Origin of the sequence: Dactylosporangium sp. NPDC051484 (genome assembly GCF_040689395.1) — a bacterium.
Lineage (GTDB): Bacteria > Actinomycetota > Actinomycetes > Mycobacteriales > Micromonosporaceae > Dactylosporangium.
Window position 1 is genome coordinate 168,253 of sequence record NZ_JBFAZX010000006.1, and the last position, 55,675, is coordinate 223,927.

Annotated in this window: 57 protein-coding genes, 1 tRNA gene, 2 pseudogenes and 1 riboswitch (2 of these 61 running past the window's edge); of the genes and pseudogenes, 38 read left to right on the top strand and 22 right to left on the bottom strand. The window is 71.6% G+C overall.

Annotation, left to right across the window (positions count from 1 at the left end; genetic code table 11):
* Together mshD and AB0367_RS13700 are read right to left on the bottom strand one after the other, a co-directional pair.
* Positions 1–305, bottom strand: the beginning of a protein-coding gene (mshD, locus tag AB0367_RS13695) for a mycothiol synthase (RefSeq protein WP_366226804.1). The gene continues 655 nt to the left of window position 1, outside the view; only the first 305 of its 960 coding nucleotides appear in the window; it begins with the start codon at positions 303–305; the stop codon falls past the left edge of the window.
* A gap of 44 nt (positions 306–349) precedes the next feature.
* Positions 350–1,051, bottom strand: a complete 702-nt coding sequence (locus AB0367_RS13700; protein WP_350544276.1) for a response regulator transcription factor — start codon at positions 1,049–1,051, stop codon at positions 350–352.
* 297 nt (positions 1,052–1,348) lie between these two features.
* On the opposite strand from AB0367_RS13700, the gene AB0367_RS13705 reads away from it, so the two are divergent.
* The 6 genes from AB0367_RS13705 to AB0367_RS13730 all read left to right on the top strand — a co-directional run bounded on the left by AB0367_RS13705 (position 1,349) and on the right by AB0367_RS13730 (position 5,885).
* Positions 1,349–2,509, top strand: a complete 1,161-nt coding sequence (locus AB0367_RS13705; protein WP_366226592.1) for a hypothetical protein — start codon at positions 1,349–1,351, stop codon at positions 2,507–2,509.
* A gap of 206 nt (positions 2,510–2,715) precedes the next feature.
* Positions 2,716–3,441, top strand: a complete 726-nt coding sequence (locus AB0367_RS13710; protein ID WP_366226593.1) for a DUF2993 domain-containing protein — start codon at positions 2,716–2,718, stop codon at positions 3,439–3,441.
* A gap of 49 nt (positions 3,442–3,490) precedes the next feature.
* Positions 3,491–3,565, top strand: coding sequence for an Ms5788A family Cys-rich leader peptide (locus AB0367_RS13715; RefSeq protein ID WP_350544643.1), 75 nt, complete (start codon positions 3,491–3,493; stop codon positions 3,563–3,565).
* A gap of 201 nt (positions 3,566–3,766) precedes the next feature.
* Positions 3,767–4,627 (top strand): sulfurtransferase, encoded by an 861-nt coding sequence (locus AB0367_RS13720; protein WP_366226594.1) that lies wholly within the window; start codon positions 3,767–3,769, stop codon positions 4,625–4,627.
* A gap of 19 nt (positions 4,628–4,646) precedes the next feature.
* On the top strand, positions 4,647–4,955 hold the full coding sequence (locus tag AB0367_RS13725) for a DUF1416 domain-containing protein (protein ID WP_366226595.1): 309 nt from the start codon (positions 4,647–4,649) through the stop codon (positions 4,953–4,955).
* A gap of 144 nt (positions 4,956–5,099) precedes the next feature.
* Entirely contained in the window at positions 5,100–5,885 is a 786-nt protein-coding gene (locus tag AB0367_RS13730) for a hypothetical protein (RefSeq protein ID WP_366226596.1), read from the top strand.
* A 101-nt stretch (positions 5,886–5,986) separates the two neighbouring features.
* On the opposite strand, the gene AB0367_RS13735 is transcribed toward AB0367_RS13730, so the two are convergent.
* Entirely contained in the window at positions 5,987–6,361 is a 375-nt protein-coding gene (locus AB0367_RS13735) for a DsrE family protein (protein WP_366226597.1), read from the bottom strand.
* 12 nt (positions 6,362–6,373) lie between these two features.
* Here AB0367_RS13735 and mtfM point away from each other — a divergent pair, with 12 nt between their 5' ends.
* The 10 genes and pseudogenes from mtfM to AB0367_RS13785 form a co-directional block, all read left to right on the top strand.
* On the top strand, positions 6,374–6,478 hold the full coding sequence (mtfM, locus tag AB0367_RS13740; RefSeq protein ID WP_033363477.1) for a small membrane protein MtfM: 105 nt from the start codon (positions 6,374–6,376) through the stop codon (positions 6,476–6,478).
* Positions 6,475–7,059: an FABP family protein gene (locus tag AB0367_RS13745; RefSeq protein WP_366226598.1), complete on the top strand. Its 585-nt coding sequence runs from the start codon at positions 6,475–6,477 to the stop codon at positions 7,057–7,059. The genes mtfM and AB0367_RS13745 overlap by 4 nt, the downstream gene beginning before the upstream one ends.
* A gap of 25 nt (positions 7,060–7,084) precedes the next feature.
* A complete protein-coding gene (locus tag AB0367_RS13750; protein WP_366226805.1) occupies positions 7,085–7,495 on the top strand; it encodes a transcriptional repressor in 411 nt (136 codons plus the stop codon).
* Positions 7,489–8,553, top strand: coding sequence for a folate-binding protein (locus AB0367_RS13755; RefSeq protein WP_366226599.1), 1,065 nt, complete (start codon positions 7,489–7,491; stop codon positions 8,551–8,553). The genes AB0367_RS13750 and AB0367_RS13755 overlap by 7 nt, the downstream gene beginning before the upstream one ends.
* 126 nt (positions 8,554–8,679) lie before the next feature.
* Positions 8,680–9,513 (top strand): 3-keto-5-aminohexanoate cleavage protein, encoded by an 834-nt coding sequence (locus tag AB0367_RS13760; RefSeq protein WP_366226600.1) that lies wholly within the window; start codon positions 8,680–8,682, stop codon positions 9,511–9,513.
* Positions 9,514–9,685: 172 nt separating this feature from the next.
* A pseudogene (locus AB0367_RS13765) lies at positions 9,686–10,018 on the top strand (helix-turn-helix transcriptional regulator); the annotation flags it as partial.
* An 83-nt stretch (positions 10,019–10,101) separates the two neighbouring features.
* Positions 10,102–10,590 (top strand): hypothetical protein, encoded by a 489-nt coding sequence (locus tag AB0367_RS13770; RefSeq protein WP_366226602.1) that lies wholly within the window; start codon positions 10,102–10,104, stop codon positions 10,588–10,590.
* Positions 10,591–10,658: 68 nt separating this feature from the next.
* Positions 10,659–10,985, top strand: a complete 327-nt coding sequence (locus tag AB0367_RS13775) for a DUF2516 family protein (protein ID WP_366226603.1) — start codon at positions 10,659–10,661, stop codon at positions 10,983–10,985.
* A gap of 1 nt (position 10,986) precedes the next feature.
* Positions 10,987–11,877 carry an alpha/beta hydrolase gene (locus AB0367_RS13780; protein ID WP_366226806.1) on the top strand — a complete coding sequence of 297 codons (891 nt, stop codon included), beginning with the start codon at positions 10,987–10,989 and terminating at the stop codon, positions 11,875–11,877.
* Positions 11,878–12,025: 148 nt separating this feature from the next.
* Positions 12,026–12,124, top strand: a pseudogene (locus AB0367_RS13785) (alanyl-tRNA editing protein); the annotation flags it as partial.
* A 26-nt stretch (positions 12,125–12,150) separates the two neighbouring features.
* Here AB0367_RS13785 and AB0367_RS13790 read toward each other — a convergent pair.
* Positions 12,151–13,398 (bottom strand): AI-2E family transporter, encoded by a 1,248-nt coding sequence (locus AB0367_RS13790; RefSeq protein WP_366226604.1) that lies wholly within the window; start codon positions 13,396–13,398, stop codon positions 12,151–12,153.
* Positions 13,399–13,563: 165 nt separating this feature from the next.
* On the opposite strand from AB0367_RS13790, the gene AB0367_RS13795 reads away from it, so the two are divergent.
* On the top strand, positions 13,564–13,872 hold the full coding sequence (locus AB0367_RS13795; protein ID WP_366226807.1) for a co-chaperone GroES: 309 nt from the start codon (positions 13,564–13,566) through the stop codon (positions 13,870–13,872).
* Here AB0367_RS13795 and AB0367_RS13800 read toward each other — a convergent pair.
* Positions 13,863–15,347, bottom strand: a complete 1,485-nt coding sequence (locus tag AB0367_RS13800; RefSeq protein WP_366226605.1) for a PrsW family intramembrane metalloprotease — start codon at positions 15,345–15,347, stop codon at positions 13,863–13,865. The two genes, AB0367_RS13795 and AB0367_RS13800, sit on opposite strands and share 10 nt — an antisense overlap.
* On the opposite strand from AB0367_RS13800, the gene AB0367_RS13805 reads away from it, so the two are divergent.
* Positions 15,235–16,023 carry a hypothetical protein gene (locus tag AB0367_RS13805; protein ID WP_366226820.1) on the top strand — a complete coding sequence of 263 codons (789 nt, stop codon included), beginning with the start codon at positions 15,235–15,237 and terminating at the stop codon, positions 16,021–16,023. The two genes, AB0367_RS13800 and AB0367_RS13805, sit on opposite strands and share 113 nt — an antisense overlap.
* Positions 16,016–16,131: riboswitch (SAM riboswitch) on the top strand. Its footprint overlaps the gene before it by 8 nt.
* Positions 16,132–16,144: 13 nt before the next feature.
* Positions 16,145–17,356: an aminotransferase class V-fold PLP-dependent enzyme gene (locus AB0367_RS13810; RefSeq protein WP_366226606.1), complete on the top strand. Its 1,212-nt coding sequence runs from the start codon at positions 16,145–16,147 to the stop codon at positions 17,354–17,356.
* On the opposite strand, the gene ligD (AB0367_RS13815) is transcribed toward AB0367_RS13810, so the two are convergent.
* Positions 17,336–18,223 carry a non-homologous end-joining DNA ligase gene (gene ligD / locus AB0367_RS13815; RefSeq protein ID WP_366226607.1) on the bottom strand — a complete coding sequence of 296 codons (888 nt, stop codon included), beginning with the start codon at positions 18,221–18,223 and terminating at the stop codon, positions 17,336–17,338. The two genes, AB0367_RS13810 and ligD (AB0367_RS13815), sit on opposite strands and share 21 nt — an antisense overlap.
* Positions 18,216–19,145, bottom strand: coding sequence for a non-homologous end-joining DNA ligase (ligD, locus tag AB0367_RS13820; protein WP_366226608.1), 930 nt, complete (start codon positions 19,143–19,145; stop codon positions 18,216–18,218). Before ligD (AB0367_RS13820) ends, ligD (AB0367_RS13815) begins: the two co-directional genes overlap by 8 nt.
* A 95-nt stretch (positions 19,146–19,240) precedes the next feature.
* On the opposite strand from ligD (AB0367_RS13820), the gene AB0367_RS13825 reads away from it, so the two are divergent.
* On the top strand, positions 19,241–20,167 hold the full coding sequence (locus AB0367_RS13825) for a Ku protein (protein WP_366226609.1): 927 nt from the start codon (positions 19,241–19,243) through the stop codon (positions 20,165–20,167).
* A gap of 11 nt (positions 20,168–20,178) precedes the next feature.
* Here AB0367_RS13825 and AB0367_RS13830 read toward each other — a convergent pair whose 3' ends face one another.
* From AB0367_RS13830 to AB0367_RS13850, 5 genes are all read right to left on the bottom strand, one after another.
* On the bottom strand, positions 20,179–20,667 hold the full coding sequence (locus AB0367_RS13830) for a hypothetical protein (protein WP_366226610.1): 489 nt from the start codon (positions 20,665–20,667) through the stop codon (positions 20,179–20,181).
* The gene (locus AB0367_RS13835) at positions 20,667–22,316 is read right to left on the bottom strand and encodes a long-chain fatty acid--CoA ligase (protein WP_366226611.1); all 1,650 of its coding nucleotides are present in this window, start codon (positions 22,314–22,316) and stop codon (positions 20,667–20,669) included. The genes AB0367_RS13830 and AB0367_RS13835 overlap by 1 nt, the downstream gene beginning before the upstream one ends.
* Before the next feature lie 135 nt (positions 22,317–22,451).
* Positions 22,452–24,014, bottom strand: a complete 1,563-nt coding sequence (locus AB0367_RS13840) for an MDR family MFS transporter (RefSeq protein WP_366226612.1) — start codon at positions 24,012–24,014, stop codon at positions 22,452–22,454.
* The gene (locus tag AB0367_RS13845) at positions 24,011–24,493 is read right to left on the bottom strand and encodes a MarR family transcriptional regulator (protein WP_366226613.1); all 483 of its coding nucleotides are present in this window, start codon (positions 24,491–24,493) and stop codon (positions 24,011–24,013) included. Before AB0367_RS13845 ends, AB0367_RS13840 begins: the two co-directional genes overlap by 4 nt.
* A 113-nt stretch (positions 24,494–24,606) precedes the next feature.
* A complete protein-coding gene (locus AB0367_RS13850) occupies positions 24,607–24,978 on the bottom strand; it encodes a winged helix-turn-helix domain-containing protein (protein WP_366226614.1) in 372 nt (123 codons plus the stop codon).
* Between the two features lie 229 nt (positions 24,979–25,207).
* On the opposite strand from AB0367_RS13850, the gene AB0367_RS13855 reads away from it, so the two are divergent.
* Positions 25,208–25,447, top strand: coding sequence for a hypothetical protein (locus AB0367_RS13855; RefSeq protein WP_366226615.1), 240 nt, complete (start codon positions 25,208–25,210; stop codon positions 25,445–25,447).
* Positions 25,448–25,598: 151 nt separating this feature from the next.
* Here AB0367_RS13855 and AB0367_RS13860 read toward each other — a convergent pair whose 3' ends face one another.
* A complete protein-coding gene (locus AB0367_RS13860) occupies positions 25,599–27,101 on the bottom strand; it encodes a hypothetical protein (protein WP_366226616.1) in 1,503 nt (500 codons plus the stop codon).
* Between the two features lie 362 nt (positions 27,102–27,463).
* On the opposite strand from AB0367_RS13860, the gene ricT reads away from it, so the two are divergent.
* A complete protein-coding gene (gene ricT, locus AB0367_RS13865) occupies positions 27,464–28,300 on the top strand; it encodes a regulatory iron-sulfur-containing complex subunit RicT (RefSeq protein WP_366226808.1) in 837 nt (278 codons plus the stop codon).
* A 34-nt stretch (positions 28,301–28,334) separates the two neighbouring features.
* On the opposite strand, the gene AB0367_RS13870 is transcribed toward ricT, so the two are convergent.
* On the bottom strand, positions 28,335–29,939 hold the full coding sequence (locus AB0367_RS13870) for a cellulose binding domain-containing protein (RefSeq protein ID WP_366226617.1): 1,605 nt from the start codon (positions 29,937–29,939) through the stop codon (positions 28,335–28,337).
* Positions 29,940–30,250: 311 nt separating this feature from the next.
* Between AB0367_RS13870 and AB0367_RS13875 the strand changes: the two genes are divergently transcribed.
* From AB0367_RS13875 to AB0367_RS13920, 10 genes are read left to right on the top strand one after another with little or no spacing between them, the layout of a single operon-like run.
* On the top strand, positions 30,251–31,453 hold the full coding sequence (locus tag AB0367_RS13875) for a membrane dipeptidase (protein WP_366226618.1): 1,203 nt from the start codon (positions 30,251–30,253) through the stop codon (positions 31,451–31,453).
* Between the two features lie 5 nt (positions 31,454–31,458).
* Positions 31,459–33,069 carry an ABC transporter substrate-binding protein gene (locus tag AB0367_RS13880; RefSeq protein ID WP_366226619.1) on the top strand — a complete coding sequence of 537 codons (1,611 nt, stop codon included), beginning with the start codon at positions 31,459–31,461 and terminating at the stop codon, positions 33,067–33,069.
* Positions 33,070–33,106: 37 nt separating this feature from the next.
* Positions 33,107–34,060: an ABC transporter permease gene (locus AB0367_RS13885; RefSeq protein ID WP_366226620.1), complete on the top strand. Its 954-nt coding sequence runs from the start codon at positions 33,107–33,109 to the stop codon at positions 34,058–34,060.
* Positions 34,057–34,932, top strand: a complete 876-nt coding sequence (locus AB0367_RS13890; protein ID WP_366226621.1) for an ABC transporter permease — start codon at positions 34,057–34,059, stop codon at positions 34,930–34,932. The genes AB0367_RS13885 and AB0367_RS13890 overlap by 4 nt, the downstream gene beginning before the upstream one ends.
* Before the next feature lie 3 nt (positions 34,933–34,935).
* Positions 34,936–36,114: a Xaa-Pro peptidase family protein gene (locus AB0367_RS13895; RefSeq protein ID WP_366226622.1), complete on the top strand. Its 1,179-nt coding sequence runs from the start codon at positions 34,936–34,938 to the stop codon at positions 36,112–36,114.
* Positions 36,111–36,962: an alpha/beta hydrolase gene (locus AB0367_RS13900; protein WP_366226623.1), complete on the top strand. Its 852-nt coding sequence runs from the start codon at positions 36,111–36,113 to the stop codon at positions 36,960–36,962. Before AB0367_RS13895 ends, AB0367_RS13900 begins: the two co-directional genes overlap by 4 nt.
* Positions 36,962–37,948: an ABC transporter ATP-binding protein gene (locus AB0367_RS13905; protein ID WP_366226624.1), complete on the top strand. Its 987-nt coding sequence runs from the start codon at positions 36,962–36,964 to the stop codon at positions 37,946–37,948. Before AB0367_RS13900 ends, AB0367_RS13905 begins: the two co-directional genes overlap by 1 nt.
* On the top strand, positions 37,932–38,924 hold the full coding sequence (locus tag AB0367_RS13910; protein ID WP_366226625.1) for a dipeptide ABC transporter ATP-binding protein: 993 nt from the start codon (positions 37,932–37,934) through the stop codon (positions 38,922–38,924). Before AB0367_RS13905 ends, AB0367_RS13910 begins: the two co-directional genes overlap by 17 nt.
* A gap of 12 nt (positions 38,925–38,936) precedes the next feature.
* Positions 38,937–40,139, top strand: a complete 1,203-nt coding sequence (locus tag AB0367_RS13915) for a membrane dipeptidase (protein ID WP_366226626.1) — start codon at positions 38,937–38,939, stop codon at positions 40,137–40,139.
* A 44-nt stretch (positions 40,140–40,183) separates the two neighbouring features.
* Entirely contained in the window at positions 40,184–40,912 is a 729-nt protein-coding gene (locus AB0367_RS13920) for a GntR family transcriptional regulator (RefSeq protein WP_366226627.1), read from the top strand.
* Positions 40,913–41,198: 286 nt separating this feature from the next.
* Here the strand turns inward: AB0367_RS13920 and AB0367_RS13925 are convergent.
* Positions 41,199–41,274 (bottom strand) — tRNA-Thr (locus tag AB0367_RS13925).
* 180 nt (positions 41,275–41,454) lie between these two features.
* Here AB0367_RS13925 and AB0367_RS13930 point away from each other — a divergent pair.
* Positions 41,455–43,191, top strand: coding sequence for a metallophosphoesterase (locus AB0367_RS13930; protein WP_366226809.1), 1,737 nt, complete (start codon positions 41,455–41,457; stop codon positions 43,189–43,191).
* Positions 43,192–43,231: 40 nt separating this feature from the next.
* On the opposite strand, the gene AB0367_RS13935 is transcribed toward AB0367_RS13930, so the two are convergent.
* The 6 genes from AB0367_RS13935 to tmk all read right to left on the bottom strand — a co-directional run bounded on the left by AB0367_RS13935 (position 43,232) and on the right by tmk (position 50,155).
* A complete protein-coding gene (locus AB0367_RS13935; protein ID WP_366226628.1) occupies positions 43,232–44,383 on the bottom strand; it encodes a transposase in 1,152 nt (383 codons plus the stop codon).
* A gap of 343 nt (positions 44,384–44,726) precedes the next feature.
* Complete coding sequence (locus AB0367_RS13940) at positions 44,727–45,422, bottom strand: hypothetical protein (RefSeq protein WP_366226629.1); 696 nt, start codon at positions 45,420–45,422, stop codon at positions 44,727–44,729.
* 276 nt (positions 45,423–45,698) lie between these two features.
* On the bottom strand, positions 45,699–45,989 hold the full coding sequence (locus AB0367_RS13945; protein ID WP_366226630.1) for a hypothetical protein: 291 nt from the start codon (positions 45,987–45,989) through the stop codon (positions 45,699–45,701).
* 462 nt (positions 45,990–46,451) lie between these two features.
* Positions 46,452–46,772 carry a YbaB/EbfC family nucleoid-associated protein gene (locus AB0367_RS13950; protein WP_366226631.1) on the bottom strand — a complete coding sequence of 107 codons (321 nt, stop codon included), beginning with the start codon at positions 46,770–46,772 and terminating at the stop codon, positions 46,452–46,454.
* Between the two features lie 69 nt (positions 46,773–46,841).
* Complete coding sequence (locus AB0367_RS13955; protein WP_366226632.1) at positions 46,842–48,041, bottom strand: DNA polymerase III subunit delta'; 1,200 nt, start codon at positions 48,039–48,041, stop codon at positions 46,842–46,844.
* Positions 48,038–50,155: a dTMP kinase gene (gene tmk / locus AB0367_RS13960; RefSeq protein WP_366226633.1), complete on the bottom strand. Its 2,118-nt coding sequence runs from the start codon at positions 50,153–50,155 to the stop codon at positions 48,038–48,040. The genes AB0367_RS13955 and tmk overlap by 4 nt, the downstream gene beginning before the upstream one ends.
* Before the next feature lie 191 nt (positions 50,156–50,346).
* On the opposite strand from tmk, the gene AB0367_RS13965 reads away from it, so the two are divergent.
* From AB0367_RS13965 to AB0367_RS13985, 5 genes are read left to right on the top strand one after another with little or no spacing between them, the layout of a single operon-like run.
* Positions 50,347–51,555 carry an amino acid deaminase/aldolase gene (locus AB0367_RS13965; RefSeq protein WP_366226634.1) on the top strand — a complete coding sequence of 403 codons (1,209 nt, stop codon included), beginning with the start codon at positions 50,347–50,349 and terminating at the stop codon, positions 51,553–51,555.
* Positions 51,556–51,572: 17 nt separating this feature from the next.
* On the top strand, positions 51,573–52,490 hold the full coding sequence (locus tag AB0367_RS13970; RefSeq protein ID WP_366226810.1) for an SAM-dependent methyltransferase: 918 nt from the start codon (positions 51,573–51,575) through the stop codon (positions 52,488–52,490).
* A 32-nt stretch (positions 52,491–52,522) separates the two neighbouring features.
* Complete coding sequence (locus AB0367_RS13975) at positions 52,523–52,780, top strand: DUF6364 family protein (protein WP_366226635.1); 258 nt, start codon at positions 52,523–52,525, stop codon at positions 52,778–52,780.
* On the top strand, positions 52,743–53,057 hold the full coding sequence (locus AB0367_RS13980) for a type II toxin-antitoxin system PemK/MazF family toxin (RefSeq protein ID WP_366226636.1): 315 nt from the start codon (positions 52,743–52,745) through the stop codon (positions 53,055–53,057). The genes AB0367_RS13975 and AB0367_RS13980 overlap by 38 nt, the downstream gene beginning before the upstream one ends.
* Positions 53,058–53,079: 22 nt before the next feature.
* Complete coding sequence (locus tag AB0367_RS13985) at positions 53,080–54,216, top strand: NADH-quinone oxidoreductase subunit D (RefSeq protein ID WP_366226637.1); 1,137 nt, start codon at positions 53,080–53,082, stop codon at positions 54,214–54,216.
* Positions 54,217–54,253: 37 nt separating this feature from the next.
* Here AB0367_RS13985 and AB0367_RS13990 read toward each other — a convergent pair whose 3' ends face one another.
* A protein-coding gene (locus AB0367_RS13990; RefSeq protein ID WP_366226638.1) for a hypothetical protein crosses the window boundary here: on the bottom strand, positions 54,254–55,675 show its 3' portion. It continues 249 nt past the right edge of the window; only the last 1,422 of its 1,671 coding nucleotides appear in the window; the start codon falls outside the window, past its right edge — the gene reads right to left on this strand; its stop codon occupies positions 54,254–54,256.

A 55,675-nucleotide genomic window follows, 5' to 3' on the forward strand; every position in this document is an offset into this window, starting at 1 on the left:
GCGGTGACCAGGGCGCGCCCCAGCCCGCGGCGGCGGTGCAGCGGGTGCACCACCAGCTCCGCCGAGGCGCCCTCGACGGCGTCGGCCGGGTCGACGTAGGCGTATCCGACGATCTGACCCGGCCCATCGCCGTATGCCAGCAGGTGCACCGCGGGTGCCTCTCCCCCGTGCCGAAGGTGCAGCACGACGTGCTCGGACAGGGGAAGCGCGCCGTCGGTGTCACCCGCCGCCCGCGTCAGCGCCAGGATCTGCTCGACCTGGTCCGGGGAGAGGTGCTCGGCACGGTGTACGGCAGGCGCTGGGATCACCCGATCAATGTAGCCCGCGCCCGGTAACTTCCGGAACGACCTCAGACCCTTACCGGCTCGGAGTCGTGCAGCGGACGGGCCGGTGGGACGACGAACTTGTAGCCCACCTGGCGCACGGTGCCGATCATCGACTCGTACTCCGACCCGAGCTTCGCCCGAAGCCGCCGCACGTGGACGTCGACCGTCCGGGTGCCGCCGAAGTAGTCGTAGCCCCACACCTCGCGCAGCAACTGGTCACGGGTGAACACCCGGCCGGGGTGCTGAGCCAGGAACTTCAGCAGCTCGAACTCCTTGTAGGTGAGGTCGAGCGGGCGGCCCTTGAGCTTTGCCGCGTAGGTGTCGGGGTCGATGGAGAGCTCGCCGGCCTTGATCATGCCGCCGCTCGCGGCCGCGGCGGAGTTGAGCCGCCCCACGCCCAGGCGCAGCCGGGCCTCGATCTCGGCGGGACCGGCGGAGGCGAGGATGACGTCGTCGAGGCCCCAGTCGGCGTGCAGGGCGACCAGCCCGGCCTCGGTGACCACGGCCAGCAGCGGAACGCCGAGGCCGGTGGCGTGCAGCATGCGGCAGGTGGCGCGGGCGTCGGCCAGCTCGGTGCGCGCGTCGACCACGACGGCGTCGGGGCTGGGGCCGCTCACCAGCGTGCGGACGTCTCGAGGTGCGGTGCGCACCGTGTGGGGCAGCAGGTCAAGGCCCGGCAACACCACCTGGCCCGCGGGAGCCGCGGTCAGCAGCAGAATCTCCACGAGTCACCTCCGTGGCCGCGGCGCACCTGATCACTCGGGCGCTGTGGCGCCCAGACAGGGCTGCGGCTCGCTCCAGTCCCGGCTGCTCTGACGGGAGGTTTGTGGGTGTATCCGGCACGAGAATATCGGAGGATTCACGTTTTGCGACCGGTCGAACCGTAGTTCGAGGAAGTTGATTGAGCCACACCCCGCCGTTTCCGATGACATGATATTCGCGCGCGGGAGCAATGACGAGCGGGCGGGCCTCCAGGTCATCCCCGCCGGGCTCGTTACCGGCCGGTCTGGCACGATCGTTGCGTGCCCGCAACCCCGTCGCCCGCCGAGGACTTCGGCGCCTGGCCCCCGGCCGCTGAGCCGGCCTCCCGTCGCCGCCGCCGGGACGAGGCCGGGCGGGACGCAGACCGCCGAGACCAGCCCGGACGCGACACCGGCCGGCGCGACCCGGCCGGGCGGGCCGGCGGCCGGCGTGACCAGCCCGGACGGGACGCAGACCGCCATGACCAGCCCGGACGGGATGCCGACCACCGCGACCGCGCCTCGCGCGACGGCGGCCGGGGGACCGACGGGCACCACCCCGAACATCACCCCGCCGGTGACCCCCAACCGGGTGACCTTGCCGACACCCCGCAGGAGCCCGCCCCGCTCCCCCCGGTTCGCCGCCTCGTCTCGCTCGGCGTGGCGGGCTTCGCCGCGCTCGTGACGATCGCGCTCATCGTCGGCGCGCAGACCCGCCACGAGTCGTACGCCGTGGTGGTCTTCGGCGTCCAGGCCCTCTTCGTCGGCGTCTGGACGATCGCGAGCCGGCCGCCCGCGCCGAGAGTCGTCGGCATCGTCGGCATCGCGGTGGCGATCGGCACCGACGTCGCCGCCGTGCTGACCCGGCCGGCGTCGCTGGCCCCGCTCGCCTACGTGACCGCCGCCGGCTTCATCATCGGCGTCGTCGGCCAGCTCACCCGCCCGGCGGGCCGCCAGCGGGTCACCGAGTCGCTCGGCTCCTCGCTGGTGGTGACGCTGGGCGTCGTGGCCTTCGCCAGTCTGGTGGTGCTCGGGCGCATCCCGCACGGCACCCAGGCGATCGTCGCCTGCCTGGCCGCGGCCGGCATAGCGCTGTTCATCGCCCGCTTCAGCGACGCGATCGCCGCCCTGCCACGAATCGCACCCCAGGTCCCGCGCGGCGGTGCCGGCGTCGTGCTGGGAACGATGGTCGGCACGGCCGCGGCCGGCGCCATCGGCAACTACCTGGACGGCCTCAGTCCCCTGCCCAGCGCCCTGGCCGGCCTAGCCACCGCGATCGTCGCGGTCATGGTCGACCTGTCGGTCGGCTATGCCGAGGCGAGCCGCATCATCGACGGCGACGAGCCGGCCCTGTGGCTGGCGAGGCACATCCAGGGCCCGATCGGCGCGATCGCCTTCGCCGCCCCGGCCGCATACGTCGCCAGCAGCCTGCTCCTCCTCTGACGCCTCCTCCACCGGCACCGACACACTCGGGGCGAATGCGGCGAAACGGTAGGGTCGTGGATTCGCGCCAATAGTTGGTGCCGGGCCGTCAGAGTTGGCGCGGTACGAAATCCTCGTGCTTGGGTACGACGGCTGGAACCGAAACCGGAGGGAGCGCCGTGGCGGCGAGACGACGAGGGGCCAAGATCGGCATTGTGCTGATCATCATGGCGCTCATTCTGATCGGCGTGTTCGTGGTCGTCGATCGAATCGCGGCCAGCGCGGCCGAGAGTCGCATCGCACAGGAGACGCGCACCCAGCTCGCGGCCAAGGACATCAAGTACGAGGGCGACCCGCAGGTGTCCGTCACCGGGTTTCCGTTCCTGACGCAGGTGGCGGCGGGCGAATACAAGAAGATCACGATCAAGCTCAGCAAGCCGCAGCTGAACAACATCAAGCTCGACACGCTGACGGTCGAGGCGCGGTCGGTCAAGGCCGACACGCAGGACCTGCTCAACGGCAAGGGCGACGTCGTGGCCAGCCAGGTGGTCGGCAGCGCGTCGATGAGCTGGGACGACGTGCGGCCGCTGCTGGAGGTCGCGGGGCTGCCACCCTCGGCCGACCCGTCGCAGGTCGACCTGCGGGTGGTCAACAACAAGATCGAGATGCGGGTGCCGGTCACGATCCAGGGGGTCGGGTTCAACATCGTCGCCAAGGGCAGCATGGTCGTGGAGACCGGGAAGGTGCGCCTGAAGCTGGAGTCGGTCAGCACCGACCAGGGCAGCCTGCCGCCGCAGGTCAACAACTTCATCAGGCAGTACCAGGACCGGCTGCAGATCAACTTGAAGCTGCCCGGCCTGCCGTACAACCTGGTGGTGAACTCCGTTGACACCACCGACACCGGACTGCAGGTCAGCGCGTCCGCCGCGAACGTCAAGCTCACCGGACAGTGACCCAACGGACGCTGCGCGGGCACGCTCGGCGATGCTAGGCTGCCACACCATGAGCATGCTGCTCACCCGACGGCGCGCGGTCGACCTGTGCCGCGTGGCCACCTGCCTGTGTTGCCGCACCTGATGGTGCGGCCCTGCAGCGTGCTCTGAATACGGCTCGAGGCAGCGGCGCCCCAGACCGGTGGGTCTGGCCGGCGAGCTTTCCGTCCGCAGGCATTCACAGACTCATCACCGAAACCGTGATCCGTCCCCTCGGGTCGCGCGCGGCTTCCTACCCGTGTGGCGACTCGAACCCACCACATCGTTCCTGGGAGAGAGAACACCCATGAGTCGCGAATCCGCCCTGGTCACGGCCGACTGGGCCGAGGAGAACATCGAGACGCCCGGCGTCGTGTTCGTCGAGGTCGACGAGGACACCACCGCCTACGACGGCGGCCACATCCCCGGTGCCGTCAAGATCAACTGGAAGACCGAGCTGCAGGACACCGTGCGCCGGGACTTCGTCAACAAGGCGCAGTTCGAGGCGCTGCTGTCCAGCAAGGGCATCGGCAACGACGACAACGTCATCCTGTACGGCGGCAACAACAACTGGTTCGCCGCCTACGCGTACTGGTACTTCAAGCTCTACGGCCACGGCGACGTGAAGCTGCTCGACGGCGGCCGCAAGAAGTGGGAGCTCGACGCCCGCCCGCTGAACAAGGAGGAGGTCAGCCGCCCGGCTACCACCTACGTCGCCGCCCACGACCAGGATCTGTCGATCCGCGCCTTCCGCGACGACGTGATCAAGGCCATCGGCTCGTACAACCTCGTCGACGTGCGCTCGCCTGACGAGTTCGCCGGCCGCCTCCTCGCCCCGGCCCACCTCCCGCAGGAGCAGGCCCAGCGCGCCGGTCACATCCCGACGGCGGTGTCCGTGCCGTGGAGCAAGACCGCCAACGAGGACGGCACGTTCAAGTCGGACGACGACCTGCGCGAGCTCTACGCCGCGGCCGGCCTCGACGACGCCAAGCCGACGATCGCCTACTGCCGCATCGGCGAGCGCTCGTCGCACTCCTGGTTCGTGCTCCAGGAGATCCTCGGCCACAGCGACGTGCGCAACTACGACGGTTCGTGGACCGAGTACGGCTCGCTGGTCGGCGTGCCCGTGGCGCTGGGCGACGAGCCCGGCAGTGTTGACCAGGCCTAAGGAAGAAGAGGTATTGACGATGAGTGTTGACAGCTGCGCCGCGCCCGACCAGAGCGCCCCGCTCCCGGCGAGCGTCGACGTCGAGAAGGAAACCGTCATCACCGGCGTGGTCAGCTCCGGTGAGGGCCCGGTGGGCGGCGCGTACGTGCGCCTGCTCGACTCGACCGGCGAGTTCACCGCCGAGGTGGTCACCTCGCCGGCCGGGCAGTTCCGGTTCTTCGCCGCGCCGGGCAACTGGACGCTGCGTGCCCTGTCCCGCGCCGGCAACGGCAACGCGACCCTCGCCGCGGACCGCGGCATCAACGAGGTCGCCGTCTCCGTCGCCTAGGGACAGCACGTCGATTCTCCCGCGGGAATCGCCCTGCGCCGCAGGGTTTCCCGCGCGAAGAGCTCAACGCGCAAAACGTGACGCCGTTCGCCGGGCCCAACCCCGGCGGGCGGCGTCGCGCTTTCCGGCTGGGAGGATGGCGGCGTGAAGCGTCGCTGGATCGTCGCCGCAGTCGTCGCGTGGGCCGTGGTCGTGGCCGGGTTGGCACTCTATTCGCACTCCCACGGCCAGCCGACCGCCCGCGAGCAGACCACGATCGCCGAGGCGCTGCCGACCGTGGACGGCGCGCTCGGCCGGATCTACTCGGCCCTCGACCCGGCGTCGTCGGTGGCGGTGCTCGGCGCGTACCGGCGCACGGAGATGAGCTGCCGGGTGACCTCGGCCCGTGAGGGCACCCGGTTTGCCCGGGATCTCACGGTATACGTCAAGAAGTCCGCCGAGGGCGCCACCCTCGACCGCGTCAAGGCGGCCCTGCCCGCGGCGTACAAGGCGTCAGTCGTCCACAACGCCGGCACCGACCTGCTGAGCGCCGACGCGGGCAACTTCGTGGCCGTGCGCGGCGGCGCGCCTGAGCCCGGACAACTGCGGTTCACCGCGGACACCGGCTGCCGGGTCCAGGACGCGCCGGTCACGGAGGCGACGCCGCCGGCGCAGAACGCCAACCAGGCACCGGTGCAAGCGGTGCTCGACACCCTCGGCAAGCCGGCCTCGCAGTGGCGCGCGCACCGGCTCGCCTGCCCGGCTGGTGGCACGCTGTGGACGGTGGAGGCCGTCACCTCGGGCGACAGCGACGCGGCCAGGGCGACGGTCCCGGCGCCCGCGGTGGTGCTGGACGAGCCGAAGGTGTACGCCTACCGCGCGGGCGCGGCCGGCGTCGCCCTGCGCATGGAGCGCGACTCGCTCGTCGTCAGCTCCACGGTGGGTTGTTAGTTCTTGCCACCGCGGACCTGGCAAGGAGGGCCGCCAGGCCCGACTGTTGTCTCGCGGGAGGAACGGTCCCCAGGTGACGCGGACCCGAGTTCGCTGCCTCGCTAATACACCAGGGCTTGGGCGTCGTCCTGGAGCGCCTCCTCGACGAACGCCGCGGCGCCCGCGATCCGGATGCCCGGGATGACGTCGTCCGCCCCGATGCCACGGCGCACGGCGCACTGGGTGCAGACGGTGACCTTGCCGCCGGCCAGGACCGCCTCGAGCAGGTCCTGCAGCGGTGCGGCGTGCGCGAGCTCGAACTCGGCGGCGCGGCCTGGCAGCGCGAACCAGGCCGACTCGCCGGTGAGCCAGAGCGACGTCGCCACGCCGCCCGCGACGGCCGTCGCGGCCACGGTGAAGGCCTGCGAGCAGCGCTCCGGGGCATCGGATCCGGCGGTTGCCTTGACGACAAGAGAACGTGCCATGCCTCGCAGCATAGGATTCGCGTGATGGTAACTGAGATCGGGTTCGTAAGCCTGCTGGTCGCCGGCATGGGTGCGCTGGCCGGCGGCCTGATCTATCTCGCGGTTCGGGTGTCGAGGGGGCGTTGGTGACTGACGTGCAGCCGCCGTGGGCGGGGCTCGCCCAGGTCGGTGAGTATCCGTATGAGGAGACGCACGATCTTCGCAAGGGGCCGGACCTGCATCCGGCGTTGCTGGGGCTACTGCCGCTGGTCGGTGTGTGGCGCGGGCGCGGGCAGGGCGACTACCCGACGATCGAGGGCTTCCACTACGCGCAGGAGGTGCGGTTCAGCCACGACGGGCGGCCGTTCCTGTTCTACGAGTCGCGGTCGTGGATCATCGACGCCGACGCCAACCCGATCCGCCCGGCGCAGCGCGAGGTCGGCTGGTGGCGCCCGGTGATCGTGGACGGCAAGGCGACCGACGAACTGGAGATCCTGCTGTCCGCGCCGAACGGGATCGTGGAGTTGTACACCGGCCAGACGCGCGGCGCGACCCAGTGGCAGATGGCCACGGACGGCGTCGGCCGCACGGCGACGGCCAAGGAGGTGCGCGGCGGCCAGCGGCTTTACGGCATCGTCGAGGGCGCGCTGCTGTACACGTTCGACCTCGCGGCGGTCGGCCAGCCACTGCAGGTCCACCTCTCGGCGCGCCTGGAGCGTGTGGCGGGCTAGATTTAACGACGTGGACCTCGCGGAGATGCTCCGGTCGCGCGGGCTGCGGTTGACCGCGCCGCGCCAGCTCGTGCTGGAGGCCGTCTATCGGCTGCGCCACGCCACCCCGGACCAGATCCACGCCGAGGTGGCCGAGCGGGCCGCCGGGATCAACATCACCACCGTGTATCGCACGCTCGAGCTCCTCGAGGAGCTCGAGCTGATCACGCACGCGCACCTGTCGCACGGCGCACCGACATACCACGCGGTCGACGAGCACCAGCACGCCCACCTGGTGTGCCGGGGCTGCGGCTCGGTGCAGGAGCTGCCGTCGCCGGTCCTGGACGGCCTCGCCGGCGAGCTGCTGGACGGCCGCGGGTTCCGGCTGGACATCGGGCACGTCGCGCTGTTCGGCCTCTGCGGCGAATGCGGTACTACCCGAGGAGAACCATGCTGAGCGCCATACCCGTCGCCGCCCTCGACCCGAACGACCCCGATGCCGGCGCCGTGGCCCACTACGGCGACCCGGCCCGGGAGCAGCGCATCCTGGACACCGCCGCCGGCCTGGTCGACCGCTCGCACCGCGGCGTGCTGGCCGTTCCCGGCGCCGACCGGCTGACCTGGCTGCACAGCCTCACGACGCAGCACCTCACCGGCCTCGCCCCGATGAGCGGCTCCGAGCTGCTCGTGCTCTCGCCGCACGGCCACGTCGAGCACCACGCGGTGCTCACCGACGACGGCGCCACCACCTGGCTGGACACCGCCGACGCGCCCGGGCTGCTCACGTTCCTGGAGCGCATGCGGTTCCTGATGCGCGTCGAGCCGGCCGAGGTCACCGCCGACTGGGCGCTGCTGTCGATCGTCGGCCCCGCGACCGACGAGGCCCTCGTCACGCTCGGCGTCGGCCCGCTACTCCCGCCTGACCTGCTCGCCGTGCCCGACGCCAAGTTCGCCAGCGGCTCGATCCCGCCGCGCCCCACCGCCGTGTATTCGGCCGCGCCGCTACCCTTCGGCGGGTGGGTGCGCCGGATGACGTACGGCGCGGATCTGCTGGTCCCCCGCCAGGCACTTCCCGAGGTGATCGAGTCCTCCGGCCTGCCGCCGGCCGGCATCTGGGCCTTCGAGGCGCTGCGCGTGGCCGCGCGCCGCCCGCGTGCGGGGTTCGAGACCGACCACAAGACGCTGCCGGCCGAGGTTGGTTGGACGGCCCCGGCGGTACACCTGGAGAAGGGCTGCTACCGCGGCCAGGAGACGATCGCGCGGGTGCACCACCTGGGCCGCCCGCCGCGCAAGCTGGCGCTCCTCCACCTCGACGGCATCACCACCGACGAACTCCCGGCGCGCCACACCCCGGTGACGTTGGAGGGCGGCGAACGCCCGGTCGGCTTCGTGGGGACCGCGGTGCGCCATCATGAGCTGGGGATGATCGCCCTGGCGGTCGTGAAGCAGAACCTCACCCCGGACTCGGTCCTGCGCGTCGGTCCGTCGACGGCCGCCATCGACCCGGGCCTGTAGTCGGTGCGCAGGTTTTCATGATCACGGAGTGAACATGTACAAGGGTGGGCAGCGCGTTCACTCCGTGATCATGGAAAACCCGCCGGCGAGCCGGTTCGCAAGCGGCATGGCAGGATCGGCGAAGTGATGACAACGACGTTGATCACGGTGGCTCCGACCGGCGCCGAATCGCGCAAATCGGACGTGCCCGCGCTTCCCGTGACGCTTGACGAGTTGGTGGCGACCGGCCGGGACTGCGAGGCGGTGGGGGCGAGCGTGATCCACGTCCACCTCCGCGATGACGCCGCGGAGCCCACGCTCGACCTCGGGCGACTCAGGGAGGCGGTCGCCGCGCTGCGCGCCGAGACCGGGCTGATCGTGCAGCTGTCGACCGGGGGCGCGGTCACCGACCCCGAGGCCGACCGGCTCCGCGTGCTCGACGCCCAGCCCGACATGGCGTCCTGCACCATGGGCACGGTCAACTTCGGCGACGACGTCTTCCTCAACCGATGGGGCTTCATCGTCGACCTGCACACGCGCATGCAGGAACGGGGCATCGTCCCCGAATACGAGATCTTCGACCTCGGCCAGATCACCACCCTGCGCCGCCTGCTCGACAAGCACGGGCTGCCCGCCGGCGGGCACGTCCACGTCGACCTCGTCATGGGCGTGCCGGGCGGCATGCCGGGCACCGTCGCGGCCCTCGCCGCCTGCGAGGCCGCGCTGCGCGACCTGCCCGACGGGACCACCTTCTCCGCGACCGGGATCGGGCGCGCCTCGCTGCCGGTCCTGCTCGCCTCGCTCGCCGCCGGCGGGCACCTGCGCGTCGGCATGGAGGACACCGTGACGTACGCCAAGGGGCAGCCCGCCGAGAGCAACGCCCAGCTCGTCGCGCGGGCCAGCGGATTCGCCCGGCTCGCCCAGCGCCCGCCGATGAGCACCGGCGACGCGCGCGCCATGCTGGGGATCGGCAATCTCTGATTCCGGCTCGGCTTCCGGCGCGGCGTGGCGCTGCCCGGGCGGGTGGAGGTTCCGGTTTTGGGGGGCGGACGCGAGGTCGGCGTGGTTCGCTCAGTGTGGTGACTGGGTTCACGCTAGCTCCCGCTAGCATTTTGCTTGCTGGAGTTAGCAGCCCGCGCTACCGTCGGTAAGTGTGAAAGAAGAGTCGCGTGACCTGGGTGGGTTCATTCGTGACCTGCGCCGCAACGCGCGCATCTCGCTCCGCCAGCTCGCCGAGCAGGCGGGGGTGAGCAACCCGTATCTGAGCCAGATCGAGCGTGGCCTGCGCAAACCAAGTGCGGAGGTGCTGGCTCAGCTCGCGAGCGCACTGCGGGTCTCGACCCCGCTGATGTACCTGCGAGCCGGGCTGCTCGAGCGCGAGGGGCACGACGTGCTCGCCGCGATCGCCGCCGACGGTGACCTCACCGTCACGCAGAAGCAATCGCTCACCCAGATCTACGAAACGTTCCGCCGGGAAAACGCGCGGAACTCTACGGACCGCGAGGACGGCGCCGAAGCTACCTCGGGGCCCGAACCGGAGCAGCCGACACGTTCCCACGAGGAGTCGCAGTGACCGCGAAGACCACGACGAAGAGCACCACCCGAAAGATCCCGACGCCGCTGTATGCCGCGGCAGGCGCCGGCGACCTGGCGTACGAGCAGCTGCGCAAGCTGCCCGCGCAGGTCGCTCACCTGCGCACCCGCGTCGAGGAGCTGCGCCCGGCCGTGGCCGGCGCGGTGTCGGAGGGCAACCTCCGCGACGACCTCGACCGGCTGCGCGGGATGGCGCGGCGCAACGCCGCCAGCTTCCTGGCCAGCGCGCAGGCCGGCGCCCAGGTCGCGCAGGACCGCGCCGTTGCCGTGTACTCCGACCTGGTCGCCCGCGGCGAGAAGGTCGTCAGCACCGCCCGGGGCGCCGAGGCGAAGATCGAGCTGGAGCCGGGCCGCAAGGCGGTGACCGCCGAGGTCACCACGACCGAGGGGCCGGCCGTGTCGCGCACCCCGGCCAAGAAGACGGTGGCGAAGAAGGCCGCGCCGAAGGCCGACACCAAGAAGTAACGGTGATTCTCGGGAGCCCTCCGGCACCGTCGCGCACGGGCCGGGGGGCTTCGGCTTAAGCTCGGTGCATGGTGAGTGCCGTCCCGAAATTCTACATACAGGCCGAGAACTATATTTCGATCAGCGTGTGGATCTTCTGCCTGGTGCTCGGCGCTGCGGCCTTCCTGCACTGCGTCGTGCAGCGCACCGACGCGTTCCCAGCGATCGGCACGATGTCCAAGTCCATCTGGTTGGCGCTGATCGGCGGAGGCGAGCTGCTCACCGCGATCTCGCCCAATCTTGGGCTCGGCTTTCTGGGCATCTTCCCGCTCATCGGCGCCGGGATCTTCGCCGTGTATCTGCTCGACATCCGCCCCGCGCTGCGCGACGCGGTCGACGGCCACGGCTCCTGGTGAGCTGATGGACTTCCGCTGGCCGCCCCCGCCGGACGGGCGCCCCGATCGGTTCCGCCCGCCCGTGACCCGAGGGCCGCAGACCGGCCGGCCAACCCTTCCCGCGCCCCCGACCGAGCTGGTCGCCACCCCGCACGGGGTCGAGTTGGAGCAGCTCGTCACCGGCGAGGGCACGCCGGTGACCGTGTTCGCCCACGGCCTCGGCAGCGGGATCGCCGAGACCCGGCCGCTGGGCAGCGCCGTGCACGGCCGCAAGGTCTTCTTCCAGTTCCGCGGGCACGGGCAGTCCTCGGCGCCCGGGGGCACGTGGACCTACCCGGACCTCGCCCGCGATCTTCGCGCGATCGCCGATCTCTCCGGCGCGACCCGGGCGCTCGGCGTCAGCATGGGCGCCGGGGCGCTCACCCGGCTGCTGGCGGACAATCCCGGCCGCTTCGAGCGCGTGGTGTTCTTCCTGCCCGCCGTGCTCGACGCCCCGCGCCCGGCCGCCGCCCACGAGCGGCTCACCGCGCTGCTGGAGGCGATCGAGGCTGGCGACGCGGCTGCGGTGGCCGACGTGATCTCGCAGGAGGTCCCGGCACAGCTGCGCAACACGCCGCCGGTCTGGGCGTTCCTGCGCCAGCGGCTCGACCAGCTCATGCGCGACGGGCTCGCGGCCAGCCTGGCCAGCCTGCCGGAGCAGGCGGCGATCGAGGACCGGGCCGCACTGGCCGACGTCACCGCCGACTGCCTGGTGATCGGCTGCCGGGGCGACGACCTGCACCCGGCCGCGGTCGCCGAGCAGCTCGCGGCGGCGCTGCCACGGGCGCGGCTGCACGTGTATGACCGGCCCGGCATCCTCTGGACGCAGCGCGCCGACCTGCGCACGCGGATCTCGGCGTTCCTCAACGCCTGATCCACGGTCCGTTGCGCGCCGCTGGCCTACGAACGGCTCACCGATAGTGACCGAATGGATGACCATCTGACGTGTATCAGAACGAGGGCTGACGGATTCTGTATTGCATGACCACTTCGCGATACTGGGCGGGCCCGACCCGCCGCATGTAGTCGGCCGCTCGGCGTTCTACCCCGGCGGGGGCGGGCAGCCCCCGGACCATGGCGTCCTGCTCTGGCAGGACCCGCAGACCCGCATCTTCGGCACTCATGCGCACGGCGGCCGGGGCAGTCCTCAGTCGGAGGAGACGATCACTGCCTCGGGTGGGGGTTGCCGGCGATGCTCAACCAGGTGGCGGATGCCCGTGTTGAGCACGGCCACCAGCGGCACCGCGACCAGCGCCCCGATGATGCCGGCCAGCACCACCCCCGTCGCGATCGCCACGATGACGGCCAGCGGGTGGACCGAGACGGCGCGGCCCATGATGAGCGGCTGCAGCACGTGGCCCTCCAGCTGTTGCACCGCGATCACGCCGATGAGCACGACGAGCGCGGTGATCGGCCCATCGTCCACGAGGGCCACCAGGACCGCCACAGCACCGGAGACCGTGGCGCCGATGATCGGGACGAAGGCGCCCAGGAACACGAGGGTGCCCAGGGGAAACCAGAAGTCGACATCCAGGAAGAACAGCAGCATGCCGATGCCCAAGGCGTCGATGAAGGCCACCAGGACCGTGGCGCGGACGTAGGCCACCAGGGTCCGCCAGGCGGCCTCGCCGGCGTGGCGGATCGGGTCGCGGGCGGGGGCGGGCAGGATGCCGGTCACGAAATGCCAGATCCGCTTGCCGTCGCGCATAAAGAAGAACGTGACGAAGAGGATCAGCAGCATCAGGGCGAGGAACTCCACCGTCGCGGTGGCCGTGTTGACCGCGCTGGTGGTGAGACTGCCCCGGTTGTCGCTGAGCCAGGTGGTGGCGGCGGCGAAGGTGGCGTCCAGCTGACGGCCGCTGACATGCAGCGGGCCCGCGGTGAGCCAGTCCTGAATCTGTCGTACGCCGATGGACGCCTTGTCGGACAGGGCCGGGAACCCGGCCACGAACTCACTGACGACCAGCGTCAGCACGCCCGCCACCGCGGCCAGGCCGGCGACCAGCACCACGAACGCGGCCAGCGACGGGGGCAGCTTCACCCGGCGGCGCAGGACGCCCATCACCGGCGCGAGCAGGGCCGACAGGAGCAGGGCGATGCTCAGCGGGATGAGCACGGTCTTGAGCCGGCCGACCAGCCACAGCAGCACCGCGGCCGCGGTGATGAGGATCAGCAGGCGCCAGGACCAGGCGGCGGCGATGCGCAGCCCATACGGCACCTCGGCGTCGTCCCGGCTGGTTGTCGTCGCATGGCTGAGCTCCTGCTCCAACTCGGCCAGCGGCTCCGGCTCGGGAACCTCGACCAACGCCGCGACCTCGCGTTCGGCCCTGGCCGCCTCCACTCTCTGGATGTAGGCGCGGCGCAGATTCGCCCGCACCGTGTCGAACCGGCCCACGTATCGCCTCCTTGACGCGCTCAGCCACCCGGCCAGGACACCTCACGGTAGTCCGGGGTGGGCGACGTTGGCACGCACCAAGGCGGTAGCGTCGCAAGCGTGACAGCACAACCCGCCGCCCAGGCGTCAACCGACACGCCATATGCCGCCAGAGCGGACGACGCACTGCCGATCCGGCTCCTGCACGACCGCGTCCTCGTCCGGCTCGAAGGCCACGAGGGCGAGCGCCGGCACATCTCCGGCATCGTCATCCCGGCGACCGCATCGGTCGGGCGCCGGCTGTCGTGGGCGACCGCGGTCGGCGTCGGGCCCAACGTGCGCTCCATCGTCGCCGGCGACCGGGTCCTGTTCGACCCCGAGGAGCGCTCCGAAGTGGAGCTGCAGGGCCGCGACTACGTGCTGCTGCGCGAGCGCGACGTGCACGCGGTCGCGGCCCGGCGGGTGGAGCCCGACTCGACGGGCCTCTATCTGTAGTAGTACGGCGGGCCGGCGTACACCGGTGGCGGGGGCGGCGCGGCCAGCGAGACCGGCACGGGCACGACGGGAGTCGGCGGGGGGTCGAGCACGCGCACGACCCCGTCGGGGAACGTGATGTGGTAGCGCGCCCCGTCCCACACCGCCCGCGGCGACTGCGGATCCCGCCCGACGAACACCTGGCGATACGCGTCAAGCGCGGTCAGCAACTGCCGCTCCTCGGCCAGCGCCTCCATCCGCCGCTTCGGCTCCTTGTCCAGGCCGCGGTGCAGGCCGTCGCGCAGCAGCGCCAGTCGTGTCGCGTCGAACTGGAACGCCCGCATCGCCTTCGCGCCGGCGTCGCCTGCCACCCGCTTCGCCCAGCGGCGGGCGGAGAGCCGCCGGCCGAGGGTGGCCAGCGCGGCGACCTCCGGCGGGGAGAACCAGCCGGCCCGCGCGTATTCGCCCAGGACCCGCTCGGTGAGCCGGCCCTCGCTGGCGCGCAGCCAGAGTGCGAAGCCGACCATGCCCAGGAAGATCGGCATCATCACCGCGAAGTAGCCGTACAGCAGCACCCAGGTGTTGGTCGAGGTGGCCGCGATGACCGACATGAGGTTCCACGAGCCGTGCAGCATCATCGCGGCCAGCAGTCCGGCCAGCGGCGCCAGGAAGCGCACCGCCTTGGCCGACGAACGCGACGCGAGGCCCAGCCCGATGCCGGTCATCGAGGTGAACAGCGGGTGCGCGAACCCGCTCATCAGGATGCGAACGATGAAGATCCCGACCAGCGCGGCCGCGCCCGAGGCCGGACCGGACTTGTCGGCGTACTCGCCGTATCCCTTGAAGCCGAGGTACAGGATGTTCTCCACCATCGCGAAGCCGGTCGCCGACAGACCGCAGTAGACGATGCCGTCGATGATGCCGGAGTACGCGCGCGGGCGGCGCCAGAAGAGCAGCACCGGGCCGAGGGCCTTCATGCTCTCCTCGATCAACGGCGCGACCAGCACGGCGACCAGGGCGCTGGACAGGCCGGCCTTCTCGAACAAGTAGCTGCCCGTGGTGTTGACCACGAGCGCCACGCCGGTGGCCACGCAGGCGCCCCAGCCGAAGACGAAGACGAGGTACTTCACTGGCTCCGGCTCGTAGCGGTCCAGCCAGAGGAAGCAGGACACGAGGACCGGGACCGGGATGACGGCGGACCCGACGCCGACGAACAGCGCCGTCCAGCCGCCGCTGACGCCGAAGAACGCGAGCACGGCCACGCCGCACGCGGCGATGAACCCCATGACGCCGATGAGCGTCAACAGCCGGCGCCGGTCGGAGCGCTTGGCGGGCGGCGCGGCGGCCAGGGCGAGGGCGGCGGTCGGGTACTCCTGCTGGCCGGTGCTCGGCTCGGCCGCCGCGATCACGTTCGGCACCGCGATGCCGGGCAGCGCCGACGGCCACGGCGAGGGACCGGCCGGCCCAGCTGACCCAGTTGACCCGGCATGGATCATTGGCCCGCCGGGCGGCACGGCGCCGCTCGGTCCGGCTCCGGGAAACGGCGACCCCTGGTATCGGCCGGGGTCCGGGTGCGACCCGGCCGGCACCTGCGGCCCGACCGGCTCGCCCGGGGATGGCGAGGACGACGAGGACGGCGCACTCCACGGGCTCGGCGCCGGCGACGACGGCGAACTCCACGGGCTTGGCGCCGGCCCGGTCTCCGCGGACTCCCACGGCGCGGGGCCCGACGTCGGCGCCGGGGGCGGTGCCGGCCGCCCCCACTGTCCGGCGCTCGGCACCGGCCAGGAGCCGGCGCCCGCTGCCGGGGGCGCGCTATTCGGCGCGGCCCACGATGCGCTGTCCGCCGCCGGGGGCGCGCTGTTCGGCGCCGCCCAGGCACCGGCGCCCGAGGCCGGGAACGCGCTGCCGGGCGCAGCCCAGGATGCGCTGTCCGCTGCCGGGGGCGCGCTATTCGGCGCTGCCGGGGGCGCGCTATTCGACGCGGCCCACGATGCGCTGTCCGCCGCCGGGGGCGCGCTGTTCGGCGCCGCCGAGGCGCCGCCGCCCGAGGCCGGGATCGCACCGGTCTCCGGGGACGGTGGCCCGGAGGCGGGCGAGTCCGGCGTCCCACTCGGCGGGAGTTCGCTCATGACGCAACCTTATCTGCGGTACGGTCTGCTCAGGTCATGAGTGCCAGCGCACAGCCCCGGCTTGCTGGCCGGCAACCCTCGCGTTCGCGGCGGGGTGCCCCGGGTGATGACCCGGTTCGGCACGTGGTGTGCCGAGCAAGCGCGAGCGAAACGGGTGACCCATGTCCGAGTTGCTGCCCCCTGCCATCCTGTCGCCGAGCGAGGTCAAGCTGCGCGACGGCCGGTCCGTCGACTTCGCCAACCTCGACATCGCCGCCACCGCGCCGTGCCTGCGGGCCGTCGCGGACGCGGTCGCCGACCTGCTGCCCTACTACGGCAGCGTGCATCGCGGGGCGGGCGCGCTGTCGGAGCGCTGCACACGGGAGTATGAGCAGGCCCGGGAGACCGTCGCGGACGTCCTCGGCCACGGCCCAGACGACACCGTGATCTTCACGCGCAACACCACGGACGCGTTCAACCTGCTGGCGCGGGTGCTGCCCGAGGACGCGACGGTCGTCACGTTCGACGGCGAGCACCACGCCAACCTGCTGCCCTGGCGCCGCACCGAGCGCCTCGCCGCGCCTGGGTCCCCCGAGGAGGCGGTCGAGGCGCTGGAGCGATCGTTGCACCGCGTAAAAGGTCCGAACGTGCTCGTGAGCGTGACGGCGGCGAGCAACGTGACCGGCGAGGTCTGGCCGGTCGCGCGGCTCGCGGAGGTCGCGCACCGCTTCGGCGCGCGCATCGCGGTCGACGCGGCGCAGCTGGCCCCGCACGCCCCGGGGCGCCTGGCCGGGCTCGGCGCCGACTACGTGGCGTTCTCGGGCCACAAGCTCTACGCGCCGTTCGGGGCGGGCGTGCTCGCCGGCCGGGCGGACTGGCTGGACGCGGCGGAGCCGTATCTGGCCGGCGGCGGGGCGAGCGCTCACGTGGCCGACGACGGCGCGGTGCGCTGGTCGACCGGCCCGGCCCGGCATGAGGCCGGCACCCCGAACCTCCTCGGCGCGGTCGCGCTCGCGACGGCGTTGCGGTCGTTGCGGGAGATCGACCCGCAGCAGCGGGAAGACGCTCTGCTGCGACGGCTCCGCGAGGGCCTCGCGCGGCTGCCGCACGTCGAGGAGCTGCGGCTCTTCCCGGCCGACGCCGATCGGGTCGGGATCGTGTCGTTCGCGGTCCTCGGGGCCGACCCGGGCGAGCTCGCCGTCACGCTCGGCCGCGATCACGGCATCGGTGTCAGGACAGGGCTGTTCTGCGCCCATCCGCTCACCCGCCGCCTTCTGAGCGAGGCCGCCGACCGGCTCGGCGCCGAGCAGCCGCCCGCCCAGGCGATCCGGGCCAGCTTCGGCATCGGTACCACCGAGGAGCACATCGACCGGCTACTGGCCGCCCTGCAGTAGGTCACCCAGCGTCGCGACCCGGTCGAGGACGACGGACGGGGTCAGGTCGGCGGCGGTCAGCTCGCCGGCCTCGACCTCGTTCCAGGCCAGCGGCGCACTGACGGTCGGGGTCCCGCCGGCCCGCAGCGAGTAGGGCGCGACCGTGGTCTTGAACGCGTTGTTCTGACTCCAGTCGATGAACACCTTGCCCGGCCGCAGCTGCTTGGCCATCTTCGCCACGATCAGCCGCGGGTGCCGGCCGGCCAGCCCCTCGGCGACCGCCTTCGCGTAGCCGCTGACCTCGTCCGCGCCCTCGTCGCCGGGCAGCGGCACGACCAGCTGCATGCCCTTCTTGCCGGACGTCTTCGGCACGCACTCAAGCCCGTCGGCGGCCAGCCGCTCGCGCATGAGCAGGGCGACCTCGAAGCACTGGGGCAGGCCGGCCGGCGGCCCCGGGTCGAGGTCGACGACGAGTTGGTCGGGGTCGAGCGCCCGGCCGTCCTCGTCCACCCGCCACTGCGGCGTGTGCAGCTCCAGCGCGGCGAGGTTGGCCAGCCAGACGACGGTCGCCAGCTCCTCGACCACGATGAAGTCGATCTTCTCGCGGTTTCTGGACGAGCCGGGCACCGGCAGCCGCACCGTGCGCACCCAGTCCGGGGTGCCGGCCGGGGCGTTCTTCTCGAAGAAGCTGATGCCGTCGACGCCGTCGGGATAGCGGGTGCGGGTGAGCGGGCGCCCGTCGAGATACGGCAGCAGGGTCGGCGCGATGCGGGTGTAGTAGTCGAGGACCTCGGCCTTGGTGAAGCCGGTCCTCGGGTAGAGGACCTTGTCGAGGTTGGAGATCTCCAACTGGCGCCCGGCGACCTCGACCCGCAGGCGGTCAGGCATCACGCACCTCCTCGGGCGACACGTCGGGACGGATTCGCAGGAACCGCGGGAAACGCAGCCGCCCGTCGCGCGTGCGGTGCCCGAACTTGACTTCGACCACGAGGTGCGGGTCGACCCATACGGCGCCGCGGGCGTCCTCCCGCGGTACCGATGCGCCGAAGGGGTTTGTGCTCGTCTTCAACGGGTCGAGCGCGGCCAGCAGCGCCCGCTCCGCCGCGCCGGAGATGCCGCCACCGACCCGGCCCCGGTAGGCGAGGCCGCCCGGCTCTGGGACGCCGACCAGCAGTGCGCCCAGCGCGCGCTTGCCCGGCCGCCAGCCGCCGACCACGAACTCGCAGCTCTCCTCGAGCTTCACCTTGATCCAGTCGGTGGTGCGGACACCTGCGTGGTACACCGAGTCGGCCCGCTTCGCCACCACGCCCTCAAGCCGGTTCTCCCGGCTGGCGGTCACGGTCGCCGCGCCGTCGTCGAACGACGGGGGGATGACCGCGCGGGCCCCCAGCCCGAGGCCCTCCAGGCGTTCCCGGCGGATGCGGTACGGCAGGCCGGTCAGCTCCTCCCCCTCGGCACGCAGGGCGTCGAAGACGAGGTAGGTGACCGGGACGGTGGCGGCGAGCCGGGCCGCGCGGTTGGGCTCGCGCACGTGCATGCGCTCGGCGAGCACCTGGAACGACGGCTGCCCGGCCTCGTCCATCGCCACGACCTCGCCGTCGAGCACCGAGTCGGCCAGGCCGCGCCCGACGCCCGCGAGCTCGGGATAGGCGGCCGTCACTTCGGCCCCGCTGCGGGCGAAGAGCCTGGTGACACCCTCGCGGACGACCGCGATCGCGCGGATGCCGTCCCACTTGAACTCATACGCCCAGCCTGGCCCGCAGGGCAGCGGGCCACTCGATGCGAGCATCGGTTCCGGCGGGCCTGCCATGCCCACACGATAGTTCGCCTTGCGGTTCCTCGCGTCCCGCTCGAAACGATGCGATTCTGATTGGGCAAGGTCCACCACCTGCGGAAAGGATCTTCATGCGTGCGATCTGGAAGGGCGCGGTCTCCTTCGGGTTGGTCTCGATCGCCGTTCGCCTGTACTCGGCGACCGAGGAGAAGGACATCCGCTTCCACCAGGTGCACCGGGACGACGGCGGGCGGATCAAGTACAAGCGGGTCTGCTCCGTCGACGGCGAAGAGGTCGCCTACGACGACATAGCCAAGGGCTACGACCTCGGCGGTGGCGAGATGGTGATCCTCACCGACGACGACTTCGCCGACCTGCCGCTGACCACCAGCCGGGCCATCGAGGTGCTGGAGTTCGTGCCCACCGAGCAGGTGGACCCGATCCTCTACAACAAGGCGTACTTCCTCGAACCGGAGCAGACGGCCGCAAAGCCCTACGCGCTGCTGCGTGACGCCCTCACCAACACCGAGCGGGTCGCGATCGTGAAGGTCGCCCTGCGCCAGCGCGAGCAGCTGGCCACCCTTCGCGTGCGCGACAACGTGCTGGTCCTCAACACCATGCTGTGGCCCGACGAGGTCCGTGCCGCGAAGTTCGACATCCTCGACGAGGACGTCACGGCCCGCCCCGCGGAGCTCGCGATGGCCGGCTCCCTCATCGAGTCGATGGCCGCCGACTTCGACCCGTCCACCTACACGGACAACTACCGCGAGGCCCTGCAGGAGGTCATCGACGCGAAGGTGGCCGGCCGCGAGGTCGTCCAGCCGGAGGAGGCCGAGGAGGCCCCGGCGGCGGCGGTCGACCTGATGGCCGCGCTGCGCGCGTCGGTCGAGCGGGCGCGGGCGGCACGGGGTGAGGAGCCCGCCACGCCGGCCGCCGCCGAGGAGGAGGAGGAGCCGGAGGAGAAGAAGCCGACCCCGCTCAAGAAGGCCGCGGCGAAGAAGGCCGCGCCGGCGAAGGCAACCCCGGCGAAGAAGGCGGCCGCGAAGAAGTCCGCCTGAACCGCGCTCCCCTACGAGGTGCGGTGCGTGAAGTAGACCGTCGCGGAGGGCTGGTCCAGCAGCAGTCCGTGGCCGACGTCCTGCCAGTGCGGCGATGGCGGGGCGAACGGGCGCAGGTCCGCCGGGACGTCCGGGCTCGCCGGGGAGGCGGGTGTCGAGGCGGTCTGTGCGGACAGTTCGGCCGCGCGTTCCGCGGTGATCACCGCGAAGCCGTTCATCTCGTAGTCCATCGGCCCGATCTCCGGGCAGCTGCGGGCGCGCGCCTCGTGTTCCTGCCAGTGGACGGACCGGATCGGCTTGAGCTGGGGGTACAGCTGCTCGATCCGGACCGTCGCCGTGAACACGGCGGTCTTCGTCGGGTGGGTGGGGTCGGCGCAGCCGACGAGCCCTGGCACCCAGTCCCGCAGTGCCAGGCCCACTCCGCACGCCGCGATCACGCAGGCCGACACGGCCGCGGTGATCAGGAGGGCGATCTTCGCCGGTCTTGTGACCCGTCGCATCACCCGTTGATCTGTACCACCTCCAGGCTCCCGCCCGCATAGTCGGCCCGGACGCGCTTCTTGTCGAACTTGCCGACGCTCGTCTTGGGGACCGCCTCGATGAACGACCAGCGCTCCGGCAGCTGCCAGCGGGCCACCTTCGCGGACAGGAACTCGCGCAGGGTGGTGGCGTCGGCGGCGGCGCCCTCGCGAAGGACCACGGTGGCCAGCGGGCGCTCGCCCCACTTGTCGTCCGGTACGCCGACCACGCAGGCCTCGAGCACGGCGGGGTGGGCCATCAGCGCGTTCTCGAGGTCGACCGAGCTGATCCACTCGCCGCCGGACTTGATGACGTCCTTGGCTCGGTCGGTGAGGGTGAGGTACCCGTCGGGCGTGAGCGTGCCGACGTCGCCGGTGCGCAGCCAGCCGTTATCGAACTTGTCCGGGTCCGGCCCGTCCTCGCCGACGTATTGCGCGGTGATCCACGGGCCACGCACGTGCAGCTCGCCGACCGCCTCGCCGTCGTTGGGCATGACCTCGCCGGTCGGGCCGACGATGCGCCCCTCGACACCGGCCGGCAGGCGGCCCTGCGTGTAGCGGTACGCCCAGTGCTGTGGCCCTTCCAGCCCGTGCGGCGCGCGGGCGACCGAGCCGAGCGGGGACATCTCGGTCATGCCCCACGCGTGGATGACCTGGATGTCGTGCCGCTCCGCGTATGCGTGCATGAGCGCCGGCGGGCAGGCCGACCCGCCGATGACGACCTCCTTGAGCGAGGACGTGTCGGTCGGGTTGGCGTCGAGATACGCCAGCAGGTCCGTGAAGATCGTGGGCACCGCGGCGGCGAAGGTCGGGCGCTCGGCGGCGATCATCTGGGCGAGCGGCGCGGCCTGCAGGAACCGGTCCGGCATCACCAGCGACGCGCCGCTCATGAACGCGGCGTAGGGCAGACCCCAGGCCATGGCGTGGAACATCGGGACGATGCACAGGTCACGGACCTGCGGACCCAGGCCGAAGCTCTCCGCCATGCACACCTCCATCGAGTGGAGGTAGATCGAGCGGTGGGAGTAGGCGACACCCTTGGGGTTTCCGGTGGTGCCGCTGGTATAGCACAACGCCGCGGCGTCGTCCTCGTCGAGCTCGGGCCAGTCGAACGTGTCCGGCTTGCCCTGCAGGAGCTCCTCCCAGCGGTGCACCTCGACGCCGTCCTTGCGCAGCTTCGCGGTGACGCTCTGCCAATCTTCCTGGCCCGGCACCACCACGATGTGCCGGATCGTGCTCAGGTGCGGCAGCACACCCGCGAGCAGCGGAATCAGCGTCGAGTCGACGATGACGACCCGGTCCTCCGCGTGGTTGGCGATGTAGATCAGCTGCTCGGGGAACAGCCGGAGGTTGAGCGTGTGCAGGACGGCGCCCATGCTCGGCACCGCGAGGTATGCCACCAGGTGCTCGGCGTTGTTCCACATCAGCGTGCCGACCCGCTCGTCGCCGGTGACGCCGAGCTCACGCAGGCCGTGGGCAAGCCGCGCGGCCTGCTGCCCGACCTCGGCGTAGGTGGTGTGGCGGGCGCCCTCACCGGTCCAGGTCGCGACCTCGGAATCACCGTGAAAGGTGCTGCCGTGCTGAAGAATGCGGGAGATCAGCAGGGGTGTCTTCATCATGGTGCTGCGCATGACTGCACGCTAATGTGCGCTCCGCCACATTGGAACCCCGGCATTTACCGGCCGGTAACCAGCGGTACGCGGATATGTCCGGGCGCCGGCACGTCCGGACATATCCGATATTTCATGCTATTGCCGCGCTGCGCGCTAGAACGCCGCGACCTTCGCCTCCATGTCGGCGGCGGCGTCCTCGCCCTGCGTGGCCTGCGCCGGGGCGCCGCCCTGCAGGGCCTTGTTCGGTAGCGCGAGCGTGATCAGCGTGCCCACCAGCGCGGCGACCGCGGCCGACAGGAACACCGGGTGCAGCGCGTTGACGAAGATGTGCTCGACCATCTCCAGCTGCGCCGGGGGCAGCGCCCGGACCTGTGCCGGTGCGTTGATCGACACGCCGCCGGCCGCGCCGTGCAGCTGCTTGGCCAGCTGGCTGTTCATGACCGCGCCGAGGGCGGCCACGCCGACCGAGCCGCCCAGCGACCGGAAGAAGGTGGCGGCCGAGGTGCCGGCGCCCATGTCGCGCGGGTCGAGGGCGTTCTGCACGGCCAGGATCAGCGGCTGCATAGCCAGGCCCAGGCCCACGCCGATGACGGCCATGTAGATGAACGCCTGCCACAGCGGGGTGTTGACCTGCAAGCTGGTGAACAGCAGCAGCCCGACGCTCAGGACGACGGTGCCCGCGACCGGGAACCACTTGTACCGGCCGAGCCTCGAAATGATCCGCCCGGCGACGATCGACGTCGCGATGACGCCGGCCATCATCGGCAGCATGAGCAGGCCCGAGCGGGTCGGCGTGGCGCCCTTGACGATCTGCAGGTACAGCGGCACATAGATGATCGAGCCGAACATCGCGAAGCCGAGGAGGAACGTCCCCAGGTTGCCCAGCGAGAACGTGGCCCGCTTGAACAGCCGCATCGGCAGGATCGGCTCCTGCGCGCGGCCCTCGACGACCACGAACAGCGCGGTCAGCACGGCGAACGCGGCGAACAGGCCGAGGATGGTCGCGGAGCCCCAGGCGTACTCGTTGCCGCCCCACGACAGCGCCAGCAGCAGGGCGCTGCAGCCGGCGACCATGAGCGTCGCGCCGAGGTAGTCGACGCGGTGGTCGCGGCGGGTGTGCGGGACGAGGCGCAGCACGCGGGCGCAGACGAAGAGGGCGAAGATGCCCAGCGGCACGTTGATGTAGAAGATCCAGCGCCAGTCGTGCTCGGCGAAGTAGCCGCCTACCAGCGGCCCCGCGACCGAGGAGATGCCGAAGACCGCGCCAAAGAGGCCCTGGTACCGCCCCCGCTCCCGCGGCGCGACGACGTCCGACACGATGGTGAAGGCGAGCGTCATGAGACCGCCGGCGCCGATGCCCTGTAGCGCGCGGGTGGCGATCAGTTCGGTCATGTTCTGCGAGAGCCCGGCCAGCAACGAGCCGGCCAGGAAGGTCGCGATCGCGAACAGCAGCACGGGGCGGCGGCCGTAGAGGTCGCTGATCTTGCCGTACAGCGGCGTCGACGCCGTCGAGGCGAGCAGGTAGGCGGTGACGACCCACGAGTAGTGGTCGAGGCCACCGAGGTCACCGACGATCGTTGGCAGCGCCGTGCCCACGATCGTCTGGTCGAGCGCGGCGAGCAGCATCCCGGTCATCAGGCCGCCCATCAACAGCAGGATCTGCTGATGGGTGAGAGGCTGCCGGGTCTGTTGCTCCGGCGGCGCGGCGGTGGTCATCGAGCGTCCCTTTCCGAGGTTGTGCCTGTCTGCGGGAGTCGTTCGGCGAGCGACTCGTTGAGCCGGGTGAACAGCGCGGCGAAGAGCTGCCGCTGCTGCGGCGTCCATCCGGCGAGGAGTTCCTCCCAGATGGCCAGCCACCGGTCCCTGTTCTCGGCGAAGACCTCGCGCCCGAGGTCAGTGACCTCGACCAGGCTCGCCCGCTTATCGGACGGGTCCTGGAGGCGGCGCACCAGACCGGCGTGCTCCAGCGCGGCAACCTGACGGCTGACCGTGGACAGATCGAGGCTGACGTCGGTGGCGAGGACCGACGGCCGGAACGGTCCATCGACCGAGATCCGGCTCAGCAGTACGAAGGCGGGGCGCTCGAGGCCGCGGCCGGCCTCGTTCCACTTGAGTGTCGCGAACAGCCGCTCGGACAGCCTGATGAACTGGCCGACCTGTCGCGCGATGGCGGCGTGCTCGCTGTGCTTGTCCACGCCCGTGCCCCCCGTCGGTCGATACTTGCTTGTCACAAGCATCGGTACCGCGGGCGGCCTATTTCAACCTAATTCGTGGTGACGCGCGTAACGGTCGGCGCGGGCCTGCAGGATCAGTCCTCGCGGCCGAACTCGTAGCGATCGGCCGGATACGCCTTGTCGCCGACGACGAGCACGGGCACGCCTTCCTGCATGCTGTGCTCCTTCTTCTCCGCCGGCGTGGGCATGCGGGCGGTGACGAGCTCGCCCGGATGCAGCCAGATGCGCTCGCGCGGCTGGACGGAGCGGACGCGGCTGCGATAACCGCGCTTGCTCTCGACGAGACCCTCGCTGCGCAGATGCGCCATCGCGTCTCGGATGGTGTCGCGACCGACGTCATGCTCCTCGGCCAGATACTTCTCCGAGGGCAGCAGACTCCCCGGCGGCAGTTCACCGCTGATGATCTGTTGCCGAATCGCGTCCGCGACCTGCCGGTAGAGCGACAAGCCGGAACTCCGGGAGATCATGCTGGCGACCCTACGAAGGTCGATCGGCCACCCATATTGTGGCCTTAGGGCTACTCGGGTTAGAGTGTTACTCGGCTGGAGGCCGGGCTGGGCGGTCCGGTCTCCGCCACCCCCGAAAGACCGGGGTGTGGCGCTCGTCCAACTGCTGCGAGCCGCGCGGGCGCCGCACCCCGCCCTCCATCCCTGGCCGACACAGCGGGAGAACGACATGCCGATCGAAGAGGAACCCCTCACTCCGATCGTCTCGCTCGACCTGCGGCACATCAACGCGGTGATCGCGGAGGACGAGGGCGACCTGATCATGCTCGTCGACGACGGCGAGGTGATGATCGAGTTCACGTCGGGCGTTGGTGGCAGCTGGGAGCAGGCCATCATCGGCGCCCAACGAGTGGCCTCGACGACCCTGCAGTACGCCGCGTCGATCCGCCATCGCCCGCGCCCCCTCTGACCGTCCTCGTCCCTTTGCCCCCTATACCCACTCCTCATACCCGCGTCGTCTCCGGAAACCGCCCGACGCGGCATTTTGTCTTCGGCCCGCACGGAGGACGGAAAGCGCCGCCCGGGCAGCCCTCGCGGGCCGCCCGGGCGGCGAAGAGGTCTCAGAGCGCCGAGCGGCGGCGGGACAGGACCATGAACATGCGACCCGCGACGAGCAGGAGCACGCCGGCCCCCAGGACGATCGCGGCGCGGGAGCCCGTCACCGGCAGCGTGCCGCCGCCGCCGGTGCCGCCGCCCACCCCACTGGGGCTGGGGCTAGCGCTGGTGCCGGGGCTAGAGCTGGAGCCGGGGCTAGAGCTGGAGCTGGGGCTAGCGCTGGAGCTGGGGCCGGAGCTTTCCCCACGCGGGGCCGCGGCCGCCGCCTCCAGGGCGTTCACGCCCAGATCCAGGATCGTGGTCTTGTCGGCCTGGGCGTCCTGGGTTCCCTGCGTTCCCTGGACGGTCCGGACGAGCAGCTTGACGCGAATCGAGTATGCCTTCGCGTACAGGCCGGTCGCGCTCGTCTGCCGCTCGACGGACCCGATCTCGACCCGGAGGACGACGACGCGGGCGGGGCGGGCGCGCGAGCCCTCGGGCGCGCGGACGGACTCGCCACGGCCGACAACGGGCAGACCCGGCAACAGTGATTCCAGGAGCGCCTCGGGGACGGCGGTAACGCCGGCGACCGTGCCGGACAGGGCGCTCGTCACGCCGCCCAGCAGGTCGAGGAGCGACACGCCGGCGACCACCGGCAGGCCCTCGGCGCGGCCCAGGTCCTCGGCTGCCGCACGGGAGCCGGCGTCGACCGGCAGCACGATGTCGGCGTGCGAGCCGGCAGAGTCGACGCGGATCACGTCGCGGCCCGGGACGCGGACCTCAAGAACGGGGGCCTTGTAGTCCACGGTCTTGCGGCTTCCGGCGGAGACCGTCAGGGAGGGGGCGCTGAGCACCCGCACACCGATCGCCGACGGGCTACCGGCCAGCAGGGTGAGGTCCGCGACCCCGCCGCTGGCGGTCGCGGTCGCCGCGGCCTTGCCGTCGAGCGTGCCCACACCGGTGGTGGTACCGCTCTCGATCGCGCCGAGGCGCAGCAGCGCGCGGTCGCCCCGGCCCGGCAGGACCGCCAGCCCGGCCAGGCGGGCCTCGGCGGTGGCGCGGGGCCCGGCCGACTGCGTGCACTTCGCGGCGTCCTGCCAGGTGGCGTGCGCGCGCAGGCTGCCGACGCCGACCTTCACCGCGCCGAGGTCGACGGCGGCCACCCCGGCGGTGGCCGGCTGGTCATGCGGCGGCGGCGCCTGCTGGTACACGCTCGGGCCGATGATCCCGGCCGGCAGCACGCCGCCGCTCTGGATGAACCGCGCGTCCGCCGCCGCCTGCGCCGGACCGCTGGCAAACCCGGAGTGCGCGGTCGCGACGCGCAGGTCCAGCAGCGGCGGCAGGTTCAGCCCGAGGGCGCGTAAGTCCAGCCCGAGGCCGCGCAGGTCGAGACCGCTGAGCGCGAGCGTGTTGCTGGCGGCCGTCGCGCCGAACCCGTCGGGGCAACCCGCGCTCGCCGCCGCGCTCGCCGCCGGACTCGTCGCCGCTGGTGCCGCCGCCGCTGGTGCCGCCGCCGCGACCGGACTCACTGCGGCGAGCGCCCCCGCGGCGGCGAGGGCGACAAGGTGTCGGGCTGTTTTTGGGCGCGCGAGACCAACGGATGGCGTCATGACGTGAGGTCCTCCGAGACCGGGGGGTACGGGGTGCTTGGTCTGGGTCGATCAGCGTGAAGCCACATCGAGCCGGACCGGGCGTGTTACTGCTGCCCCCAACGACGCCTTCCCGGACGGAGTTACGCCCATCCTCGCAGGCTCATCCGCACCGGTAACGACAAAAGCGCTGATATAGCTACGGAGTCTGCTAAAAGCATCGAGTCGGACTTTTACCCACTTTTCCGCTCATCTGCTCGCGGCCATATGCGGTGGCCATGACCCGCGTTACTGTGATCGCCATGGGCATGCTGTGCGCGGTGAGCTTCAATCGCTACGGCCGGCTGTTCTACTTCGATCCCGGCGACCTCCGCCCCCAGGTCGGCGACCGGGTGCTGGTGCCGACCGACGACGGGCCCGAGGTGGCCGAGTGCGTCTGGGCCGCCCAGTGGGTCACCGAGGAGACCGAGGGCTTCCCGCGCCTGGTGGCCATGGCCGCCGGCGATGACCTGCGCCGCGACGAGCTGCTGCGCAAGCGCAAGGCCGAGGCCAAGGTCGCGGCGAAGCGGCTCATCCGCGATCACGAGCTGCCGATGAAGGTCGTCGCGGTGGACCACGTCCTGGACGCCGCGGGCGGGCAGGGCGCGCGGACGACGATCTACTTCACCGCGCCCCATCGGGTGGATTTCCGCTCGCTGGTGCGCGACCTGGGCGCCACGCTGCACTGCCGGGTGGAGCTGCGCCAGCTCTCGGCGCGCGACTCGGCGCGCGTGCAGGGCGGCATCGGCTCCTGCGGGCGCGACCTGTGCTGCGCCACGTTCCTCAACGACTTCGAGCCGGTCACCATCCGCATGGCGAAGGACCAGGACCTGCCGCTCAACCCGCTGCGCATCTCCGGTGCCTGCGGGCGGCTGATGTGCTGCCTGAAATACGAACATCCTTTGTACCAAAGTTTCCAGGCCACGGCCCCTGCCGTCGGCGCGCGCGTCAGCACCCCGGACGGCGAGGGCCGCGTCGTCGGCCACAGCGTCCCGCGCGACTCGGTCATCGTCCGCATGGACGCCGACGGCTCCCGCTGCTCGTGCAGCCGGGCATCGGTGTGCGGATCGCGCCAGGCCTACGAGGAGCGCCACGGCTGACCGCGCCGGATACGGTGCGGCCCGAACCGCTACCTCAGCCGCACGGCGCTCCGTTGAGGGCGAAGGCGGCCGGATTCGGGTTGCTGCCCTGCCACGTGCCCTGCACGCCGAACGTCAGCGACGTTCCCGGGGCGAGCGCCCGGTTGTGGCCGTCGGTGCTGGCGACCACGACCGAGCCGCTCTGCGTCACCGCCGCGTTCCAGTAGCTGATGACCTTCTGGCCGGCCGGGTACTCGAAGCGCAGCGACCAGACCCCGATCGGGCTCGAGCCGGTGTTCGTGATGGTCACGTTGGCGACGAAGCCGAGGTTCCACTCGCTGCGCTTGACGTACGTGACCTTGCATGTGCGGATCTCGGATCCGGTCGTGGCCGGGCTGGCCGGCCCGGTCGACGTCGCCGGCTCGGCTGGCGTGGCTGGTGCGGCCGGCGCGCCGCTCGGGGCGGCCACATGCCCGGACGGGCTGGGCGACGCGCCGAGGGTCGGGCCTGACGAGGCGGGCGAGCGACCTGGCGTGACGGGAGCCGGCCCCGCGGTCGCCGGGCCGTGGGTCGCCCGCGGATCGAGGGGCAGCCCGGTGTCCTGCGCGGCGAGCGGCGCCGGGTGCGCGTCCGGCGTCGCGAGCAAGGCCACGAGCGCCAGCGGTACCGCCGCGGCCGCCACGGCGGCGATCAGCCGGACGCGTCCGGAGGGTCGCGAAGCACCGGCCGCCATGGCGGCGGGCACCGTCGCCGTGATCCGGGTGCCGCCACCGGAGCGCGACCAGACGCTGAGGTGCCCGCCGCAGAGCCGGGCCCGCTCGTGCATGCCGGCAAGCCCGTGGTGGCCGTCACGCTGCGGTTGAGCCAGTGCGTCGAGGCCTTCCGGCATGGCGAATCCGGCGCCGTCGTCGCGAACCTCCAGCATGATCCCGTCGCCGTCGCGACCGAGCGTCACGGCCACCGTCTCGGCCCGGGCGTGGGTGGCGACGTTGCGCAACGCCTCGCGCAGGATCCAGCACAGCTCGATGGCGGCCCGGGGCTCGGCGTCGCCGTCGGCCGCGCCATCGAGGCCGGCGCTGTGCAGGATGACGCCGACACCGGAGCGCGCCGACCACTCCTGGCTGATCGCCGCGACCAGGTCGGGCAGCGGCACGTCGGCCGGGTCGGTGCGCGGCCCGTCGATCACACCGCTGGCGTCGCGCCCCACCTCGGCGGTGCCGTCGCGCGGAGTGGCCGCGTGACGGCCGCCCCGATCCGGCTCGGCACGGCCGTCGGGCGGTGCGGCGGCGCCGAGCTCGATCGCGTGGAGGGTCTGGCTCAGCGAGTCGTGCATATCGCGGGCCAGCAGGGCTCGCTCGGCCACGGCGGCGGCGGCGCGGATCCGCTCGCCGCGGGCGGACCAGCGGCGCCAGCCGTAGAGCACGGCGACCGGCAGGGCACCGGCAAGCGCGACGGCGACCTTGGCCACAGCGCCGTCGGCGAACAGCAGCAGGGGCAGCGCGAGCAGCGCCCCGGGCCAGCCGAGCAGGCCGCCGGCCAGCGCCGCGGCGACGATCAGCAGGGCGGCGGCCGGAAACGGCGCCAGCACGGTCGCGGCGGCGACCGCCACGACGGCCGCGACGAGCGAGGCGCCTAGGCGGAGGCGGAGACGGTCTCCCATGGCCCGTCGAGTATCACACCTCCGTGCCCCAGATCTCGGCCTCGTATCGGGACAGACTGCCCCGGTGAGCGCGCGCTGGCGGCCGGCGTCGGCGTGGCGGCGCGCCCCTGACGGAAAGTCGCGAGGCGACGCCCCGCAACGGCACGCCGATTGAGGTGGGCAAATGCCGCCCACCGCAACACATCCGTAACAGGTAACGGTCCGGTCACAACGACTTCCTAACACGCGCCGCTCTCGCGTACGGTGCCGGTGGTCGGAGGTCAGACCTCCGTCCTCAGGCCCTTCAATCCGTACTGACGTGAGGTGGACGCGTGCAGGAACCCGCCGCCCGGTATGGGGGTTACAAGTCGTTCGACTATCTGGCCCCCCACACCGACTACAAGGTGTTCGAGCTGGCCCCGCAGCTGGGCCGGGTGCCCGAGCACGACCTCGGGCTCTCCGACGGCCAGCGGGAGCGGGTCGCCCGGCTGCTCCGTGAGCACGCCGCGATCTCGTTGCACGAGCACCCCAAGATCCTTCCGGCCGATGTCACGCAATTGCGGGACTACAACCGCACCGGACGCAACTCCTTCGGGTTCGAAGGACTCGCGCGGTCCGGCCTCACCGCCGTCTTCGACAACTTCATGAACGGCACCGGCTGCGTCACCAGCGAGCACGCCTGGAAGTGGGACGACGTCATCTACGACATCGGGCTCCGCTTCGCCGACGTCGCCAAGCAGGACTACGTGGTGGTGGCGACCACCCTCGACGAGATCTTCGCGGCCAAGCGCGACGGCCGGCTCGCCCTGGTGGCGGGGCTGGAGGCGGCCACGATGATCGAGAACGAGCTGGACCGGATCGACATCCTGTACGGCTTCGGCGTCCGCCAGATGGGCATCGCCTACAGCCAGGCCAACATGCTCGGCAGCGGGCTCTCCGAGGACCGCGACGGCGGCCTCACCCACTTCGGCCGCCGCGCCGTCGACCGGATGAACAAGCTCGGCATCGCCATCGACATCTCGCACTCCGGCGACCAGACGTCTCTCGACGTGATCGAGGCCAGCCGGGTGCCGGTCTTCATCACCCACGCCGGCTCCCGCACGATCTGGGACACGCCCCGGATGAAGCCGGACGACGTGATCCGCGCCTGCGCCGAGCGGGGCGGCGTGATCGGCATCGAAGCCGCCCCGCACACCACCCTGTCCGCGAAGCATCCGCACCACTCGATCGAGTCGGTGATGGACCACTTCACCCACTGCGTCGAGCTGGTCGGCATCGACCACGTGGCGTTCGGGCCGGACACCAACTTCGGCGACCACGTCGGCCTGCACGACAGCTTCGTCGGGCACCTGGCGATCGGCCGGGCGCACGGCGCGGTCGAGCACCCGCGCGTGCCGTACGTCTCCGGGCTGGAGAACCCGGCCGAGTGCTTCAGCAACATCGTCGGCTGGCTGGTCCAGCACGACTACTCCGACGACGAGATCGCCAAGGTCATCGGCGGCAACATCATTCGCGTACTTCAGGAGGTTTGGTGAGGAAGATGAGCAAGGCCGCCGTCGCGATCGGCGCGGCGGCCGCCCTGGCCCTGTCGGGCTGCGGGCTCAACGAGGACAGCAACTCGTCGAGCGGCAGCAGCGGCAGCGACAACGCGGTGTTGCGGATCGGCACCACGACCGACGTCTCCAACTTCAACCCGCTGCAGTCGCTGAGCAAGACCGACTCCTGGATTCTCAACGCGATGTACCCGCACCTGCTGCGGATCGACGAGAAGGCCAAGAAGGCGCCGGAGCTGGCCAAGGAGTACGGCTACGAGGACGGCGGCAAGACCGCCGTGTTCAAGCTGCGTGACGACTTCCTCTGGACCGACGGCAAGCCGGTGGTCGCCGACGACGTCAAGTTCAGCGCCGAATCGATCATGAAGTACAAGCTCGGCAACGTCGCCGCCAAGCTCACCTGGGTCACCTCGGTCGAGGCACCGGACCCGACGACGGTGAAGTTCCACCTCTCGCAGCCGTACGCGCCGTTCGCCGAGGGCGTCGGGTTCTGGATGTCGGTCGTGCCCAAGCACGTCTTCGAGCCGGCCGGCGACCTGTCGAAGTTCGCCAACGACTCCAACTGGGTCGGCGCCGGACCGTTCGTGCTGGAGAGCGCCACCAAGGGCCAGCGGTACGTGATGAAGCGCAACGACAAGTACCCGCTCGCGCCCGGCGGCAAGCCGGCCGTCAGCAAGGTCGAGTACCGCATCTACCCCGACGTCAACACGATGATGCTGGCGCTGCGCAACGGCGACATCGACCTGATGGGCACCCCGGTGCCGACGTCCGCGGCGAAGACCTTCCAGGGCGACTCGAAGATCAAGCTGACCAAGGTCGGCGCGCTCGGCTTCGCCCACCTGACGTACAACATGAACAACAAGGACCTGGCCAAGCAGGAGGTCCGGCAGGCGCTGTCGATGGCGGTCGACACCAAGGCGATCATCGCCTCGGTGCTCCAGGGCGACGCGCAGCAGATGGCCGGCCCGATCTCGCCGATCTTCGCCGAGTACGACAACACCGAGATCCAGCCGTACGCGTTCGACCCGGCGGCGGCGAAGGCCAAGCTGACCGCGGCGGGCTACAAGGACGCCAACGGCGACGGCTTCTTCGACGGGCTGGAGTTCAGCGTCGCCTGCGACCAGTCCAACGCCAACATCACTCGGGTGGTGCAGCTGTTCCGGGAGAGCGCCGAACAGGCCGGCATCAAGCTGAAGAACGAGTGCGTTGAGCGGAACACCTTCCTGAGCCGCACCAAGGAGGGCAAGTACGACATCGACGCGTCGCAGTGGGGCGTCTTCGACAACCCGATGGACCAGCTGCGCAGCACGTACCTGTCCAGCAACCCGGGTGGGATCAACTACAACCTGCTCAAGTCGGATGAGATGGACCGGCTGATCAACGACGCCGCCGGCACCACCGACCACGCCGCCTTCGTCGAGAAGATCAAGAACATCGACAAGGTCGTGCACGAGCAGGCGTACCTGACCCCGCTGTACGTGGAGAACTTCCAGTTCGCCTACAACGCCAGCAAGTTCGACGGCTTCGTCGCGTCGCCCTCCGACCTGCTCGGCATGGTCACCGCGTACTCGCTCGCGCAGGTCAAGCCGGTCGGCTGACCGGCCGACGCCAGAGAAAGAAGGGAGGGGGTCCCCCGTGGCACGCTTCGTGCTCAACCGGCTGCTGAAGGCCGTACTGACGATCTGGATAGCGATCACCGCGACGTTCTTCTTGCTCCGTCTACTCCCGGGGGACCCCACGACCCTGATGGTCGAGGGCGACATGACCCCGGAGATGCGGGCCGCCCTGCTCAAGACGTACGGCCTGGATCGGCCGCTGTTCGAGCAGTACTTCGCCTACCTGCGCGAACTGCTGCACGGCAACTTCGGGATATCGTTCCGGCAGATCCAGCCGGTGAGCGACATCCTCCTCGACCGTCTGCCGTGGACACTGCTGCTGGCCGGCACGGCGTTCGTCCTGACCATCGCCGTCGGCATCCCGGTCGGCGTGTTCGCGGCGGCCAACCGCGACCGCTGGCCGGACAAGGTGCTCCAGGGCCTCGGCATCGGCGGGCACGCGCTCTTCGTGCCCAGCGTGGCCATGCTGCTGCTGGTCTTCGTCGGCGCCCGGCTCGGCTGGTTCCCGATCGGCGGGGCGATCGACCCCGACACCCGGGGCGCCGCCGCCTATCTCAGCCTGGCGCACCACCTGGTGCTGCCGGTGCTCTCGCTGGTCCTCGTGCAGCTCGGCCCATACGCGCTGACGCTGCGCACCAACCTGGTCGACGTTCTCGGCGAGGACTACATCCGCGCCGCCCGCGCCCGCGGCCTCTCCGGCCGCCGCCGGCTGTGGAAGCACGCCCTGCGCAACGCGATCCTGCCCGCGCTGACCCTGATGGGCCTCCAGCTCGGCACGCTGGTCGGCGGCGCCGTGCTCACCGAGACCGTGTTCGCCTACCCCGGGATCGGCCGGCTCATCTTCGAGGCCGTCGGGCAACGCGACTACCCCGTCCTGCAAGGAGCGTTCATCATGCTCGCGATCACTGTCGTGGTTGCCAACGCGCTCACCGACCTGCTCTACGCCGTGCTCAACCCGAGGATCCGGCTGTGAGCGCCCCGCTGCTGACGGAACCTGCGGCGGAAGCGGCCCCCACGACCAGGCCGGCCTGGCGCACCTTCCTGCGGCAGCCCTCCGGGCTGCTCTCGGCGACGGTACTGGCGGTGATGGTGCTGGTGGCGCTCGCCGCCCCGCTGATCGCCAAAGAGCCCACCGGCACGGGCACCGACGTGCTGCAGGGCCCCTCGGGCGCGCACTGGTTCGGCACCGACGACCTCGGCCAGGACATCTTCGCCCAGGTCGTCTGGGGCACCCGGACCAGCCTGCTGATCGGCGTGGCCGCCTCGCTCATCGCGATCGTGCTCGGCACCGCGATCGGACTCGCCTCGGCGCACTTCCGCCCGGTCGACGCCGTCGGCACGGTCATCACCGACGTGATGCTGGCGCTGCCGACCCTGCCCCTGATGATCATGCTGGCCGCGCTCGTCAACCCGAGCGTCTGGACGCTCACCGTGATCATCGGCGTCTTCGCCTGGCCCGAGGTGGCCCGCCTGATCCGCTCGCAGGGCCTGGTCGTCTCCGCGATGCCCTACATCGACGGCGCGCGGGTGCTCGGCGCGAGCGGCTGGCGGATCGTCACCCGCGAGATCCTGCCCGCGGTGGTCCCGCTGATCGTGGTGAGCGTGCTGCTGACCGCGTCCCGCGCGGTCATCTCCGAGGCAGGGCTGAGCTTCCTCGGCCTCGGCGACCCCGACTCCTGGTCGTGGGGCCGGATCCTGCTCAACGCCCAGCGTAGCGGCGTGGTCGCCATCGCCTGGTGGCAGACCCTCTTCCCGTCGCTGGCGATCCTGCTGCTCGTACTGGCCGCCACCGTGGCCGGCATGCGCTTCAACGACATCCGCGACCCTCGCCGGAACGGAGCCTGACCCGTGCGCCTGCCCGACAGTTTCTACTCGTCCGTCCGCGCCCAGCTGACCGAGGCGCTCGGCGAACGCGACCTCGACGGCTTTCTCGCCACCTCCCCCGCCGACGTGGCGTACCTCTGCGGGTTCTTCTACATCGCCACCGAGCGGCCGGTCTACCTGTGGATGCCGCGCTCGGGCGACCCTCTGCTGGTGATTCCCCGTCTCGACGAGGAGTACGCGGCCCAGCAGCACGTCACGGTCGAGACGATCAGCTACTTCGAATACCCCGGCGTGGTCACCGCCGAGCAGACGCTCGCCGCGGCGCTGGCCGGCCGCGGGGCACGCCGGATCGGGGTGGGCGCCGGCGTTTCGGTCGGGGCGTTCCGCGCGCTGTCGACGGCCCTCGGCGACGCCACCACCTTGGAGACCACCGACGCGGTCGCCAAGCTGCGGCTGCGCAAGCTGCCCGAGGAGATCCCGTTCCACGAGGCGGCGGCGCGGATCTGCGACGAGATGCTGGCCGCGGGCCGGGAGCTGATCGCCGACGCGCTGCGCCGGGGCGGCGAACTGCCCCGGGAGGACGAGATCGCCCGGCACGTCATCGGCTACGGCACGGACCGGATGTACGCCGACTACGACATGGTCGTCTACACCACCAAGCTGGCCGGCGGGCTGGTCTACGCCGGGCCGAACTCGGCGCTGCCGCACGGCCTGCCGACCCGGCGGCGGGTGCGGCCCGGCGACACCCTGATCCTCTCCCTCGGCGCGGCGGTGGCGAGCCGGTTCGTGGAGAGCGAGCGGACGTTCGTGATCGGCGAGCCGACCCCGCAGCAACAGCGCTACTACGAGGCCGACCGGGAGGCCCAGGAGGTCGGCACCCAGGCGATGGTGGCGGGGCGCACCTGCGCCGAGGTCAACCGGATCTGCCTGGACGTGCTGCGCGACCACGGTCTCGGCGACTACATCCAGCACCGGCAGGGCCACGGCATCGGGTTGCAGAACCACGAGCCGCCGTGGGTCGAGGACGGCGACCACACCGTCCTGGCGCCGGGAATGCTGCTCTCCAGCGAGCCCGGGGTGTACGTGCCAGGGCACGCCGGCTACCGCATCTCCGACACGGTGCTGGTCGAGGAGACCGGACCGCGCCGGCTCACCAGCTACCCCCGCGACCTGGGGTCCAACATCCTCGAGGAGGTTCGATGAGTTTCCACGAGCGGCTGAACATCAACGGCGCCGAGCTGGTGGTCGAGGCGTTCGGCCCGCAGGACGGGCCGGCGATGATCGTGCACCACGGCGCGCCGGGGCTCGGCTCCCGATCCGAGCCGAAGCGGTCGTTCGGCCCGTTCGCCGACAAGTTCCGGGTCATCGTCTTCGACGCCCGGGGCTCCGGCGAGTCCAGCGACCACGAGCCGTTCACCCACGAGCAGTGGGTCGCCGACGTGGACGCGATCCGCGCGCACTTCGGCCACGAGCGGATCGTCATGGCCGGCGGATCGTACGGCGGGTTCATCGCGCTGGAGTACGCGATCGCCCACCCCGAGCGGGTCTCGGCGCTCGTGCTGCGCGACACCGCTGCCGACACGGCGCACGACCACCTCGCCGTCGAGCGGGCGAAGTCCACCGACCGGACGGTCATTCCACAGTGGGCGATCGACCGGATCGGCACCGGCCGATTCGAGAGCGACGAGCAGCTCCGCGAGTACTGGAAGGCGATCCTGCCGCTCTACGACCACCAGCACGACCCGGCGAAGGACGCCGCCCGGCTGGCCTCGACCCGGTTCCACTACCGGACGCACAACGCGGCGTTCGGGCAGAACATGCCCCGGTACGACCTGAAGCCGAAGCTCCCGACGATCACCTGCCCGACCCTGGTCACCGTCGGCCGGCACGACTGGCGCACCCCGGTGGCCGCCTCGCAGACGATCGCGGAGCTGGTCCCCGACGGCAGGCTGGTCGTGTTCGAGAAGTCTGGCCACTCCCCCCAGCTCGAGGAGCCGGAGCTGTTCCAGCGGACCGTCCGGGACTTCCTGGCCGAGGCCGGAGTCGTGTGATGGCACTGCTGGAGGTCGAGGACCTGCGGGTCAGCTTCCCCGGGCCGGGCGGCACGTCGGTACGGGCGGTCAACGGCGTGTCCCTCGCCCTGGAGCCCGGGCAGACGCTGGCCATCCTCGGCGAATCCGGCTCCGGCAAGAGCGTCACCGCGCAGGCGGTCATGGGCATCCTCGACACGCCGCCGGCGCAGGTCAGCGGGTCCGTACGGCTGCGCGGCCGGGAACTGCTGACGCTGTCGCCGAAGCAGCGCGACAAGGTCAGCGGCGAGGAGATCGGCATGGTCTTCCAGGACGCCATGGCCGCGCTGAACCCGGTCTTCACGGTCGGCGAGCAGCTCGGTGAGCTGCTGCGGGTCCGCCGTGGACTGTCCCGGTCGCAAGCCCGGCGGCGCGCGGTCGAGCTGGTCGACCGGGTGCGCATCCCGGCCGCCAAGGACCGGGTGCGCGACTACCCGCACCAGTTCTCCGGCGGGATGCGGCAGCGCATCATGATCGCGCTGGCCATCGCGCTGGAACCGGCCGTACTGATCGCCGATGAGCCGACGACCGCACTCGACGTCACGGTGCAGGCCCAGGTGATGGAGCTGATCGCCGAGATCCAGCGGGACAGCGGGATGGCGCTGCTGCTCATCACGCACGATCTGGGTGTGGTCGCCGAGGTCGCCGACGACGTGGCGGTGATGTACGCCGGCCGGATCGCCGAGCGGGCCACCGTGGAGCAGATCTTCGCCGGCCCGGCCCACCCGTACACCGAAGGGCTGCTCGCCTCGATGCCCCGGGTCGACCGGCGCGACGAGGAGCTGTACGCGATCCCCGGCGCCCCGCCGAACCCGGCACGCCTGCCGGCCGGCTGCCCGTTCCACCTGCGCTGCCCGCGCGCCGACGACATCTGCCGGGCCACGCTGCCGCCGCTGTCGCCGCTGCCGTCCGGCCGGGCCAGCGCCTGCCACCATCGGGAGGAGCTGCTACATGCCAGCCACCGATGACCCGGTGCTCCGGGTCGACAAACTGGTCCGGCACTTCCCGGCGAAGGGCCGGCTGCCGTTCACGTCCGGCGGGGTGGTCAAGGCCGTCGACGGGGTGTCCTTCGACCTCCAGCGCGGCGAGACCCTGGGGATCGTCGGCGAGTCCGGCTGCGGCAAGAGCACGCTCGCCCGCATGCTGGTGGGGCTGGAACGGCCGACGTCCGGCGAGGTGCGCTTCGGTGACGCCGTCGTGCACACCGCGCGGGGTCGCCAGCTGCGGGACCTGCGCCGGCGGATCCAGATCGTGCTCCAGGACCCGTACACCTCGCTGAACCCGCGGCGGCTCGTGCGCGACATCCTGCTCCAGCCGTTCGAGATCCACCCGGACGTGTTGGACCGCCGGCACCGGCTGGACCGGGTCAAAGAGTTGCTCGACCTGGTCGGCCTCGACCCGTCGCTGCACCTCGACCGCTACCCGCACCAGTTCTCCGGCGGCCAGCGGCAGCGGATCGGCATCGCGCGGGCGCTCGCCCTGCGGCCCGACGTCATCGTCTGCGACGAGCCGGTCTCCGCGCTCGACGTATCGGTCCAGGCCCAGGTGGTCAACCTGCTGGAGCGGCTGCAACGCGAGCTCGGCGTGGCGTACGTCTTCATCGCCCACGACCTGTCGGTGGTCCGGCACATCTCGGACCGGGTGGCGGTGATGTACCTCGGCAAGCTGGTCGAGACCGGACCAGAGGCGCCGCTGTACGACGCGCCGCGGCACCCCTACACCAAGGCGCTGCTGTCGGCGGTCCCCGTGCCGGATCCCGCGGGCCGGGCCGAACGGAAGCGGATCCTCCTCGCCGGCGACCCGCCGAGCCCCGTCGACCCGCCGTCCGGTTGCCGGTTCCGGACCCGCTGCTGGCAGGCGACCGAAACCTGTGCCCACGTCGAACCGGTGCTGACCGGCGACGAGCAGTCGGTCGCCTGCCACTACCCGCTGCCCATTCCATAAGGAGAAAGCGCTGTGCTGCAAGAACCCGCGACCCGGTACCAGGGTCACAGGTCCTACTCGTACCTCGAGCCGCACCTCGACTACCTGGAGTTCGACCTGGCCTCGGAGGTCGGGCGGGTGCCCGAACACGACCTCGAGCTCTCCGAGGCGCAGCGGGAGCGGGTGACCCGGCTGCTCACCGAGCACATCGCGATCTCGCTGCACGAGCACCCCGTGGTCCTCCCCGCCGACGTTCGGCAGCTGCGCGCCTACAACCGCACCGCACGCCAGCGGACCGGCTACGAGGGTCTGGCGCGCTCCGGCCTGACCGCGGTCTTCGACAATTTCATGGCCGGCGCTTCCTGCGTGACCAGCGAGAACGGCTGGAAGTGGAACGACCTGATCTACGCGCTCGGGATGCGGATGAGCGACCTCTACAAGCAGGACCACGTGCGGCTGGCCACCTCGGTGGCCGACATCCGGGACGCCAAGCGTGACGGCCGGCTCGCCCTGGTCGCCGGCCTGGAGTGCTGCAGCCCGATCGAGAACGAGCTGGACCGCATCGACATCCTGTACGGCTTCGGCGTGCGGCAGCTCGGCATCGCGTACAGCCAGGCGAACATGCTCGGCGGCGGGCTCTCCGAACCGCGGGACGGTGGGCTGACCCACTTCGGCCGGCGCGCCGTGGATCGGATGAACAAGCTCGGCATCGCCATCGACATCTCCCACAGCGGCGACCAGACCTGCCTGGACGTGATCGAGGCCAGCCAGGTGCCGGTGTTCATCACCCACGCCGGCGCGCGGTCGGTGTGGAACACTTCGCGGATGAAGCCGGACGAGGTGATCCGCGCCTGCGCCGAGCGGGGCGGCGTCATCGGCATCGAGGCCGCGCCACACACCACGCTGTCGGAGCAGCACCCGGAGCACTCGATCGATTCGGTGATGGACCACTTCACGTACTGCGTCGACCTGGTCGGCATCGACCACGTCACGTTCGGCCCGGACACGATGTTCGGCGACCACGTCGGAGTGCACAACACGTACGCGGGAAACTACGCCCACGACAGCGGGAACAAGCCGTCGCACCCCCGAGTCGAATACGTCTCCGGCCTGGAGAACCCGGGCGAGGCATTCGGCAACATCGTCGGCTGGCTGGTCAAGCACGACTATTCGGACGACGAGATCGCCAAGGTCATCGGCGGGAACACGCTGCGCGTGCTCGAACAGGTCTGGTAGCGGCTGCCGCTATTACACTCCGTACGGCGGAGAGGTGGGGATGAATGGCTCGGCGCGAAACCGCGCTGCAGGCCGCGCAGATGCAGCTGCGCGAGTTGATCGGCAGCGAATTCCGCAGCGGCGACAAGCTACCCAACGAACGGGAGCTGGCGGACCTGCTGGCGGTCAGTCGCGCCACCGTGCGCGAGGTCCTCGGCCAACTCTCGGCCGAGGGCGTCCTGACTCGCACCTGGGGCGTCGGCACATTCGTCCGGGAGCCGGCCGCGCGGGTCCCGGTCTCGATCAGCGACGTCACCGCACTGCGTGACCGCATCACCGCCTCGGGCCACAGCCCGGCCCTCCAGGACGCGGCGGTGAGCCGCACCTCTTGCCCGGACGACTGCGCCAAGATCCTCGGCCTGACGCCCGGCGACCCGGTGTGGCGCGTCGACCGCCTCTTCGCCGTCGACGGGGTGGCCGCGGCCTGGATCCGCGACCACCTCCCGCTCACCCTCGGCGGCCGGGACCTCGACCCGTCGGGCCTGCTCAGCATCGACCACGACATGTTCGAGTTCCTGGCCGGCGCCACCGGCATGCCGGTCCGCCGCGCCGAGATCGAGTTCTCCGCGGTCCTGGCCGACGAGGAGTCCGTCAGCCGCCTCGGCGTGCCGCTCGGCCACCCGCTGGTGAACGCCACCCAGATCGGCTACACGGCCGATGAACTGGCCCTCTTCCACGGCCACATCACGGTCCGCACCGACGTCCTGACACTGCGAATCACCCGCGCCGGCTGACCGCCGCGCGGGCCGGCCGGCGTCGCGGCAGCTGCCGATGGAGCGGCGTCGCGCCGGATGGCTGTTTTGCCCGACTTCGCGGTCGGGCACGCTCCTGGCCCGGAGGGTCGTCGCGGCCGGCAGCGGCGCCAAGCCCGCGCTCGCCCCAGACGTCTCGGAGTTGCATAACAGGCATCGTGAGACCGATCGGGTGGACGGCCGGTCAATGAGGGGTTTCAGGGCAGGTTCAAAAGCTCATCAGAAAAGCCGACGCCCTGACCAGGTATCCCCGGTCAGGGCGTTGCCTTGGAGCCGCCTGACGGAATCGAACCGTCGACCTATTCATTACGAGTGAATCGCTCTGCCGACTGAGCTAAGGCGGCAACGATGAACCAGTGTACGGCACGAACCCGGGGGGCGCGCGAGGGGATTCCCCCTCGCCTCGCACACGGGTAACCTCACGGCCCGTGATGCCCGACGATATGCCGCCAGCTCCAGGGGAGCTGACCGCCGAGCCTGGCGAACCACTGCTGCCATTGCCGCAGGAGGACGAGGGCGCGCCCATGCCGCTCGGCGGGCGGCCGACCGCGCTCGACCCGGACCAGATGGGGTTCACCCCGCGCCGCGCGGTGCCGTGGCTGAGCCCGGTGCTGCTGAGCGGGACCGCCGTGCGGGTGCTGCTGGCCGACCTGTTCGGCGCGTATCTCGACAAGCGCGAGCTGCAGGACGCCCTTCCCGCCCGGATCCTGCGCGAGAGCGCCGGCTACGCCGGTGAGGTGAACGACGACGACTGGCCCGACGACGGCGAGCTCTGGGTCGACTACGCCGCCGACACCGGCGACGGGTTCAACGCCACCTACTCCGTCGCGTACCTGCTCGCGCAGCCCTCGCTGGCCGTCGACGGTCACGAACTGCCGCGGGGCGAGGTGCTCGTGCTCGGCGGGGATCAGGTCTATCCGACGGCGAGCGGGCAGCAGTACGAGGACCGCTTCAAGGGGCCGTTCAACGCGGCGATGCCTGAGCGGCCGCTTGAGGGGCCGCAGCCGAGGCTGTATGCGGTGCCGGGCAACCACGACTGGTACGACGGCCTGACGGCATTCCTGCGGCTATTCGTCCGCGGCGACGGGGGCGCGGTCGGGGGCTGGCGGACCCGCCAGTCGCGCTCGTACTTCGCGATCGAGCTGCCCCACCGGTGGTGGCTGCTCGGGCTGGACGTGCAGGGAGGCGCCTACATCGACGATCCGCAGCTGCGGTACTTCCGGTCCGTCGCCGCCAGGATGGGCCCGGGTGACCGGGTCATCATCTGCCCACCGTCGCCGAGCTGGGTGGAGGCGACCGACGACCGCAAGGCGTACGACAGCCTCGACTACTTCGTCCGCACGATCATCTCGCCCACCGGCGCCGACGTTCGGCTGATGATCTCGGGTGACCTGCATCACTATGCGCGGTACTCCCGTCCGGAGCGCGAGCTCATCACCAGCGGCGGTGGCGGCGCCTACCTCTACCCGACCCACGAGCTGCCGGAGCAAATCTCGGTGCCCCCGGCGCGCTCGCTGGTGCGCAACGCCTCGCCCTCGCGCACGTACGATCTGCGCCGCACCTTCCCGACCAAGCCCCAGTCACGCGGCCTGGCCCTGGGCGTGTTCTGGCGCCTGCCGTGGCGCAACCCGATGTTCGTGGGCCTGCTCGGCCTGCTGCAGACGCTGACCATGCTCGCGTTCGTCAACACTGCCGGCCGGTTCGTCTCCGGCGTCGAACAGCGCCTGGTGACCGCGCCGGCCGTGCTCATGGTCGTCTTGGACTTGCTCGGCACCTGCCTGCTGGCCATGCCACATACCGCCGGCCAGCGAAGGCCGCGCCACTGGTTGCTGGGCCTGTCGCACGGCGCCGCGTTCGTCGGCCTGGCCGCGCTCGGCACGTGGGCCTGGCTGAGCCTGCCGTTCGTCGACCTGGCCTGGCCGCTGCCCCTCCTCCTTTCCATCATCCTGTACCTCCCGTTGTCCGCGGTCGCCGCCGGCGAACTCTTCGCCGTCTACCTCGTCATCGCGTCCAGGTTCGACGTGAACGTGAACGAGCTGTTCGCGGCGCAGGGCATCACCGGCTACAAAGGCTTCCTGCGGATGCACTTCACCGCCGACGGCGGCCTGACCATCTACCCGATCGGCGTGCGCCGCACTGCCCGCCGCTGGCACGCCCGCCCGTCCGCCGCCCCCGACACCCCGTGGTTCGAGCCGGCCCACGAGATGGAGCTCCACCTCATCGACGACCCGATCCAGATCCGGTCAACTACCCGCCCATGAATGGGCAGGCTTGCAGATCTCTTCCTCGCTGGCTGCGAGGTTAGGCCGCGTGCGGGCGATTGACTGCGCCCCAGCCCTCGACACCGCGCTGGGCGATGTTGCGGGCCGCATTGTGATCGGCGTGAGCAACGACTCCGCACGATCGACAGATAAATGTTTCCTGGTCAGGCCGGTTCCGTTTGTCGCGGTGACCACAGCCGTTGCAGGTCTGGGAGGTGTACCGGGGGTCGACTTCGACCAGCGGTACACCCGCCCGGCGGGCCTTGTAGGCCAGGAACGCGCCGAGTTGATGGAACGACCACGAGGAGAGGGTGACCCGTTGGGGCTTTCTCAGCCGGACCCGGTCGCGGATGCCCGTCAGCTTCTCGACGGCGATGCCGCGGCCGGTGCGTGCAGCCTCGGTCACGATGGTCTTGGCGATGGTGTGGTTGACGTTCGCGGCGTGCCGCGCTTCCTTGCGGCGGCGCCGGGCAAGCAGCCGCCGCGCCGATGTTGTGCCCTTCTCCTGCAGCCGCTTACGCAACCGCAACTGGCGGCGCCGATAGCCGTTGAGGTTGGTTCCGGCGTACCGGTTGCCGTCGGAGTCGTAGGCGATACTCGCGATGCCCATGTCGACACCGAGGAACCCGTCCGGCTCGAACACGGCCGGTTCGTCCACCTCGACCGTGGCGTACAGGAACCACATGCCGTCGCGATGCACCAGGTCACACTCGCCGACCGGACGGGTGGCGACCGCCTTGACCTGTTCCGGGGAGCCGGTAAACGCCACCTGCCTGAGCCTGCCGTCCACGGTCCAGACGGAAACGGTGCGGGCGTCGTGCTGCCACGACAGCATCCGCGCGTCGTAGGGCTGCGCGGCATCCCAGCGGAACGCGATCGGGCTGGTCTCGATCTTGCGGCGGCGCCGCGAGCCGGGCTTGCCGTAGTTGCCTGCGCGCAGGTTCGCCGCGAGGGTCTTGTAGGCGTCGGCGACCTTCTTGATGACGTGCTGGGCGGCCTGCGCGCCGAGCCGGTAGCCGTCCTTGATGTCGTGGTAGGCGTGCCGCCGCAGGTCGTAGTTGCGGTAGCAGCGAACGTCCCGCGCCAGCGCGGCGACATCGGACGCTGCGGCGTTACAGGCACGCAGGGTCGCCTCCAGCGCCGACGCCTGTCCCGGCGTCGGCACCAGCTTCGCCTGCACAACCAGCTTCACGCAACCATTACAGCATCTGGTCCATGTCACCTCGATCGACTCCAGACCCGGATGTTCGCCGAGATCACCTCAGTCGTGCACAACCAGAAACGTCCCGGTCCGTGACGGCGTTCCTCCCGGCCCTGAACGGCCGGGGTTCCCGCCTTACCAACCGCTGAAGCACCTCCGCGCGCCACAGCTCGACGCGAGCACCCCGGATGGGCCGGCGATCGAAGGCACCCGCCCGGCGCCACAGGCCGGCGCGGGCATCGGCGGATTGGCCGGCAGTCGAAATCACTCGCGCGGGATCACATGCCGACGCGGGTGCGCCGGATCGGCCGGCCCCGAGGCACCCCGCCCAGCATCACAGGTTGACGCGGGTGACGCCGGAGATGACGGCCGGTCCGCTCGGCACCCTCGGCGGCTGGTACTCGAGTTCGGCCAGCCGCCCCGCCCACCGGCCCCGCAGCTCGTCGGCGGCGGCGAGCGCGTCGGCGGCCGTCTGCAGCACCCGCCGCGCGATACGGCCCGCCGCCACGGCGACCTCGGTCCCGTCGCTGCCCGGCTCGCCCCGCGCGGTCAGCACCGTGACCGCCTCGGCCGAGGTGGCGACCCGCGCGATGGCCTCGGCGAGCTCGTATCGGAATCCGGCCGCCCAGGCCGCGAGCGCGTCGAGGTAGGCGGCGGTGGCGGCGATCCGTCCGGTGATCGTGGCGGGTTCGCCCTCCTCGCCGATGTGCGCGGCCAGGGCGTCCCACACGATCCCGAACGCCTCGGCTCCCCCGCCCTCCCAGGCGCTTCGCCCGATGTCGGCCTCCAACCGCCCCGGCAGCTCCCCGAACCGCCCGGCCACCCCGCGCAGCTCCAGCGCCGCGGCGCGCAGCCCATCGACGTCGAGCCGCAGCGCGTGCTCGAGCACCTCGTCCGGCAGCGCCCCGACGCGCCGCAGCAGCTCCCCGAGCGACCCGTCCGGCGGCAGCCCCCCGCCGGCCAACACGTCACCGACCCGCCGAAACAGCTCGTCCCCGACCTCGGCCAGCCGATCGAGCACATCGGTCATGCCCGCTCCTCGCTACGCCCGATTGCGACCCGACGCGATGGCTGCGATCCCTGACGACCGGCCCCAACGCCCACTCTGGCTCGATGAGGCTTCACAAAGATCGAGCCAGACCAGGCGCCGCTTCGCACCGAGCCGGTCATGCCCGGTCCTCGCAACGGCCGCCTCGGACACGACGCATGGACCGCGTTCCCCGATGACCGGTGCCTCCGCCCAGTCCGGCTCGATAAGGCATCGCGAAGATCGAGCCAGACCAGGCGCCGCTTCGCTCTGGATCGGTCATGGCATCGCTCGCGAGTCTTCCTCGGCGCCGCGATACCCGGCTGCGACCTGGCGCAGCGCGTGCGCCGTCTCGGCGAGCCTCGCCCCGTGCGCTGCGGCCTCGGCGCCCCGGGCGGTCAACGCGGTCGCAAGCAGCCGGTGCAGGTCGCGCCCGGCCCGCGCCAGCCCCCCGGCCGCGTCGGCGCCGAGCGCGCGCGCCCCGGGATCCACGAGGCTGAGCGTGGTGCTCACGCCGGCGAGCTCATCCCCGGCCGAGTCCAGCCGGTGCGCGAGGTCCTCGAGCCGCATTTACGCCCCCGCCGCCTCGACCCGGACTCCGCCACGCCGACCCCAGCCCGCCACACACCACGCCGAACCCACGCCCGCGCCGGAAACCGCCTCGACCCGAACCCCACCACGCCGACCCCAGCCCATCGCACACCACGCGCTACCGGCCGTCGCCCTCATCGCCGCCGCCTGCGTCCTGCGCGCCGGACCCACGTCCACGCCGGACCCGGAGCGGAGACCCAATCCACAGCCAAGACCGACGCCGGCTTGAGAGCCGAAAGCGGGGCGAAGACCGAAACCGGGTCGAGAACCGAGAGCGACGCAACTGCCCGAAGCAGGCCAGCAACCCGAAGCAGGGTAACGACCGGAGGCAGGGCGAGCGGCCCGTGCCGGACCGAGCCGGCCGGCCAGATCGCGCAGTGGCACCTCACACCCCCCGTCGTGGCGCGCTGAGCCGTGTGTCGAGGACGGCCGCGCGGATCGTCATTGCAGCGAGCGATAGTCGCCGAACGTCTCGGCGTGCAGCTTCTTGCGGGCCCAGGCCGCGGCTTCCGCGGCGGCGGTGACCGCCTCGCGGACGGAGCGCGACAAGGCCTCGCTCGTCCGATTGTGCAGCGGGCCGTCGATGCGAACGTCGCGGATCGTGCCATCGGCGGTGACCAGCACCTCGACCACCCCGTCGGCCGAGTGGACGGTCACCTCGACGGTCTTCACCGCCTTGTCGAACTCGGCGTGCAGCGTCTCGATCCGGCGGTAGCGCTCGACCGCCTCCTCGATCCACGCCTCGTCGATCTCACGCCCCATGCAACCTCCCTGGGTGACCGTACGGCACCCGCCGGTCACGACGGAAGACCGAATCAGCCCTGTGGATAACTACCCGCGCCACAGGGCCAGCATCATGGCCTCGACGGCGATGCGGGGCTTGACGTTGGCCTCGATGGCCACCCGGCACTCCAGGACGGCCTCCATCCGGCGCAGGGTGCTCTCCGGGGCCCACTTCTCGGCGGCGGCGTCGGCGAGCTCGTCGACGTCGCCGTGGACCGGGCCGACGCCGGCGTCGAACGAGTGGACCAGCACGTCGCGGTAGAAGCCGGCCAGGTCGACCAGGGCGCGGTCGAGCGAGTCGCGCTGGGCGCGGGTCGCGCGGGACTTCTGCCGGCGCTCGAGATCCTTGAGCTGCCCGGCCGAGCCACGGACGGCGCCGGCCGCGCCCTTGCCGGTGCCGCCGGCACCGAGGGCGGTCTCCAGGGCGGAGCGCTCCTTGGCGTCGATCTCGGTGACGGAGGCGGCCGCCTCGGCCTCGGCGGCCTCGATGAGTGCGCTCGCGGCGTCGAAGGCGGCGCCGATGCCGGTCAGGCGGCGCGGTACGGCCAGCACGGCGTCGCGCCGGGTCCGCGCCTGCGAATCGCGGGCCAGCCGGCTGGCGCGCCCGACGTGGCCCTGCGAGGCGGCGGCCGCCCAGGCGGCGGTCGCCTCGTCGATGCCGTCGCGACGGTGCAATACGGCGGCGATGGCGTCGGCCGGTGGCTGGCGCAGCGGCACCACCCGGCACCGGGAGCGGATCGTCACCGAGATGTCGTCGGGGTGGGTGCTCGGCGTGCACAGCAGGAATACCGTGCGTGGCGGGGGCTCCTCGACGGCCTTGAGTAGCGCGTTGCCGGCCGCCTCGGTGAGCCGGTCGGCGTCCTCGACGAGCAGCACCTGCCAGCGCCCCTGGGTCGGCGAGCTGGCCGCGCGCAGCACCAGCGCGCGCATCTCGCCGACGGCGATGGACAGCCCTTCCGGCACCACGAACCGCACGTCGGCGTGGGTGCCGGCGAGCGCCGTGTGGCAGGCCTGGCAAGTGCCGCAGCCGCCGTTCGGACACTGCAGCGCCGCCGCGAACGTGCGGGCGGCGACCGAGCGGCCGGACCCCGGCGGCCCGGTGAACAGCCACGCGTGGGTCATCGCCTGCTGCCCCGACGCGTCGGGCACCTCGCCGCGCACGATCGCGTCGCCGGCCGCCACGGCACGCGACAGCGTGGCGACGGCGTCGGGCTGCCCGATCAGCTCGTCGAAGATCGGCGGGGTCATACCCGCGAGCCCTTGCCGGGCGATCGAGATAGGTCAGTTAAGTCGGACTGGTCGGTCTCGCCGGATGCAGCCCCGTTCGGGACGTCGTCGCCGGTGAGGGCGGTGGCGACCTCGGCGGCGTCGTGCAGTGCCGCATCGATCGACGACTCGTCCTCCGGGATCAGGTGGCGCACACGCTGCAGGACGCCGGCCGCCAGTGCGTCGATCGAGTTGGTGGCGTCGAGCACCAGGTAGCGGCTCGGATCCGCCGACGCCAGGTCGAGGAACGCATACCGCACCCGCTCGTGGAACGCGAGCGACTCGCTCTCCAGCCGGTCCGCGTCGCCGCGCTTGCCGGCCCGGGACAGGCCGGCCGCCGGGTCCAGGTCGAGCAGCACGACCAGGTCGGGCTTCAGGCCACCAGTCGCCCACTTCGACAGCCAGGAGACCTCGTCGACCGGCAGCGTGCGGCCGGCGCCCTGGTAGGCGAGCGACGAGTCAACGTACCGATCGCTGATGACCACCGCGCCGCGGGCCAGTGCCGGCCGCACGACGGAGGTCACGTGGTGGGCACGGTCAGCCGCGTAGAGCAGCGCCTCGGCACGCGGCGTCACCACGTCGTCGCCGTCGTCCGGACGGTCCAGCACCAGCCTGCGGATGCTCTTGCCGATCGGGGTGGCGCCGGGCTCGTGGGTGACCACGACGTCGCGGCCGATCCGGCGCAGGGCCTCGGCCAGCTGGGCGACCTGGGTCGACTTGCCGGCCCCCTCGCCGCCCTCGAAGACGATGAAGAGGCCCTGCGCCGCCTTCGGCTCGGCGGGGCTGAGCGGGCGGCCGCGGACCGAGCCGATGAGGTCGGCGAGGATCGGCACGCCCTTCTTGTCGTCCATCTGGCGCAGCGCGAAGCTGCCGGCGAGCACCCCCAGGACGCCGGCGATCGCGAGCAGCGGCCGGGTGCTGGAGACCTCGAAGTCGTAGAAGCCCAGGTCGATCTTGCGGGTGCCGCCGGCGCCGACGATGACGCTGGACAGCGAGATGGTCAGCATGAGCACCACACGGGTGCCCATCTGGACGAAGGCGAAGGCGCGGCCGCGCATGTCGTCGGTGACCTCGCCGCCGAGCAGCGTGGTGCCGGACAGGAACGCCATGCCGGCGCCGACGCCGACCAGCAACCCTCCGGCCACGGCGATCGCGAGGTGGGTGGCCAGGGCCAGGATGAGCACGGAACCGCCGGCCAGGATGATCGACAGGCCGAACCAGCGACGCCGCGACAGCGCGCCGATCAGGCGCGGCCCGACCGCGATGCCGATGCCGAGGCCGAGGAACAGCACGGCGAAGAGCAGGTAGAACGCGGCGTTGCCGGCGCTGAGCGACACCGCGTAGAAGCTCGCGGTGCCGACGACCACGCCGCCGCCGGCGAAGGCACCGAAGATGCCCAGCACCAGGCCGCGGACCAGCCGGGTCTTACTGACGAACGCCCAGCCCTGGGTGAACTCGCGGATCATGCCGGGCTTGCGCTCGACGCTCGCGGAGCGCCGGCCGCTGATCTCCCGGATGCCGAAGAACACGGTGAGCGCGGTGGCCAGGAACGTCAACGCGTTGAACCACAGCGCCACGCTGCTCGGCGCGGCCCACGCCGGCGCGTCGTGGCCGAACACCGCCACCGCCAGCCACTGCAGGCCGATGAGCACCAGCGCGGCGGCGACCGGGGTGATGCCATACGTCGTGGCCAGCGTGAGCTGGTTGGCCGACTCCAGCCGGGCGCGGGGCAGCAGGTTGGGCACCGCCGCCTCCTTCGCCGGCGCCCAGATCATCGCGACGGTCTCGATGACGAACGTGGCGATCGCGGTCCAGGCCACGACCAGCGCCCCGTCGTTGATGATCAGCGCAGCGGCCGGGATGGAGGCGAAGAATGTGAAGCGCAGCAGGTCGCAGACGACCATCGTGTAGCGCCGGTCGAACCGGTCGGCGAAGACGCCGGCCACTGGACCGAGGATCAGCGCTGGCAGCAGGCGCACGGCGATGACCGAGCCGAAGGCCACGCCCTTCGCCGCGTCGTTGGACACCTGCGAGGCGGCGAACGTCGAGGCCGCGAGCAGGCCGAGCCAGTCGCCGAGGGACGACAAACCCAGCACCACCCAGAGCCGGCGGAAGGCCCGGATGCGCAGTACGGCCTGAAGCCCTCCGAAACCGGAGAGATCGCTGCTGGCGATGGCGGCACCCCCTATTCTCCGGTCTCACGCTACAGGTCACCTCCGACACTTCCGGAGCACCGCCGATTACGCGAGGTTCTTTCATATTCTCGGCCGTCTCGGTACGGTGAGGCGTGCCCAGCTCTCGTGCCGCTCAGCGGGCCCGCTACGACCGGGCCACCGCCGATCTCGATCCACCGTTCGCGATCGTGGACCTTGATGCCTTCGACGCCAACGGCGCGGACCTCGTCGCCCGGGCGGCCGGCAAGCCGCTGCGCGTGCCCAGCAAGTCCGTGCGGGTCCGCGCGCTCATCGACCGGACCCTGGCACACCCCGGCTGGCGCGGCATCATGGCGTTCACCCTTCCGGAGGCGATCTGGCTGGCCGGGCACGGCACCGCCGACGACATCCTGGTCGCCTACCCCACCGCCGACCGGGCCGCGCTGCATCGGCTCGCCACCGACGAGAAGCTGGCCCGCACGATCACCGTCATGATCGACGGCACCGACCAGCTCGACCTCGTCGACGCCCTGGTGCCGCCCGCGCAGCGCGCCGCGCCGGTGCGCGTCTGCATCGACCTCGACGCGTCCTGGCGCCCGGTGTCCGGCATCCACATCGGCGTTCGCCGCTCGCCCGTGCACAGCCCCGGCCAGGCCGGCGCGCTGGCCGCCGCCGTCGCCGCCCGGCCCGGGTTCCGGCTGGTCGGCCTGATGTCGTACGAGGCGCAGATCGCCGGCCTCGGCGACGCCCCACCCGGGCGGCCGGTGCGCGGCGCGCTCATTCGCGCGATCCAGGCGCGCTCGATGCGGGAGCTGCTGGCCCGGCGGGCCGCGGTCGTCGCCGAGGTGCGCCGCCACGCCGATCTCGAGTTCGTCAACGGCGGCGGCACGGGCAGCGTCGCCGCGACCACCGCCGACCCGGCCGTGACCGAGGTCGCCGCCGGCTCCGGGCTCTTCGGACCGTGGCTCTTCGACGGATACCGCAAGTGGCGCCCCGAGCCCGCCGCGTTCTTCGCCCTCGCCGTGGTGCGCCGGCCCGACGCCGCCACCGCGACCACCCTCGGCGGCGGCTGGATCGCCTCCGGCGAGACCTCGCCGACCCGCCAGCCCCGGCCCTGGCTGCCGGAGGGCCTCAGGCTCATCGGGACCGAGGGCGCCGGCGAGGTCCAGACGCCGCTCGTCGGCCCGGGCACCGCCGGGCTGCGGGTGGGCGACCGGGTGTACTTCCGCCACGCCAAGGCCGGCGAGCTGTGTGAGCACGTCAACGAGGTACACCTCGTGCGGGGGGAGAAGATCGTGGACGTGGTGCCGACCTACCGGGGTGAGGGCAGAGTGTTCCTGTGACGCGCTGGCGGCAGGCGATGGAGGCGGCGCTCTACGGCCCCGAGGGCTTCTTCGTCCGCTCCCGCCCCGCGGATCACTTCCGCACGAGCGCGCACGCGTCACCCCTGTTCTCCGGCGCGATCGCCACCCTGCTGTGCCGGCTCGACGACGCCCTGGACAACCCGGCGCGCCTCGACCTGGTCGACGTCGGGGCCGGCCGGGGCGAGTTGCTCACCGGCGTGCTGGCCGCGCTGCCGGCCGAGGTGCGCCAGCGGGTCCGTGCCGTCGGGGTCGAGAAGGCGCCCCGGCCGGGCGAACTGCCGTCCACGATCGGGTGGACTTCGGCCCTGCCCTCCGGCGTCGCCGGGCTCCTGGTCGCCACCGAGTGGCTGGACAACATCCCGGTCGACATCGTCGAGCTCGACGCGCATTTTCGGCCGCGGTACGTCGAGATCTCCACCGACGGCACGGAGGCGCTCGGCGACGAGCCGCTGCGCGACGCGGACGCGGCCTGGCTGGAGCGGTGGTGGCCCCTCGGCAACGCCCCGCCGGGCGCCCGAGCGGAGATCGGCGCACCCCGCGACGAGGCCTGGGCGGGCGCGACCGCCGCAGTCGAGCGCGGTCTGGCCCTCGCCGTCGACTACGGCCACTTCGCCGGCGCCCGCCCGCTCTTCGGCACGCTGACCGGCTACCGCGCCGGCCGCGAGGTGCCGCCCGTGCCCGACGGCTCGTGCGACCTCACCGTATCGGTGGCCCTGGACTCGCTGGGCTCCCCCACACTGCCCCAGCGCGACGCCCTCCGGCTGCTCGGCGTTGACGGCACCCGCCCGCCCCTGAGCCTCGCCTCCCGCGACCCGGCCGGCTACGTGCGCGCACTGTCGCGCTCCTCCGCGGCGGCAGAGCTCACCGACCCGGACGGCCTGGGCGGCCACCACTGGGTCACGCACTGGGTATGACCGATGGTCATACCAGCGGTACCATATTAGCTATGACGACGAAGGTGACCCTCTCGTTCTCCGACCAGACCATCGCCGACGCGCGCCACTGGGCCGAGCGCGACGGCGTGTCACTGAGCGCGTGGATCGACCGCGCCGCCCAGGAACGCGCCCTGCGCGAGATCTTCTCCGCCCACGCCGAGGCGGTGCGCCGCGCGAAGATCGACCTCGACGCCGCCGCACTCGCCGACGAGGAGGAGATCGCGCTCGTGAATGCCGAGCTATACCGTGGACGGCGTGCGTCGCGGTGAAGTGTGGCTCATCAAGGGTGCCCGTGAGCGGCTCGGGCTGATCATCAGCTCGGACGTGTTCAACAGCACCGACGTTCCCGTTGTCATCGTCGCCGAGGTCACCGATGCCGAGGAGCTGCGCGACTCGCCGCTCGCGGTCGAGCTCGACGACCTCGTGGTGATGCCCGACCGGCTCTCCTCGCCGCTGAAACGCTGGTTCACCGAGCGTGTGGCGGTGGCGGACACCAGCACCATGCACAGCGTGTCGCGCGCGCTGCGCATCCTGCAGGACCTCTAGGCGGGCGTTCTAGGCTTACCCTATGACGTCCGAGTTGACGGTCGGCACCGGTGCGGGCCTCGACACCGCCGACATGGTGCTCAACATCGGCCCGCAGCACCCCTCCACGCACGGTGTGCTGCGCCTGCGGCTGGTGCTGGACGGCGAGCGCGTGGTCAGCGCCGAACCGATCATCGGCTACATGCACCGTGGCGCTGAGAAGCTCTTCGAGGTGCGCGACTACCGGCAGATCATCATGCTCGCCAACCGCCACGACTGGCTCTCGGCGTTCTGCAACGAGCTGGGGGTCGTGCTCGCGGTCGAACGCCTGATGGGCATCGAGGTCCCCGAGCGCGCCGTGTGGCTGCGCACCGCGCTCGCCGAGCTCAACCGGGTGCTCAACCACCTGATGTTCCTCGGCTCGTATCCGCTGGAGATCGGCGCGATCACGCCGATGTTCTACGCCTTCCGCGAGCGCGAGACGATCCAGACGGTGCTCGAGGAGGCCTCGGGCGGGCGCATGCACTACATGTACAACCGCGTCGGCGGGCTCAAGGAGGAGGTCCCGGCCGGCTGGACCGGGCGGGCGCGGGCCGCGATCGACCAGGTCCGCCGACGGATGCCGGACCTCGACGACCTGATCCGGCGCAACGAGATCTTCCTGGCCCGCACGGTCGGGGTCGGGGTGCTCACCGCGGCCGAGGCGGCCGCCTACGGGGCGTCGGGCCCGGTCGCGCGCGCCTCCGGGCTGGACATCGACCTGCGCCGGGACGAACCGTACCTGGCCTACAGCGAGCTTTCGGTGCCGGTGGTGACGCGCACCGAGGGTGACTGCCATGCACGCTTCGAGGTGATGCTCGACCAGGTGTACGTCTCCCTCGACCTCGCCCAGGAGTGCCTGGACCGGGTCGACCAGCTCACCGGGCCGGTCAACGTCCGGCTGCCGAAGGTGGTCAAGGCGCCGGAGGGCCACACCTACGCCTGGACCGAGAACCCGCTCGGCGTGAACGGCTACTACCTGGTCTCCCGCGGCGAGAAGACGCCGTGGCGGCTCAAGCTGCGAACCGCGTCCTACGCCAACGTCCAGGCGCTGTCGACGCTGCTGCCGGGCACGCTCGTGCCGGACCTGATCGCGATCCTGGGCTCGATGTTCTTCGTCGTGGGCGACATCGACAAATAGACATCGGTAAGGAGTCGGCGACGACTGGCGGACCCGCCTACCGCCAGCGGTCGTCGTTTCCCTCGAAGTCGACGATCTGCCGTGCGGAGCGGCCGCGGTGCTCGTCGCGGGCGCCGTTCCAGCCGTACTCCTCCTCGTCGTCCGCCCGGGCGCGCCGCGAGACGCGCTCCTCCTCGCGACCAGCCCCGGAGGGGCCGCCCTGACCCGAGGTCCAGCGCGACGCGGGCTCGGCGGGCGAGGCGGGCAGCGCCGCCGGCGAACTGCCGAGGGCGGGGCGGTCGCGGCGCGTCTCCGACCAGCGTGTCGTGCCGGTCTCGTCGCGGCGGCCCTCCTCATGGGTGCTGTCCGACCACTGCGCCTCGGCGCGCCGACGGCCGCCGCGCTCCGGCTCGTGCGCGGCCCAGTCACGCTCGCGCTCCCTGCGGGCCTCGGAGCGGCGCGGGCTCTCGGTGCCGGAGTCGTAGCGGGCGTCGTACCGCGGATCGTGCCCGTCGTCGTCGCGCTTGTCGTGGGGCGAGCCGCGCCGCCCGTCGCGGTCGTCCTCAATCGCTTCCCGATGCCCGCCGGTGTTCCGATCCTGCGGGTGGTACTCCTCGTGCCGCACGCTCGCCCAGCGGTCCTCGATGCGCACGTGCGTGCCGGTCTCGTCGGCACGCACGGCAGCCCGCCGCTCGCCCATGCGCAACTCGCGGCCGCCACGCTCGTCGCTGTGCACGGAGGCCCAACGGTCGGTCGTGCGCACGCCGGAGACGCTGCCCTCGTCGTCCTGGTCCGGCGCCCGGCGCCGCCCGCCGCCGCGCCGCTCGACCTCCCCGTGGGGCTGGGACTGCGGCCAGTCACCGCTGTCGGCCCCGGCCATGCGCTCGTCCAGCAGATGCTCGGTCCATGCTTGCTCGCGAGACTCGTCGCGCCGGGGCTGTTCGCGCGAGTCCTCGCGGGCGCGCTCGTCACGACCGCGCTCGTCACGGCGAGGGTCGCGCTCGATCCACTCGGAGCGCTCGGAGCGCTCGGACCGGCCGGCCCGCTCCGGGCGGTCGAAGCCCCGGTCGGAGTGCGGCCGCTGCTCCTCCCGGTGCTCCGGTCCAGGACCGGCCCACTGGTCGGGCCGATCCAGGACCGGCCCGCTGCGCGGTTCGGGGCGGCTCGGGGGGCGCTCGGAGCGGCGCTGCTGCGGAATCTCCGCCCGCGGCGGGGGCGAGGCCCCGTAGACGGTGCCGGAGCGAGGCTCGGTGGGATCGACCACCATCGTCTTCGTGGTGACCTGGACGGTCTCGGTGTGCCGCAGAACGCCCTGTGGCACCGACGCCGAGCCGACGGGGTGCGGCGGCGGCGCCTGCGCCGCGGCGCGATCGAGCTGCCCGCGCATCATGTCGACCTGGTTGCGCAGCGCGTCCACGGTCTCGTGCAGCACGCCGATGCGCTCGATGAGCTGGCCGTGGGTGACGCGGGCCGCGTGCGT

What these genes read in the sequence shown, in the direction of transcription:
- AB0367_RS13900 (WP_366226623.1), top strand. Translation starts at nt 36,111, where the DNA reads ATGAGTTTCCACGAGCGGCTGAACATCAACGGCGCCGAGCTGGTGGTC.
- AB0367_RS13830 (WP_366226610.1), bottom strand. Translation starts at nt 20,667, where the DNA reads ATGCGACGGGTCACAAGACCGGCGAAGATCGCCCTCCTGATCACCGCG.
- AB0367_RS13800 (WP_366226605.1), bottom strand. Translation starts at nt 15,347, where the DNA reads ATGATCCATGCCGGGTCAACTGGGTCAGCTGGGCCGGCCGGTCCCTCG.
- AB0367_RS13760 (WP_366226600.1), top strand. Translation starts at nt 8,680, where the DNA reads ATGACAACGACGTTGATCACGGTGGCTCCGACCGGCGCCGAATCGCGC.
- AB0367_RS13775 (WP_366226603.1), top strand. Translation starts at nt 10,659, where the DNA reads ATGGTGAGTGCCGTCCCGAAATTCTACATACAGGCCGAGAACTATATT.
- AB0367_RS13725 (WP_366226595.1), top strand. Translation starts at nt 4,647, where the DNA reads ATGAGTGTTGACAGCTGCGCCGCGCCCGACCAGAGCGCCCCGCTCCCG.
- AB0367_RS13945 (WP_366226630.1), bottom strand. Translation starts at nt 45,989, where the DNA reads ATGCGGCTCGAGGACCTCGCGCACCGGCTGGACTCGGCCGGGGATGAG.
- AB0367_RS13950 (WP_366226631.1), bottom strand. Translation starts at nt 46,772, where the DNA reads ATGGGGCGTGAGATCGACGAGGCGTGGATCGAGGAGGCGGTCGAGCGC.
- AB0367_RS13930 (WP_366226809.1), top strand. Translation starts at nt 41,455, where the DNA reads ATGCCGCTCGGCGGGCGGCCGACCGCGCTCGACCCGGACCAGATGGGG.
- AB0367_RS13975 (WP_366226635.1), top strand. Translation starts at nt 52,523, where the DNA reads ATGACGACGAAGGTGACCCTCTCGTTCTCCGACCAGACCATCGCCGAC.
- AB0367_RS13955 (WP_366226632.1), bottom strand. Translation starts at nt 48,041, where the DNA reads ATGACCCCGCCGATCTTCGACGAGCTGATCGGGCAGCCCGACGCCGTC.
- ricT (WP_366226808.1), top strand. Translation starts at nt 27,464, where the DNA reads ATGGGCATGCTGTGCGCGGTGAGCTTCAATCGCTACGGCCGGCTGTTC.
- ligD (WP_366226608.1), bottom strand. Translation starts at nt 19,145, where the DNA reads ATGGCAGGCCCGCCGGAACCGATGCTCGCATCGAGTGGCCCGCTGCCC.
- AB0367_RS13920 (WP_366226627.1), top strand. Translation starts at nt 40,184, where the DNA reads ATGGCTCGGCGCGAAACCGCGCTGCAGGCCGCGCAGATGCAGCTGCGC.
- AB0367_RS13755 (WP_366226599.1), top strand. Translation starts at nt 7,489, where the DNA reads ATGCTGAGCGCCATACCCGTCGCCGCCCTCGACCCGAACGACCCCGAT.
- mtfM (WP_033363477.1), top strand. Translation starts at nt 6,374, where the DNA reads ATGGTAACTGAGATCGGGTTCGTAAGCCTGCTGGTCGCCGGCATGGGT.
- AB0367_RS13985 (WP_366226637.1), top strand. Translation starts at nt 53,080, where the DNA reads ATGACGTCCGAGTTGACGGTCGGCACCGGTGCGGGCCTCGACACCGCC.
- AB0367_RS13825 (WP_366226609.1), top strand. Translation starts at nt 19,241, where the DNA reads ATGCGTGCGATCTGGAAGGGCGCGGTCTCCTTCGGGTTGGTCTCGATC.
- AB0367_RS13750 (WP_366226805.1), top strand. Translation starts at nt 7,085, where the DNA reads ATGCTCCGGTCGCGCGGGCTGCGGTTGACCGCGCCGCGCCAGCTCGTG.
- AB0367_RS13870 (WP_366226617.1), bottom strand. Translation starts at nt 29,939, where the DNA reads ATGGGAGACCGTCTCCGCCTCCGCCTAGGCGCCTCGCTCGTCGCGGCC.
- AB0367_RS13905 (WP_366226624.1), top strand. Translation starts at nt 36,962, where the DNA reads ATGGCACTGCTGGAGGTCGAGGACCTGCGGGTCAGCTTCCCCGGGCCG.
- AB0367_RS13855 (WP_366226615.1), top strand. Translation starts at nt 25,208, where the DNA reads ATGCCGATCGAAGAGGAACCCCTCACTCCGATCGTCTCGCTCGACCTG.
- AB0367_RS13970 (WP_366226810.1), top strand. Translation starts at nt 51,573, where the DNA reads ATGGAGGCGGCGCTCTACGGCCCCGAGGGCTTCTTCGTCCGCTCCCGC.
- AB0367_RS13720 (WP_366226594.1), top strand. Translation starts at nt 3,767, where the DNA reads ATGAGTCGCGAATCCGCCCTGGTCACGGCCGACTGGGCCGAGGAGAAC.
- AB0367_RS13735 (WP_366226597.1), bottom strand. Translation starts at nt 6,361, where the DNA reads ATGCTGCGAGGCATGGCACGTTCTCTTGTCGTCAAGGCAACCGCCGGA.
- ligD (WP_366226607.1), bottom strand. Translation starts at nt 18,223, where the DNA reads ATGCCTGACCGCCTGCGGGTCGAGGTCGCCGGGCGCCAGTTGGAGATC.
- AB0367_RS13810 (WP_366226606.1), top strand. Translation starts at nt 16,145, where the DNA reads ATGTCCGAGTTGCTGCCCCCTGCCATCCTGTCGCCGAGCGAGGTCAAG.
- AB0367_RS13710 (WP_366226593.1), top strand. Translation starts at nt 2,716, where the DNA reads ATGGCGCTCATTCTGATCGGCGTGTTCGTGGTCGTCGATCGAATCGCG.
- AB0367_RS13940 (WP_366226629.1), bottom strand. Translation starts at nt 45,422, where the DNA reads ATGACCGATGTGCTCGATCGGCTGGCCGAGGTCGGGGACGAGCTGTTT.
- AB0367_RS13910 (WP_366226625.1), top strand. Translation starts at nt 37,932, where the DNA reads ATGCCAGCCACCGATGACCCGGTGCTCCGGGTCGACAAACTGGTCCGG.
- AB0367_RS13980 (WP_366226636.1), top strand. Translation starts at nt 52,743, where the DNA reads ATGCCGAGCTATACCGTGGACGGCGTGCGTCGCGGTGAAGTGTGGCTC.
- AB0367_RS13880 (WP_366226619.1), top strand. Translation starts at nt 31,459, where the DNA reads ATGAGCAAGGCCGCCGTCGCGATCGGCGCGGCGGCCGCCCTGGCCCTG.
- AB0367_RS13835 (WP_366226611.1), bottom strand. Translation starts at nt 22,316, where the DNA reads ATGCGCAGCACCATGATGAAGACACCCCTGCTGATCTCCCGCATTCTT.
- AB0367_RS13840 (WP_366226612.1), bottom strand. Translation starts at nt 24,014, where the DNA reads ATGACCACCGCCGCGCCGCCGGAGCAACAGACCCGGCAGCCTCTCACC.